Here is a 57,067-nt window from a genome sequence, read left to right as displayed (position 1 = left end):
GACGCTGTTCCGTGCACTACGCCGCTTCCATGGCGTGACGCCGCGCGAGTGCCGCCGGGCCGCCGACTCGTTGACGTTCATGAGTGGCGTTGGTGTAGCCGCGGCGTAATCCTCCGCACTTTGTTGTGAAGCTCCAGCAGCAAGTCCTGCTGGAGCTTTTGTCTCCTTTCTTTCGATCGGCTCAGTCGATCATCCGCACGATGATCTTGCCGCGAGCGTGACCGGTCTCGCTCAGTTCCAAGGCTTGCACCGCATCGGCTAGCGGGAACTCGGCCTCGATCGTCATCTTCAACACGCCGCGCTCGAACAGCTTTGCCAGCTTGGCCAGCTCTTCGCCCGGCTTTTCGTCGGTCGCCGTGCTTGGGCTCGGGCAGCGAAGCTTGCGTTCGCTGCAGGCCTCCGCCGGTGGCTTGCCGACCAAAGTCAGCAGTGTGCCGCCTTCGCGCAGTACGGCTGGCGATCGTTGCAGCGTGTCCCCGCCGACAGTGTCGAGCACGACATCGACGTTCTCAACTACGTCTTCGAAACGAGTCTTGCTGTAGTCGATCACTTCATCCGCGCCAATAGATTTCAGATAATCGTGATTACGTGACGAAGCTGTGGCAATCACATGCGCGCCACGCCAGTGAGCCAACTGGACTGCAGTGCTGCCGACTCCGCCTGCGCCACCATGAATGAGTACGCGCTGACCTTGTTTGATATTCGCGTTGCCAATGAGCGTGCGCCATGCAGCGAGTGACGCCGTCGGAATGCCCGCCGCGTCTTTGAAGCTCAGCTTCGCTGGTTTGCGCGCGATGTTCTCAACGGATGCAATCGCATATTCCGCCAGGCCGCCGCCATCGAGAACAGCGAGTACGCTGTCGCCGATTTTCCAGCCCGAAACACCGGGTCCGATGGCGTCGATGGTTCCGGCCACGTCGCGACCTGGGATATAGGGCAGCGACACCGGAGAGGTCTTTTGCAGCCGGCCCGAGCGGATCTTCCAATCCACGGGATTGATGCTCGCGGCGTGAACGCGAATGCGCACTTCGCCTCTTGCCGGTATTGTCACCGCCACCTGGCGGATGTGCAGAACATCCGAGGCGCCGTAGTCCGTCATGAGCAGGGCACGCATTCGCGTGGGCGTGGCGTCCGCGCCGGCGAGCTGTGCGAACAGCAATGTGAAGAATGTCAGAGCGCAGGTCAGGGGCATGGCTTGTTTCATGAGGGCGAATGCGGTGAGACGAACCGTTCGCTGCGCGCGACGAACGCAGTGGGAACGCTGCAATGAACCACGCGTGGCGTGGGTCCTCATGCGGGCAGGCTGCGAAGGCCCATATATCGATAAGACTTGACTGGTCCACCCACAATGCACAGGAGATCCCCCATGTTTCGAGCTGCCGTCGCAATGACAATGTTCGTGGCTACTGCCGCCCATTCCGCTGAATCACACTGGCCCGTCGTGATTCCAGCGCCGAACGGTGCCGTAATACTGGCCTCGGAGGCAGAGAAACAAGGCTACGACGAATATCGATATGCCGCGGTCCGTCGCGTCGACAATATGCTTTATCTCTCCGGCGTCGTCATCGGGCGCCGGGAGAATGAGGGCAGTGATGTCGCGGCCTTCAAAGCCCAGGTGCGCCGCGGCTTCGAGCGGCTGAAGGCGAGCCTGACGGCCTCCGGCGCCGATTTCGGCGACGTGGTCATGGTCAACAGCTTCCACGTCTGGGACAGTCCGAACTTTACCGGCACGCGCGATCAGCATTGGGATGCCTTCTACGAGGTCGCGGCGGACTACATCAAAGCACCCTATCCGGCTTGGACAGCGATCGGCACCAATGGTTTGCTGGCGTCGCGAGGCCTGGTCGAAGTACAGATGATCGCCCGGCTGCCTGCGTCATCTCAGGGTATGCCAGCCTCGAAGGATCAGTAAAACCCTGCAGCGGCACGGCCGAATCGACGGCGTGCCGCGCCCCAAGCGCCTGCTCGCGGTTGGATGCTTCCTAAATCCCGCGCGATTTTGATATGGTCACGCCCCTTTTCAATGGCGAAAGAGCGGCTCGCAAAGGCGCGGGCACGCGGGAGTTAATGGTGACCCCGAGCGAACAGATCGAGCACATCTATCAGCAAGTCGTACAGCGCAATCCCGGCGAAGCAGAATTTCACCAGGCCGTTCGCGAAGTCCTGGACACCCTCGAGCCCGTGCTCGCCAAGCATCCGGAATACGCCGACCAGAAAATCATCGAGCGCATCTGCGAGCCGGAACGCCAGTTGATCTTCCGTGTGCCGTGGCAGGACGATCGCGGCGTCGTGCAGATCGCGCGCGGCTTCCGTGTTGGATTCAACAGCGCGCTCGGTCCGTACAAGGGCGGGCTGCGGTTCCATCCTTCGGTGTATCTCGGGATCATCAAGTTCCTCGGCTTCGAACAGATCTTCAAGAACGCGCTCACTGGACTGCCGATCGGCGGCGCTAAAGGCGGCTCGGACTTCGATCCCAAGGGGCGCAGCGATAACGAGATCATGCGCTTCTGCCAGAGCTTCATGACGACGCTGTATCACTACTTGGGCGAATTCACCGACGTGCCTGCTGGCGATATCGGCGTCGGCGCACGAGAGATCGGCTATCTGTTCGGCCAGTACAAGCGCATTACCAATCGTTACGAGTCCGGCGTGCTGACTGGGAAGAGCCCGCATTGGGGCGGCGCACTGGTGCGGCGTGAAGCCACCGGTTACGGCACCGTGTACTTCGTCGAAGAAATGCTCAAGGCGCGCGGCGATACCATCGAAGGCAAGCGCTGCACTGTGTCCGGTTCGGGCAATGTCGCCATCTATGCAATCGAGAAGCTTCAGGAACTGGGCGCGAAGGTCATCGCGTGCTCGGACTCGAATGGCGTCGTTCACGATCCTCGTGGCATCGATCTGGAGCTGCTGAAGCAACTGAAAGAGGTCGAGCGACGACGCATCAGCGATTACGCGAAGCATCGTGACGCGCAGTACATCCCCAACGGCGTCATCTGGGACATTCCTTGCGATGTGGCTTTGCCATGCGCGACACAGAACGAGCTCGGCGAGACTTCAGCAAAAACGCTGCTTCGCAATGGTTGTATCGCTGTGGGCGAAGGCGCCAACATGCCAACCACGCCTGGCGGTGTGCGCGCATTCATCGGCGCGGGCATTGCCTACGGACCAGGCAAAGCTGCCAACGCGGGCGGCGTGGCGACTTCGGCTCTGGAAATGCAACAGAACGCCAGCCGCGACGCTTGGAGTTTCGAGCATACGGAACGCCGTCTGCACGAAATCATGAAGAACATCCACCACGATTGTTTCGAAACCGCCAAGGAATTCGGCAGTCCCGGCAATTACCTGATCGGCGCGAACATCGTGGGCTTCCAGCGCGTCGCTCAGGCGATGCTGGCGTTCGGCGTGATCTAGTAGTGAATCTGGCGACGTTGCGCGTCGCCAGGCCTCATCTCCGGCATCGGCCGCCGGCATGGGCATCCTTGTTTTGTGAATCCGGAGCCGCATCTATACGGCTCCTCGGTTCCAATGCAACATAGCGAAATCCCGTTCGCTCGAGGTGCCCCATGTACTCGTTCCGCAAGAAGGCCGTCATGCCCGGCCCCGCCGACATTCTCCCCGGCCGCGCCACTCCATTGGTCGTCCCAGAGAAGCACTTCGTGAACGGCAACCGCATCGTGCCGCCGTTCCCCGCCGGCCTGAAGCTCGCCCTCTTCGGCCTCGGCTGCTTCTGGGGCGCCGAGCGCAAGTTCTGGCAACTCCCCGGCGTGTACAGCACCGCCGTCGGCTACGCCGCCGGCACCACTCCGAACCCAACCTATGAAGAAGTGTGTTCAGGCTACACCGGACACAACGAAGTCGTTCGCGTCGTGTACGACCCGGTCAAGGTCAGCTATGAAACATTGCTGAAAACGTTCTGGGAATCTCACGATCCAACCCAGGGTATGCGCCAGGGCAACGACATCGGCACGCAGTACCGGTCCGGCATCTATGTGTACGACGCCGAGCAGAGGGCCGCGGCGGAGAAGAGCTTGCAGGCGTATCAGGCGCGGTTGACTCAGGCGGGGTATGGGAAGATTACGACCGAGGTGCTGGAGGCACCGGAGTTTTATTATGCCGAGGATTATCACCAGCAGTATCTGGCGAAGAATCCGGATGGGTATTGTGGCATCGGTGGGTGCGGAGTCACGTTAGATGTTTGACGTGACAACCACGGTTGTGGGTCGAGACGATCAGTCGTCGGGATGGCGCGCTGGGCGACTCATCGTCCGATGAAGCTCAGAGGTCATCGATCACGTGCTCGAAGACCTCCCTTAGTGCCTCGCTTCCAGTCAGCGTCAAGTGACCGCCGTCGAAGTAGTAGGGCTTTCCGCTCGCCGAGACCAGTCGGCAATCCCGATTACAGAAGGCTTCCGCGGTTCCATAGACTACAAACTTCTCATAGTCGATCTTCGAGAGCTTCGCGATCAGATCCGCGTTGACTCTAGCATAGTCGTGCAAATCTTGATGGGGCAGCGGCGACAGTCCATTGCGATTCTTCCACAGCATCAATGGCACATGGTCGTTCCAGGTCGGGGGCGGCAGGAGAAAGGAAACACTGATGTTTCTTTGCCTGGCGAGCTGTACCAGCCGGCCAATCTGGTCTAGATCGGTTCCGAGCAGCGAGAAGTGCATGACGATTGCGTCAACCTGTCGCGCTTCGGCTTCCCCGATCACCTGCGATGGTGCGAGGCCCCCCGCCACGAGTGGCCGGTTATTGACCAGGAAATGCACCGATACATTCCGTCGTTCGGCAGTGGAGGCGAACGTCGTCTTGATTGAATCTGCGTAACTGTTCCCAACGAGCAACACGCGATGCGCAGGAGCCGCGATGGGTTTGGTGATCTCGCAGGAAATCGCGGTCGGATGCAGGACGCGCCTCAACTTGCCGCAGCGAAACTCGCTGCGATCGAACCACGCCTGATAGATCAGCATGTCTCGCGTGGGAATGAACTGTTGTTGGGCCAGCGTGCCGAGAAAGCTGAGACCTATGACGACGACCGCAGGAGCGACGATCCAGCGCAGACCCTGTGCACGGCGTCGAAACGGCTGCTCGACAAATCTGTACAAGAGCACAGACGCGCCAGCGACCACAATAGCGATGATGGCGGTGTGCGCGATGCTCTTGGTCTCGAGCACCGTGCCACCGAACGGCCGATAGAGAGACAGCACGATGATCGGAAAGTGCGCCAGATAGATCGAGTACGAATAGCTGCCCATTTTCTCCAGAGCGGTTGCAACGGAAGTGGCTTCAACTCGTCGCGGAATTCCCAGCGTCAGGACCGCCGCGGTGGCGAGGGTGCTGAGAAGCGCAAGCAGGCCAGGATGACCTTTGACGAACCCGGGCCGGTCAGCATCGATATTTACGAGCGCAAGCGCGAACACGAGCGCCAAACACAGCAGTCCCAACCATTGCGAAGCTTGGTGCTTCAATGACCATCTATTCACTGCGTACCTGGCGACGCCGAAGCCGATGAGAAACTCCCACAGGCGCGCAGGAAGCCAGAAGAACGATGTCTTGGGCGAGATGCCCACCACTAGGAAGCACAAGAGCGCGGAAGCGACCAGCAGCGTCGGGTACGCGACGCGCCACTTACCGAACATCCAGACGAGAGCGGGAATCAGCAGATAGAACTGTATTTCGACCCCGAGCGACCAGAGATGCAGCAACGGCAGAAACGCCGCTTTATCGAAATAGGAATTCTCCAGCCAGAAGCCGATGTTGGACGCAAAGAAAGCGGCGAAGCGCGCCTGTGTGGCGACCTGGAAGTAGTCGCTCGGGATGGTCCGTGCTGCTGCGACTAGCGTCGTAACTGCAACGACCGCGAAATACGCTGGAAGGAGCCGCTTGGCGCGCTTGACGAAGAAGTCCAGCTTCTGCGAGGGGTCGTACAGCTTTGCCATCAGATAACCGCTGATGACGAAGAAGACGTCTACGCCCAGAAACCCGCTTTCGAAGCCGGCAACCTCGAAGTGAAAGAGTACCACGAGTAGTACTGCAACGCCACGCAGTATCTGTATGTCTTTCCTGTATTCCATCCGCGCTCGTCTCAAGCAACAGCCGGCAATTTTGACAGCTGCCTGCCGCAGCCGCTAGTGCGGAGCCGGTACTGAACCGCGCCGGGAATTCCGGAGAGCTCCGATTCTGAGTCAGGCCGCTGCGGCCAGACTCTGTTGCTGTTGATAGTGCATGTGCTCGAATTGCACCGGCGGGATATCGTCGGTCGGCTCGAGCAGGTGCCGATTGTCGAACCAATCGACCCGCGCGCTGTTGGCGTAAGCCCGTGAGACTGATCCTTGCTCGATTGGCGCGTTAGTACTGCGCGCCTATAGAACAAACACTGCCACAAACCCGAGCGCTCGGTAGCCCGCTGCTCGCCTCATTCGCTCTCGACGTTGCGCCGTAAGTCGAGATCGCAGTCCCGTTACAAGGACTTTCCTTCCCGGATCAGTTTGAGGTAATGCCGGAAGTTCAGCGGAATGTTTGCCTGCAAATGACGCGCACGTAGCCACAGATGCTTCGCCGAAGGTGGGGCGGCACCCGCCGCCAGTGCGTACAACAAGGTGTTCTCGTTGCCCGTGACTTGTGCCAGCAGGGTTCGAGTGCCGAAGGCCGCCTTCGCGCATTGCAGATGATCGTCATAGCGCTGCCGCTCTCCGTGCAGGTTCATGATCGCGACCCCCTTGGGGCCGAGCAGGCGTGAGACGGAGTCGAAGAACGTCACGGTCGCAAGTGAGGGTGCCACTCCGCTCTGATCGAACGCATCGATGAGAACGGCGCTTACTGGTCGTTCGCACTGTGTGACATAGCGCGCGCCGTCGTCATGCACGACGCGAAAGCGGTAATCGTCCGGCGGTACGAAGAACGCATCACGCATGGCAATGACCCGCTCGTCCACTTCGACGACGGTGATGCGTGCGTTCGGCAGGTATCGATAGCAGAACTTCGCCATCGAACCGCCGCCCAAGCCGATCAGCAATACATGTTCGGGGTCGGGGTCGAAAAGCAGGAACGACATCATCTGGCGGGTGTAGGGCGCGACCAGCGCATAAGGATCGTCGATTCGCATGCGACTCTGGAGCGCATCGCCTGAGAATTGCAGCAGCCGCTCCGATGTTGTTTCGATGATGGCTGGAGCGTCGATGACGGTGGGTGCTTCGGTCGCAGCACCGGATGCTGTTAAAGGAACCTCTCGATGTGCATGGGGGCGCCGATAAGGCACCCGCAACTTACGCGCAGTCGAACGCAGCCCCAACTCCTGGCACGTGATGGCCAGATACTCTCGCACCACCGCCCCTGCGGCGCCTCTCGCCTGTTCCAGACCTCAACTCCCTCCCGCGACCGGGGAAACTCGAACCACTCACACCGGCCGTGCCCGGCCTTCGTGACGGCTCTAGTGTAGTAGCAGTCATGCTGTGGTGTCTTCCGGTATCCAGGCGTTTCGTCCTGGCGCCTTGGTTCCACTGCTCACGGGTGCGCCCCCGCACACGCAAGCTCGCGAGCCCAACCGGCGCGGCTGATTGCGCTCGCAGACCGCCGCGCTAAATGCGCCGGCATCGCCGGGATTCTTTTCGAGCAGGTGATGAGGGTGCCTGCGGCTTCCTCGATGCTTTCGCTACTTCCGCGGGCGCCTGGTCGCACAATCCGATCCTTCGAGTACCGGGATGTGACACTTTGCAGTCTGCAGTTGCCGGACCGCCGTGAGAGTCCCTAACCTTGCAACAGGTCCAGACGCACACTGACAAGGAGGCCACTTGCGCACCACACTTCTGGCTGTGACTTTGCTATCGGCACTCGGCTTGAAAACGGCTTGGGCGGCCGAAGATGAATGGCAGATTACGCCGCGAGGTTTTGCTGGCGACCTCGATCTCAAGCGCGGGTACACCGGCGTAAACGGCAGTCGCACGGATGCCGACCTGGTTGGTATCGGCTGCGGCATTGGCTATCTCACTCCCATGGGCGTGGTTGTCGCAGCCGGCCTCGACGGTGGTGGCGAGTACGATCTCTTCGGCACCTTCGATAGCTATAGTCTCGATCAGCGATTCGTTGCTGTCGGTTATCAATTCGAGCTGGGTAACGGTTGGCGCTTCGTGCCCATGGTCGGCCGCACGCGGTGGCGGCTGGAAAGCGAGGAAGGCCTGCTCCTCAATCCCGGACCGGAACAACGCTCGGTCGTCACAGGGTATGACTATTACTGGGAAGCCAGCGTGTCGCGGCGGATCTCCAGGGCGGTGGCGCTAGGCATCAGCTATAGGCAGGGCGACTATCAGTTCGGCGACTCCAGCGCCACTGCCTTCATGGTAACCATCGGCTTGTAGGTCAAACGCGGCCCGAGCCTGGGGCTCGGCGCAATCCAGCAAAGCAGAACGCCCGGCAGGTGGCCGATGCCGATTTCGGCCACCACGTCCGCCAATTGGCCTGCACTTTCCCGTCAAAGAGCATACGTCGTATCATTGCCGATCCTTGACCGGCGTGGTCGTGCGTGCGAGCCCGCCATGAGCGCGATCGGCAGCGGTCGTCTCGCCAACAACTACATTGCAAGGCAGATTGCAGGAGCTATGACCCAATGAGTGCCCTGTCGAAGTGGCTCGAAGCCGTTGTCTTGCGTTCCGTCGGCCCGGAGAAATTCGCTCGCCTGGAATACAGGCTCAAGCCGCACCGGCGCGCGAGTTGGGGCGGCCCCATGAACGGACAGGTCGGGCGCGTGCGCATCTGCCGTGACATACTGACCACGCTCTCGCCCACTGCGATCGTGGAGACGGGTACCTTCAGGGGCACCACGACGGAGTTCTTTGCAGAGTTCCCAATGCCGGTTTATTCGGTCGAGGCCGAGCCGCGCTTTCACCACTTCGCCGCTTATCGGTTTCGCGACTTGCGTGATCGCGTGCATCTTACGTTGGGCGACAGTCGCTCTTTCCTGAATCGCCTCGCGGCGGATGCGTCGATGCCGAAGAACAACGTCTTCTTCTATCTCGACGCTCACTGGAACGCCGATCTGCCGCTCGCCGAGGAGATCACGACCATCTTCGCGAACTGGCAGCAGGCGGTGATCATGATTGATGATTTCGCCGTGCCTGATGATACCTATGCGTATGACGATTACGGTCCGGGAGCCGCGCTCAATGCCGAGTATCTGGATCGTTTGGGGCGCACCGACATGTATCGGTTTTATCCGTCGCTGCGTGCGGCGGAGGAGACCGGGGCAAAACGTGGCTGCGTTGTTTTGTGTAACGATCCGCAGGTGCGGGATCGCTTGAAAGCACTGTCGTCTCTGCGGCAGGTGATCTGATATCGAGTCCATGTCTTATTTTTCTCATCTGTTTACCACGCTCGAACCCTATCCCTGGGCGATTACGACGCTGCAGCTGACGGCGCTGCTGCTGCTGGTTTGGTTGGTCAATGTGCTTGCGAGGCACCTGCTGGCTCGCGCACTTGCTCGTGCTGCGCGCGTGGCCTTGACTCAATGGGATGAGTCACTGCTTGGCAAGGGTGTCATAGGGCGAATCGCACAGGTCGTGCCGGCGCTTACCGTCTATTACGGCATCACGTTTGTATCTGGCCTGCCGCCGATGGTCGTGCCCGTCGTGCGGGGTATCGCCAACGCTTATGTGGTCCTGACGATCGCATTGGCGATTGGCAATCTGCTGAACGCATTGGGTCAGGTGTACGAGCAGCGAGATCCAGAGCGTGCGATGGCGCGGCCCATCAAAGGCTATCTGCAGCTCGTCAAGATCATTCTGTATCTGGTTGCGACGATCCTGATCATCGCCACGCTGTTCAATCGCGATCCGCTGCTGCTGTTGTCCGGCCTCGGTGCCATGACGGCGGTGTTGCTGTTGGTGTTCAAGGATACGCTGCTGTCGCTGGTCGCGAGCATCCAGCTGTCCACGCACGACATGCTACGCGTCGGGGATTGGATCGAGATGCCGCAGCTCAACGCGGACGGCTTTGCGATCGATATCTCGCTGCACACCGTCAAGGTCCAGAACTGGGACAAGACCATCACCACCATCCCGACGTGGCGGTTGATCAGCGAGAGCTTCAAGAATTGGCGTGGCATGTTTGAATCGGGTGGACGGCGCATCAAGCGCGCAATCTATCTCGATCAGACGTCGGTGCGATTTCTGACGCCGGAAGAGCGCGAGCGCTTGCGCCGGTTCGCGTTGATCGACGGTTATCTCGATCGCAAGCGCGCGGAACTGGAAGAGTACAACGAGAAGCTGGCTGCCGAAGGCAAAGATCCGGTGAATACGCGTCGCGTAACAAACATCGGCACCTTCCGCGCCTATGTGCAGGCCTACCTTCAGGCGCATCCGCAAATTCACCAGCAGATGATCATGCTGGTTCGTCAGCTGCAGCCCGGGCCGACCGGACTGCCGCTGGAGATCTACTGCTTTACCTCATCGACCGCGTGGGTTGAGTACGAAAGCATCCAAGCGGATGTGTTCGATCACCTGTACGCGATCCTTCCAGAGTTCGGCTTGCGCGTGTTCCAGCAACCGAGCGGTGCAGACGTGAGTGCCGCTATCGGCGCACACGTCAGGTCTTTCGTGGCCGCTGTCGAGCCAGCTCATCGAGCTCCTCATCCATGACACCGAGCTGCACTTCTTCGGCTTGATCGAGGCCGCCTCCCAAGCCAGCTTCGCCGGCGCCAACGATGCGGTCGGGCGCAATGTCATCCTCATTCCCACCTCGTCGGGCGCGCCAGTTCCTGCCCGACGCTGCTGGGGGACGTTCCCAGCATCGGCAATGTCCCCATCACTGCACTTGTGAATCGATCAGCACGGGCGGTTTCTGGGCCTCCCGCTCGCTGGGCTGTAATAACCCCATCCCCACGACGACGATTGCAGCGGTCAAGGTGGCCAAGTACGCGATCATCGCCAGCACTCGTGATCGATGCCGTGTCTGCCCATCGCATCAGATCCTTTCGTGGATGCAGCAGCCATCGCGCTGTCGTATCCTGTGCGACTCTTTTATGGGTGTTCCGGCGTACGCCGAAACAGATCTCACAGGCAATCAAGGTATCGTGCATCGATGAGTGAGCTATGGCCGGAGTGGAGCCGGGACTGGCTGGAGCTAGCCTTGCCTGCGGTCCAGATCGTGCTGATCGTCATCGCCGCGTGGCTATTGCAACGGTTGGCTCGGCGGGTGATCCGTCGACTTGGCCAGCACAATGTGCCGCCCGAGATGACGACCGGCGCGCGGCGCGTCAGTGCGTTCTTGATCTACGGCGCCGCGGCGTTGCTGGTGCTGGAGCGATTGGGCGTGTCCGCAGGGGTGCTGTGGGCGGCGTTCACCGGTTTCGCCGCTGTAGCCGCGGTGGCGTTCTTCGCCGTCTGGAGCGTGCTGTCGAACATCTTCTGTTCGGTGCTCATCTTCGCCACTCGCCCGTTCCGTCTCTATGAGCAGATCGAAGTGCTGGAGAACGGCGAGAAGCCCGGCCTGAAGGGCCGCGTGATGGACATCAACCTGATCTACACCACGCTGCAGGAAGAAGGTCCCGGAGACGGACAACCCGGTCACACCTTGCAGATTCCCAACAGCCTGTTCTTCCAACGCGCCGTGCGCCGCTTCCGCAGCAACCCCGGGCACGGCACCCAAGGTGATGGATAAGCGGTTACCCGGTGTGCTCCTTGAAGTCACGCTCGATGCGAGCCTTCACCAGTTTACGTACTTGTGGAGATAGTTCCGTCTCCCGCTCACGGCTCAGCAGCGTATCGCGCTGAACCATTCCGTGCTTCACCAGTTCCCTGGTGAACTCCCGGTCCTTGTCGCGGCCTGCGACATATTTTGAGATCGCGAGGTCATGAACCTCCAGACAAAGTCCGGTGACACCGACTGTATTTGGATTGCTGATCTTCACCAGCCTCTTACGCCAGCCACTCGGCAAAGTTGCCGTGCTTTCATCCACTCCCTGGGCGTAGTAGCCGTACAGTTCATGAAACGGCGAACCTTCTCCAATGCTGCAGTCAATGAGATCCGAGAGCTGCGGGTGGTTCTTGGGAAACAAATCGGCTTCGGCGGAAACGAGTAGCGCGGCAGGTGCGTTGGGAAACTGCCCGAGAATGGACTGGCTGCCGATGACGACGATTTCGGCGTCATTGGCGATCGATCCGGCCGCCCGGATCAAGTGCTCAAGCTCGGAACGCTTCATAGATGCGCCATCGTTCCTGTTGCGTGAGAACTCCAGCGAAAGGTGAGGATTGCCTCAGGCGTGCGCCGTTTTCGCTGGGCTCGGTGATGAGGGCGGCGATTCTTCGCCACGGCTGGCCGAGTATCTCGCGCCACTCCGTCAGCCATGCCGGTGTATCCGATCCTCGCTGTGCGGCCCACCGCTGTACGTTCTTGTGAGCGATCTGCAGCAGTGTTGGATCGCGCTCGATTTTTCTGGCAATGACGGCATGCATGGCCAGGCTCCGAGCCTCGAGGAGCCGATGTGAGGAGTAGGTGGGTGCCGTCTCGGCTTCACTGGGCACCCAGGCGACGACAGGTTTCAGTCCTGCAGCCTTGCGCCGTTCGCGCAGCCGGCGCATACGCTCGGCAGCGGGGATGGCCGATCCAGTTGACGGTCGTCCACGAGATCGCTTGATGGGCCTTCTCGCCATTGAATAAGCGTAACTCGTTACGATTATTCCTGCAAATGTACCGCCCACGGCCACATCCTGCCGGCGGAATGTCCGATACTCGAGCGCGTACCGGCCGCGTTCGGCGGATTCCATGCCTCGACCGGCTCAGCGATAGAAGATGTGCTTGCCGATCCTGGCTACCACACGCTTGCTGCTGGCCCAGTATGGGTTGACGTAAGTGGCGTGATAGAACAATGCGCCAGGCACCAGCGGCTGGTGCTGGCCGTCATAGACCACCGTGGCGATATCCATCGCCTGTTTCCACTCCGGGCTGCCTGACTCCAGCCGCAGTTTGAATGCCGTCCACGAGAAGTGCGCGACAAGGCGTTTGCGTGAAGTGTCCCAGCGAGTGTCGTGCACGACATCGCAGACGGTGTTGGGAAAGAGCGGCGATGCCAGTCGATTCATCGTGACTTCGGCGACGGCATATTGGCCCCGCAGCGGTTCGCCACGCGCCTCGAAATAGATATTCTCGGCCAGGCAGCGAATGTCGCGGGTTCGCGCGCGAGCGGCGTCGATGCGCGAGCCGTCGATGGTGCTTCGAGCCGCATACGCGAAATAAACGATGAGGCCCACCGCTACGAACGGCAAGCTGAGCAAGACAAAGAACGTGAAATCCCCTTTGTCGCGCAGGAGCCAGTACAGCGACAGCCTGCGCCGCCACGATACGAATCGATAGCGCACGCCGTAGAGCACGGATCGGAGCATGGTTCTGATCGAGTCGCGTCAACGGTGTGCCCGCACGCACGGGTCATGAATCATCACAACAGTCCGTCCAGTCGCTCCAGATCGTTGATCATGCGCCACCGGCCGCCGCTCTTTTCCACGCGCTCGCGCCAGTTCTCGACACGTGAGAGATATTCGCGCGGATCGAGGTTGTCGGAGCGCAGCTTGGTGACGTTCAGCGCGACCACCTCGAACCCTTTCAAGTCGAGCGGCACGTCACGCACGTAACCCTTGGCCAGATCCTCCTGCAGGTCGGAGAAGATCAAGATGGTCTTGCGGCCGGAATTCTTCTCGTTGAGGAATTCGATGGCCTGCAACACGCCGCCGGTGATGTCGGTGTGCGTCGAAGACTCGGCGCGATCGACGAATTTCTTGATGGCATCGGCGAACGCACGCTTCTGGGTGTTGGCAGTGCTCGGCCGATCGTCGAAGGTCGCCTTGGCGATGATGTCCTTCTCGCTGAAGCTGCCCGTATCGATGCGCGCGACTGCGAAGGAGTCGGTCGGCTGCAATTTCGACAACGTGTACAGAATGATGCTCTGCGCCTTCTTCAATTCCTCGTTGTACGTACCCGAGGTGTCGAGCAGCAGATACACACCCGTGTTGCGAGGAGCGGTCGGCGTGCAGCCAGCCACCAGTAGCGCGGTCAGGGCCAGGATGAATGCCTTCATGTCTGGGCCTCCTGCACTTCGCCGACTTCGCGTGAGTGATCGGCACGCGCCGCCTTGGCGCGTGCTTCGAGCCACAGCGGGACGAACAGCGGCAGATCGTAGATACGTTCCAGGAGCTTGCCGGTGTGATGAAACGCGTTGCTGAGCACCCTCAGTACCAGCGCGCCGGCCCGCAGCAGGCCGATGCCGCAAATGCCCAGCACGGTCCGCGAGGAGTGAACGAACGTTTCGAAGGGAATTGCCACGAAGGTCAGTGCGAACGGCAGAATGAAGCCCATGCCCATCTGCGCGGCCGTGGTGATCCAGAGATATTCGTTCTTCAGCTCGCCGGCGCCTTCGCCTCGCAGCAGCGCGCCAGTCGCAAGCTCATCCTGCAGCAGGACTTCACGCATATACGCAAGGCCCGCTTCGACGCTGGCCAGCAGGGTCAGCAAACAGAACGTGATCCAGATCATGCGCACGCGCATCTTGTCGGGCAGCGCCGCGATCACTGGGAACAGCCGGGTGATGCGCAGCGATTCCATCAGAAAGAGTCCCATCGAAATCTCGACCATGATGATCACGAGCGCGGCGATATCGGCGGTGCGGAACGAGCCGATGTAACTGGTGCCGCCCACCATTTCCGACATGGGCCGAGCGATCAGCGAGAAGTTGATCGCTGCGCCGCCGATCGCGATCAGCAGCACGAGGCCGGAGACGAAGAACTGCACCACTGACGAGGAGGAGAGAGTGGACACGGCATGATCGTGGCCGCGCACGATGTCCTGATATTCCTGCATGTGTCGGTCGATGGCGACCGAACGCTTGAGCAGGCTTTCGACGGAGGCATACACTCGTTCAAGCACGTCTTTGATGGCACGCCATTCCGGCATCATCTTGTGCAGCAGTGCGTGCCGCTCCGCGCTGGCGTCCCGATATTCGTCCATCGCCTCTTTGTGAGCTTTGACCAGCGACTTGTGAATGTCGGCGAGGATGTTCGCCGCGCCGTTGTTGCGGCCCTCCATCTGTGCCACGGCATCGACCGCCCGTATCCAGCCCGGAGCTTCCGGCGGCACGTCGACGGCGTTCTGGTGATTTTCCTCGATGCGCCGGATCGACTCGCTGAGCGCCCGATGCAAGGTGGGGTAGTTCGTGAGGTCCTTGCGAACGCTTTCGGCGACGCGCTCGAACTCACGTTCGATGATGCGCTCTTTCGCCTCGCGTCCCGCCGCCAGGAGCACGTCCCGGTTGCGCGCAGCGAGCCGGGCTTCGAGGTGGGTGGTTGAATGCGAAGCCAACCGCAGGCCCCGCGCGATCGCGCTCGTAGCCGTGCGGATTGCCTGATGAGCGGTATCGCGTGCAAAAAACAGCACGAACACTGCCAGCACGAAAAGAATGAGCACGGAAAGCGTGGGCCAGGGGGTAATCCCTAGAATGGCTGCAATGGACATAATGTCCTCCCGATGAATGGGCCGGTCCGCCGCGACTTTCCTGAATGAACGTCGCTGGCAATCTGAATTCGGCTTGCAGGGGCAGGTGGATGTCAGCTGAACGAACCGGAGCCCGGAATCTTGATGGAGTTCTCAGGTGCCGCTTCAGGTGCCGCTGCGCGTCGCTCAGTCGGCGCCGCTCATTTGTGGTGGCTGAGGGGGCTGACCTGGGATTGCCAACGGTCGTTCACAAGCCGAGGCCGGTTGTGCGATGACGTCAGTCATCCGCTTCGACGTCTCGTTGCCGAGCTTGCAGCGCGTTCATCGATCATACGTATTAACCACGGCCATCGTCGTTGACAACGCATCATCGAGCGCGGATTGCTTCTAGACACACCAGGGTGGATACCCGATGATCCGACACCGCGTCGATGCACGAGTATCACGCGACGAGTCTTAGCCAGAGTGCCGCTCATGAAGCGACAGGAAGATCGCGCCGGAAGGGACCCGATGCATTGGTTGTCGGGCGGCGGCGTCATGAGCGAACTGATCAAAGCAAAAGACTGGACGAGCAGCACGCTGGGCGAAATCGAGAATTGGCCGTCCAGTCTGCGCACCGCGCTGAGCATCTGTCTCGCACTGCCCGCACCCGCGTGCATCGCGTGGGGCATCGAACGTGCTTGGGATTGGCGATCTGCAAGCGGCTTACGGAAGCCATGAATGGCGAGATCGGCGTGGAAAGCACGGTCGGTGTGGGGTCGACGTTTACCGTGATGTTGCCCATGGAAGCCGCAACGGCGGATCTCGTGCCAGCACGCCCGGGAACATTCGATCCTGCGCGGCTCACCAAACGGCACGTACTGAACATCATGCGGTCGAAAGTGCCGGCATCGCTGCGCATCCTGCTGGCCGAGGACAACGTCGTGAATCAGCGGCTAGCGCAACTTCTGTTGGAACGTTTGTCGCAGACCGCGGATATCGTGTCGAATGGCATCGAGGCGGTGAACGCAGCGGCCCAGCTGCCCTACGACCTGATCCTGATGGATGTTCTGATGCCCGAGATGGACGGGCTGGATGCCACTCGCGAGATTCGCGCCCGATTGCCCAAGGAGCGCCAGCCCCGCATCGTCGCAATGACTGCAAATGCGTTGAGCGGAGATCGAGAGCGCTGCCTGGCTGCCGGCATGGACGATTACATCAGCAAGCCGGTGCAGCTCGAAGAGCTTGCCGCGATCATACAGCGGCAGCAAATACATGTGGGAGCTTTGGCTGCATCCCCGTCATCGACGCTGAGTCCAGCGCAGACGTCCGAGTCTCGACCAGAGTATCGTCAAGAGTATCGTCAAGAGACCATCGATCGACTGATCGCCGCCGCCGGGACGGCGGGCGCCTCGATCGTGCTGGGAGCGATGATCGACAGCGCGCCTCGGCTGCTCGATGCTTTGCAGAACGCGCTAGCTCGAGGCGATGCGCCGTCGGTCAAGCGCAGCGCTCACACCCTCAAGGCCAACGCGGCCACCGTGGGTGCCGATGCTTTGGCGCGAACATTCCAGGAGATCGAGAATCTCGGCGCCGCCGGAGATCTCGCGGCAGCCAAGGATACCGTCGAGTCGGCGCGACAGGCATATCTCAGCCTGATCGAAGTCATTACGCGCGTGCGCCAGCAGCTTGGCGCGTGAATGCACCAGGCCGGGGTGGTCATCTCGTCGTCATTCAAATGAGAGCCGTGCCGCCAGTTGCTGCCGATCGAACACGGTGATGCCAAACTTCTGTAGTCGCCTGGTCAGCTCCAGAACCGCTGAGTCCTTGCTCACCAGTGCATCCGCCCGTTCGTGATAGGCTAGGGCGAGGAAATGTTGATCATCGCGATCGCGGCAGCGAGGGAATCCCGCCGGCAATCCGAGATCATCGAGGTGAAGCCCCGGTGGCAGAGTCACGAGCCGCGTATGCGAGATGTAGCGTGCCAGCACTTCCTGCTGCTGCTCGATGCCAAGATTGAGCTGTGCATAGCCAAGCACGCGGCGTAGCTCGTCGACAGCCGGCGCATGAGTGACGATATCGATCTGGCCTCGATCCAACGCACGTTGCAGGCCAGCTACGCTGGCGTCGCGGAACACGAGCCAATCGAGCACGATGTTGGTGTCGAGGATGAGCTTGAAGTGGGACACGGCGTGCTGAAGTTTAGCAGCACGAGCACGCCGGGCGGTTCAGCGGGCGATGACCCGCGGAACCGCGCTCGATGTCGTCGTTCAATCTTCCACGACCAGTGTCACATCGATGTTGCCACGAGTGGCGTTGGAGTACGGGCAAACGATGTGCGCCTTGTCCACCAGCGCCTGCACCTTGTCCTTCGGCAGCCCGGGCGCCTTGATGCGCAGCTCGACCTCGATGCCGAAGCCTGTCGGAATCGCGCCGATGCCGACGCGGCCGGTGACGGTGGTGTCCGCTGGCAGAGCCACTTTTTCCTTACCCGCCACGAGTTTCAGCGCGCCCAGGAAGCAGGCCGAGTAGCCGGCGGCAAACAGCTGCTCCGGGTTGGTTCCGGGGCCGCCCGCGCCACCCAACTCGCGCGGCGTGGAAAGTTGGATATCCAGAACGCCATCCGAGGACCTGGCTCGGCCGTCGCGGCCGCCATTGGCAGTGGCTTGTGCGGTATACAGGACTTTTTCGATCGACATGGCAGATCTCCTTGCTCGTTGTGTCAGTGGCTTGGCGCAGTGTAGGCGTGCCGGGAGGGGCCCGGGTCACCTAGAATCCTGAAAACTTGATCAGGAATATTGGAATGGCTGACCGCCTGGAATCGTTGCTTGCGCACTTCGCGGTGCATGCCCGCATGTTCCACTCCGGCGCGCTGTGCGGGTTCAACGACGTACCGACCCTGCCGGAGACGGGACAGCTGCACCTGATCAAGTCGGGACCGGTCGAAGTGAACCACGATGGCGCAGATTCACTACACGTGACCGAGCCGAGCCTGCTGCTCTATCCACGTCCGCTGAAGCACCGCTTCAAGACCGATGTCACCCGCGGCGCCGATTTCACCTGCGCGAACTTACATTTCGACGGCGGTGCCGCGAATCCGGTGGCCAACGCGCTGCCCGCCGTCATCTGTGTGCCGCTCGCGGGCATCGAAGGTGCCGCCAGCGTGCTGTCTTTGCTATTCGACGAGGCGTTCAATGAGCGCTGCGGCCGACGCGCTCTGATCAACCGCCTGTTCGAGGTGGTGCTGATCCAGGTATTGCGTCATTTGATGGAGACCGGACAGATTCGCACCGGCATGCTGGCGGGCATGTCGCATCCAAAGCTGCGGCACGCTCTGGTCGCCATGCATGAAAAACCTGCACACGAATGGTCGCTCGATGAATTGGCGGAGACGGCCGGCATGTCGCGCAGCGTGTTCGCCAACACGTTCCGCGACACCGTGGGGCTCACGCCGGGTGCTTACATGCAGAACTGGCGGGTCAGCCTGGCACAGCAACGGTTGCGCCAGGGGCAGCCACTTAAAATGATCGCTATCGAAGTGGGCTATGGCAGCGAGGCCGCATTGTCGCGCGCATTCAAAGTACAGAGCGGCCTGACGCCGCGCGAATGGAAGCAGGCCCAGGCGTCCGGTTGATCCAAGGAAAGAATGCCCCGCCGTTGGGCGGGGCGCAGCAGGGTTCGCCCTCTGGTCTGTCGTCGTTATCCAAATGTTCGCCGAAATGCTCGCCCAAATGTTCGCGGTGAGTGTGAGTGATTCACCAGCTGCTCGATATCACGTCGTTGCGCGTAAGCTCGGATCGGCGCGCCACCCACTCGGCAAAGTCGCTCGTATCCACTCCTTCGAGCTGCGTGTCCTTGTGCGACTCGACCCACGCCCGCATCGCTTCCAACAGCTTCGCTGCCTGACCCTTGTTGAGCGCGTACAGGCGCAGATAGTTGAAGCGCGCCTCGTCGAGGCGATTCAGTCCCAGAAACGCTTGTCCCTGATACTCGATGGCGTATGGATAGTCGGGGAAGATGCGCAGCGCCTGCTCGTAGGCTGCGAGCGCCTCGGCGTGATTGCCCAGCTTGCGATTCGCATAGCCGAGATAGGTGTACGCCTCGTGCATGGCGCCATCCAGCCGAATGGCTTCTTTGAAGTGCGGTAAGGCTTCCTGGTAGTAGTTGCGTGCGGCGCGCTCGGCCTCGCTCTTCTCTTCGGCGGAGGAGGAGGCTGCGGCGAGCGCTTGCGAATGATCGGCCCGCTGGATCTTGGCGTACCCTTGGTTGTAGGCGTCGATGGCGCTCTCTTCTGAAAGCGTTGGTGCTATAGCAGGGCGGGCCGGCGGACGATAGGCCCCCGGACCGTCGGCGTAGACCGGCGCTGCCATGGTTGCGAGCCATAGCAGCGCCGCCAGCTTTCCGGAAGCGCGTGCGGCAAAGATGCGCGGTTCAAGATTTCGCATGTCACATGTCCCGCGTATGTTCGTCAGAACCTCGATGCCGTCAGCGTAATGTCGGCGTCGGCCCAGGCCTTCTTGAAATCGGCTTCGACCCGCCTGGCCTCTTCGATCTTGTTTTGTGCCTGCAGCGCCTTGAGCAGCCCGAACAGCGACCAGCCATTCTTCGGGTTGCGTCGCAGATCTTCCCAGTAGACCGCCTCGGCTTCGGCGGGCCGGCCTGCGTCGAGCAGCACGGCGCCGAGCGCGTGACGCGCGGGCTGGTGCCAGTCGTCGGGCTCGGTGTAGATCAGGTTGTCGTGATAGCGCACGGCGCGATCCAGATGCGCGATTGCCTCGTCATAGTTGCCCTGTGCGGCCGCCAGCTCGCCCTCGAGCATCTGTACCGCGATTCGCAATACGGATTCCGCCATGTTCATGGACATGGAGGAGGGCGTCTCGATGAGCTTCGGATCCTGCGCGATCTGACTCACGGCGGCGATCTCTTTCTTCGCCGACGCGAAGTCGTTCTTGCGAATGAACGCCATGCCGCGAGCGTAGTGACGCACGCCACGCGTGAAGAGGGTGTCGACGCGAGGCGCCGGCGCCGACAGGATTTCATCCCATTTGCCGAAGCGCACCAGCGCGTAATCCGGCACGAGAATGAAGCTCTGCAGGATGGGCAGTTCCTCGAGCGCCTCCGGCGGGATCGACTGCGCCGTCTTGTTTGCTGCGTCGATGGCAGTCTTGCTCTGGCCCGCCATGCTGGCCGCGAACCACAGGAAATGCACGTTATGAGGATAGTAGCCAAGCGGATACAAGCCTTGCGCACGGCACTGAGTGATGTAGTCCTCGTCGGCGAGGATGGCCATTTGATTCGCCTTCATGGCGTCGGCGTAGCGGCCGACGCGCTGATAGATATGTCCCGGCATGTGCACCAGATGACCGGCTGCCGGCGCCAGCGGTAACAAACGATCTGCCGCGGCTTCGGCTTTCTCCGGCGTATTGCTCGCTTCCCACAGGTGAATCCAGTAGTGCAGTGCGCCTGGGTGCTCGTGATTTTTCGCCAGAACACGATCGAGCGCGTTGATGATCTCGTGCGTCTGCTCGTAAGGACGGCCATCGCGCGTCCAGTAGTTCCATGGACGCAGGTCCATGACCGCTTCGGCGTACAGCGTGGCCGCATCGAGGTCGTCCGGATACGTCTCTTGCAGGATGCGCATGGCGCCGGCGTAGGCTTGATCCGCGGCGGCACGATCTTCGGGCTTGCCGGTGAAACGCAGTGCGAGTGCATCGATGTAGTCACGTTCACGTTGTGACACTTTGCTCTTCAGCGACTGCGCCTTCTTGATGAGCGCCAATGCCTTTGGCTCCTCCTCCGGCGCCATCGGTGCATTGATGTTGGGACCCAGCACTAGCGCCTGTCCCCAGTACGCCATGGCGGCGTTCGGATCGAGCCGCGCGGCTTCGGCGAAGGCGCGTGCGGCCTCGGCATGGTTGAAGCCGTAGGTGAGATTCAGACCCTGGTTGATGAAACGTTGCGCCTGCTCGGAATTCGTGGTCACCGGAAAGGTGTGTTTACCGACGTTCTGCAACCGCGGTGCAATGGCGCCGGAGGGCGACCGAGAGTCGAACGAATCGTGCTCCTGATAGTGTTTGTGCACCGGCACCTGGGCTTGTACCTGTGCGACTGCGCCTGCCAGGGCGGCGGCAAAGGCCAGGTAGATTCTAATGCGCATGACAGCTTCCCCTCGATTTCCTGATGTGAATGCCTGCTTGGCGGGTCCGTCTGAAGAGGGGGCGACAGTGCTCCTTGGTCGTGAGGGCCGGGTGATATGCCGCGTGAAAAATCCGTGAAACTGCGGCAGGGCGCTGAATTCCGCAACGCCCGGGGCTTGCATGTGCTGATCAGTCCATCGCTCGCGTCGACACTTTCTCACCTTCGCGCGGTGCGGGCGTGCGCTCGAAGCCTAGCACCGACGGTGCTTGTGCAAAGTCCAGCCGCTGCAATCGCAATGCAGACGTGCCGAGTCGTAGCGTGATGCTGGTGTCGGACCCGGACGGCAATTCCAACGCTGCCGCAAGCGCGTGATCTTCGACGGGGCGGCTGTCGATGGTCAGTCGATCGAGTATCCACTGCAGATCCGTTCCCGCTACTTCGGCGGGGCCGTGCTCGGTCACAAGCACTAGCGCGCCTTCTTCATCAAGATAGGCCGCGTGAACCTGCTCGACGTCACGACCGGTGTGAGTCACCAGGTGTTCTCCAGTCTCGGCAACGAAGAGAACCAGTGGCGCGGATTCCAATTGCATGTAACCGCGCTGTGGGCCGTTCTGAAAGTACCAACGGCCATGCTCGTCCGCCGCGTAGTTCCGGTTGATCACATCGATGATGCGTGGATGACTGATGGTCTCGCCTTGCACGAGCCAGCGGCCGCGCCGGTCCAGGCCCAGCCAGCCAAATAGCGCCGGCACGTTCGGCCAGCGCTTCATTGCATCGAGCACCCATTGATCCATGCGTCATCCAACCTCGTCTCACGAACGGGCAGTGTGACGCCGGTGGTTGCCGGGCTCAACTCGATCTCAGCTTGATCTCAACTCGATCTCAAATGGGGCGCGTGGAGATGCTACAATGGCCGGCCCTTTTGCCGGCGCACCCCCCATGAAGCCCGTAGCCATTGGTGTCGATTTCGGCACCAGTAATACCGTCATTGCCGCCGTCGGCGCGGACGGCAGCTCCGCTGTCATGAAAGTCACATCGCGGCTCGGTGCAGGTGCCGCGTTGCCTTCGATCCTTTGCTTCCGCCCGTCCGAGCCCAATCCGCGCGATCGCCCCATCAGCAGTGCCGGCGCGGAGGCCATCGCCGATTACATTTCACGTACCGGCCCGGCGCGGCTGGTGCAGTCGATGAAGTCGTTTCTGGGCAGTCGCGCGTTCGTCGATACCAAGGTGTTCGGTCACACCTACACCCTGGAGTCCTTGATAGGAACATTGCTCCAGCATCTCTACGAGGCCACGGGTGCGCATGCGCTGTTGTCACAAGCGCCGCTAGTGATCGGCAGGCCCATCGAGTTTGCGGGCGCATCGCCCGATGACAATCTCGCGCAAACGCGCTTGATGGCGGCGTTCGAGAGTGCCGGCCGAACAGCAGACCGCGTCGGCCTGGAGCCGGAGGCCGCTGCATACGCTTTCGCAAGCCGGGCGCGTGGCCGGCATCTGGTGCTGGTCGCCGATCTGGGTGGCGGGACGAGCGACTTCTCCATCGTCGAAGTCGATGCGGATGGAGAGCAGCCGAAACTCACGCCGCTGGCGCAGACCGGCATCGGCATCGCGGGTGACCGCTTCGACTACCAGATCGTCTACAACGCGGTCTGCCCGGCGCTGGGCATGGGTTCGCAGTTTCAACCGGAGACCAAGAAGCTGCCGATTCCCTTGTGGATCTACGCCAACTTCTCCAGCTGGCATCAGCTCTCCATGATGAACAATCGCCAGACACTGAGGCATATCACCGATATCCTGCGCACGGCCGTGGACAGCCAGGCGTTCGAAGGGCTGGTGCATGTCATCAGGAATGAAGAAGGCTTTTCGCTGTTTCAAGCCGTGTCGAGGGTGAAACAGACGCTGACTGCACAGGACACGGCGAGACTCAATTTCAAGGCGGGGCCGATCGAGATCGACCGCACCATCGCGCGCAAGGAGTTCGAGCAATGGATCGCCGATGATCTGTCGCGAATCGAAGCGACGGCGGATGAGGCAGTGCGTATTGCCAGCGTTGCTCCCGGAAACCTCACGCGAGTGTTCATGACTGGCGGCACGGCCCTGGTTCCCGCCGTGCGCGAGTTGTTCGCGAAGAAATTCGGCGCGGAGAAGTTGATCGGCGGCGATGAGTTCTCGTCGGTCGCTCAGGGCCTGGCGTTGATGGGCGTGCCGCGCGGATGCTGAATTCACCCTGCGAGTGAGCGGAATCTGACGAAGGTCGGCGCGCGCGGACACGTGGGGCAAGCTAGTATGTCCCGACCTCATCTTCGCGCGTGGGAAGTATCCATTGATTGCGCTGATCGGAATCGATGTCGATGGCACGTTGGTGGGCCGCTCCGGCGAGGTGCCCGACATCGTGTGGGAGACGGCCGCTCAGGCACGGGCTGCGGGAATCCATATTGCTTTGTGCTCGGGGCGGCCGGCGTTCGGCATTGCCGCCGAGTATGCACGCCGCCTCGATGACGATGGTTGGCACATCTTTCAAAACGGCGCGAGCATCGTGAACCTGATGACGCGGGAGTCGCGATCCACGCCGTTGCCAGAAGGTTGCGTGCGCGGCTTGATCGCACAGGCGCGTGAGACCGGGCAGGTTCTCGAAATGTACGGCGACGATGACTATGCCGTCGAAAGTGAAGCACTTTGGGCCAGGCAGCATGCCGAGTTGCTGGGTCTGCCGTTCAAGCCGCAGCCCTTGGAAACGCTGTCGCCGCCACTGGTGCGCGCGCAGTGGCTGCTCTCTCCGCAAGACGCCGAGTGTCTCGTTGCGCCTGCCGAGTTGGAGATGGCCCATTCAACGTCGCCGCTCATGCCCAATGTCAGCTTCGTCGGTCTGACGCGCAAGGGCGTGAGCAAGGGCAGCGCGATGCGCGAGATCGCTGCTGCGTATCGCGTCGACATGCGCGAGGTGATGTACATCGGCGATTCTGGCAACGATATCTCGGCACTGCGCGTAGTGGGCCATCCCATCGCAATGGCTAATGCCGATCGTTTGGTGATCGACGCGGCTGCGCGCACCGTCGGTCACGTCGATGACGCAGGCGTGGCGGAAGCGCTGCGGTTGGCAATAAACAGCCGCTGATTGAGCCGCCGCTTTGCTGGCTATGCGAACGACGGGCCTCGCGCGCTAAAATTGCGCTTTTCTCATTAGCAAGCCGCCGCACTCGATCACCGACCGGCGGCGGCCAGAGGTAGCGCCCGATGTCCCATTCTGCAAGATCCGCTCGTACCGGCGGCCAACTCATCGTCGACCAGCTGCTGACCCACGGAGCCGAGCTGGCTTTTTGCGTCCCCGGCGAAAGCTACCTGCCGGTGCTCGATGCATTGTATACAGTCCGCGACCGCATCCGGCTGATCTCGTGCCGTCACGAGAATGGCGCGGCCAACATGGCCGAGGCGTACGGCAAGTTGACGGGCAAGCCGGGCATTTGCCTGGTGACGCGCGGTCCGGGCGCCACCAATGCCTCGATCGGTATACACACGGCGTTTCAGGATTCCACGCCGATGATCCTGCTGATCGGCCAGGTCGGCACGGATTTCATGGAGCGTGAAGCGTTCCAGGAGATCGACTACCGCCGCATGTTCGGCCCCATGTCGAAGTGGGTGGCGCAGATCGACCGCACCGATCGCATTCCCGAGTTCATGGCGCGTGCCTATCAGGTCGCCACCAGTGGCCGCATGGGGCCGGTGGTGCTGGCGCTGCCCGAAGACGTGCTGTCAGGAACGGCCGAAGTGCAGGATGCCCGGCCCTGGCAAAGGATCGAGTCCGCGCCGTCTGCAGAAGCGCTCGACCAATTGTCGCAAATGCTGCGCGAAGCGCGCCGCCCGTTCCTGCTGGTGGGCGGCAGCGGCTGGGACGAAACGGCCTGCGCTCGCTTGCAACGTTTCGCCGAGACCCAGCAGATTCCGGTCGGGTGCGAGTTCCGTTCACAGGACCTGTTCGACAACGCGCATCCCAACTACGCGGGCGATGTCGGCATCGGCATCAACCCCAAGCTCGCGGAACGGATCAAGGCGTCGGACCTGCTGATCGTGCTGGGCGCGCGTCTGGGCGAGATCACTACCAGTGGCTATGGGTTGATTGCCGGGCCGGTGCCCGAGCAGCGCCTCGTGCACATCTATCCCGACGCAGAAGAGCTGGGACGTTTCTATCACGCAGATCTCATGATCAATGCCACCATGCCGTCGGTGATGGCGGCGCTGGCGGCGTTACCCAAAGTGGCTCGCGACGAGGCCAAGGCGCACATGCAGGCGGCGAACGCCGACTATCGCGCCTGGCAGGAGCGCCAACAGATTCCGGGCGCGGTGCAGATGTGGGACGTGATCCAGCATCTGGATCGAGTGTTGCCTCCGGACGCCATCGTGACCAACGGCGCGGGCAACTACACGACCTGGGTGCATCGATTCCATCGCTATCGCGGCTTTCGTACGCAACTTGCGCCCACGTCGGGCGCGATGGGCTATGGCGTGCCGGCAGGTATCGCAGCGAAGGCTTTGTATCCCGAGCGGGCCGTTGTTTCGTTTGCCGGCGATGGTTGCTACCTCATGACCGGGCAGGAGCTTGCGACTGCCGTGCAGTATGGCCTGAACGTGATCATCATCGTGGTCAACAACAATATGTATGGCACGATTCGCATGCACCAGGAGCGCGAGTATCCGGCGCGTGTCCATGGCACGTCCCTGGTCAATCCCGATTTCGCCGCGCTGGCCAAGGCGTTCGGCGCGCATGGCGAATTGGTCGAGACGACTGAGCAGTTCGCGCCGGCATTCGAACGGGCAAAGGCGGCGGGCCGGCCCGCGTTGATCGAGATCCGCATCGATCCGGAAGCCATTACGCCGAACGCCACGCTGCAGTCGATCCGTAAAGCTTCGCAGAAGCAGGAGTCGCGATGATCTATCTGATTCTCGGACTGGCGATCTTCCTTGGCGTGCACTCCGTAGAGATTTTCTCTCCGAAGTTTCGGAGCGCGGCTGTCGCACGCATGGGCGAGGGCGCGTACAAGGGTGTGTACTCGCTGCTGTCGATCGCGGGATTCGTGCTGCTCGTGTGGGGATATGGCGTCGCACGCCAAGATCCAATTTTGGTGTATGCGCCGCCGGTATGGACGCGACATCTCACGTCGCTGTTGATGCTGCCGGTGTTTCCGTTGCTGCTGGCGGCTTACTTGCCCGGCAGGATCAAGGCGGCCGTGAAGCATCCCATGCTCGTTTCGATCAAGCTGTGGGCCTTCGCGCATCTGCTCGCCAACGGCATGCTCGCCGACCTGCTGTTGTTCGGCGGATTCTTGATCTGGGCTGTGGCGGACCGGATTTCCGTCAAACGCCGGCCTGTGGTCCGGCCGGTGCCGGGACCGCCGCCGATGAAATACAACGATCTCATTGCGGTGGTCGGCGGTCTGGCGCTGTATGTGATTTTCGCGCTGTGGCTGCACGTGCGGTGGATTGGTGTGTCACCAATGCCGCCGATGTAAGTGACTCTGCGCAGGTTTGTTTGGTTCGTCATGCAATCGTTGCAAACGAAGCGAGGCATGGCGCGCTGAATTGTCGCGGCGGGCTTGCCAGTCGGCCGCCAACAATGATTCAATACACTTCCCGTCATTGATCTCCAAGCGAAGACAAAGGAGGGCGCCGATGAAAACATCCAGCATGCACCTCCCGGTGCGTCCCCGGTAAAACCGGTACATCCGACTGCGCCGCGGCCCCACTCACGGTGGCGCGCCGTCTCCAAGGTTCAAACGTTTTCGCAAGGATAGCGCGGTAACGCGCTCGCTCATCATGATCAAATCTCGCGTCGAGGGCTCGCAGGCCCTCCGTAATGTCCTGTTCTTTACGCTCCGGCACTGGGCTGCTCGCAAAGGCCTGGTAATTGCTGTCGCCGTCGGGATGGTGCTGGCGACGCTCACCGAAGTGTTCGTCCCCGTGTACGCCGGCCGGCTCGTCGATGCTCTCGCAGAAGGGCGCGGCGCGGTGGATGTCGCGTTTCATTCTTTTCTCGTCATGATGGGCCTGGGCTTGTCGATGGTGTTTCTGCGCCATCTCGCATGGTGGGGCATCGTGCCGCTCACGCTCAGCATCATGCGCAAGGTGGCGCAGAGTGCGTTTCATCGCGTGCAGCGGTTCTCGACCGACTGGCACAACAACAGTTTCTCCGGCTCCATCGTGCGCAAGATTACGCGCGGCATGTGGGCGCTCGACATGATCAACGACGTGCTGCTGCTCGCGCTGTTGCCGTCGCTGGTGGTGTTGATTGGAACGGTGTTGCTGCTGGGCCATCGTTGGCCGGTCATGGGGCTGGTGATGGCGCTCGGCTCGATCGCTTACGTGGTGATGACGGTAATGCTGGCGACACGCATCATCGCGCCCGCTTCACGTTTGTCCAACGCGCAGGATACGAAGGTGGGTGGTGTGCTGGCGGATGCGCTCGGCGCCAACGCGGTCGTGAAATCCTTCGGCGCGGAAGCGCGTGAAGATGCGCGGCTGGCGCGGGTCGTCGACAAATGGTCGCGGCGTACTCATCGTACTTGGATGCTGCACACGTGGAGTGGCACGGGGCAGCTGGCGTTGCTGTGGCTGGTTCGGTCGGCGGTTACGGGGACTGCTTTGTGGTTGTGGTGGCAGGGGCGTGCGACGCCGGGCGAGATTACCTATGTGCTGACGACGTATTTCGTCGTGCACGGATACTTGCGTGACATCGGCCAGCACGTGCATCACCTGCAGCGTGCCGTGAACGAAATGGAAGAGATGGTAGAGATGCACGCGGAGCCCATGGGCGTGGCGGATGCGCCTGGCGCGCGGCCACTGCACATCGAGGCGGGCGAAGTTCGTTACGACCATGTGACGTTTTGCTATGCCGGTCAGCACACGCCGTTATATCGCAACTTGAACGTGCGCATTGCGCCGGGCGAGCGCATCGGGTTGGTGGGTCACTCCGGCTCGGGCAAGACCACGTTCGTGAAGTTGATCCAGCGGTTGTATGACGTGACCGAGGGGCGCGTGCTGATCGACGGTCAGGACGTGGCGCATGCCACGCAGGAGTCGTTGCGATCGCAGATTGCGATCGTGCAGCAGGAGCCCATCCTGTTTCATCGTAGCTTTGCGGAGAATATTTCTTATGCGAGGACGGATGCCACGATGCAGGAGATCGAGCGGGCGGCCCGGCTGGCGAATGCTCACGACTTCATCGTGCGGTTGCCGCGTGGGTATCAGACGCTGGTCGGTGAGCGAGGTGTGAAACTGTCGGGCGGCGAGCGGCAGCGTGTTGCGTTGGCGCGGGCGTTCCTGGCTGATGCTCCGATCCTGATCTTGGACGAGGCGACTTCGAGTCTCGATTCGGAATCGGAGGCGCTGATTCAGCAGGCCATGGATCGCCTGATGGCGGGCCGCACGTCCATCGTGATCGCCCATCGTTTGTCGACTGTGCAAGCGATGGATCGCATCCTGGTGTTCGAGCACGGCCGCATCGTCGAGGAGGGCAGCCACGAGGTGCTGTTGCGGAGGCCGCATGGGCACTATCGGAGGTTGTTCGATCGGCAGTCGGGTGGGGTGGTTGGTGGTGGTGCTCAGGTCGCTTAATGCGCCTTGCTAGTTTGTTGGAGAAGAACAGCGCGGTGGCTTGCAGCGCTTGGGGGAGGGGTGTCCTCCCCCAAGCGCTGCCGAGGGTAGGTGTTGGGAGTCAAACGCGCGGCGGACTAGTAACGTAGATGAGAGGATCGGTCGCGTCCGGTGTGGATGGAGGCTACGTTCTATCCACACGCGCGGCGTAACAGCCTGGCTTGGCATTGTGGATGTGTAGATAGCTCACGTTTGGATTCGAGAAGAGCTGCTCGATTACGCGTTCGAGGGCGGTGCCGGGAGCGACTTCGGCGCCTTCCATCATGCCTCGGGTGTCGAAGGCACGGACGGAGAGCAGGCGGATGCGTAGCTGTTCGGGAACTTCGTCGGTGGATAGGTGGGCTTCGGTGGCGGATTCGCGGACGAAGATGGCGTGGCGTGAGCGGTAGGGCGTGGCGAGGGCCAGGTGTTCGTAGTTGAGCAGGAGCAGTCGCTCGCCCACCTCGGCATCTTGCAAGCTGACTCGGCAAGGAAAGCCGGGGCAGCTGTTGGCGACGACGCGTAGCGCGTCGTGCTGTGCGAGTTCCTCGTCGGAGAGGGAGAACAGCGGGGCGAAGTGGCTCAAGGGAAGGCCGGAGATCTGGAAGTGCATGGGGGCTCACCTGCTATCGAGTGAGCGCAGAGTGCCGCGGCAATCAACGTCGCGAACTCCGATTCTTGCCTGAGAACACGTAGAATCCCGCCACGCATGCATCCTCTCGCGATCGCGGCCGTCCTGTTGGTGGCGTTGACTCACGCCACCTGGAACCTGGCTGCCAAACGTGCCGCGGGGTCGCGTCACTTTGTGTGGTAGGCGCCGCGGCGGGCATCGCGCTGGGAATGCTGACCGGGGTGTTCATCGCCGGCTATACGATCAATGACGGCTGGGCGGTGAAGACATTGATGCTCTCGCCGTTCCTGATCGACTTCACAGGAAACTTATTGCGGCTGGGCGTGCTCGCCCCGATGGCGTTGCAGGATCGTCCCGCCTTGATGGACGAAGTCAGAACGTATCGAACGCCCATCCTGATCGTCTCAGTGCTGGGCCCTCTCGGTTATATCCTCGTGCTGTACGCGATGAAACATGCGCCCATTGGGCACGTTGCACCGATGCGTGAGCTGGCGACGCTGATCGGCACCTACTTTGGCCTTCGTCTGCTCAAGGAGCGGGTGACACCGCTGCGCTTGACTGGAGCAGTGCTGATCGTCAGCGGCGTTGTGGCATTGGCGCTCACGGGCTAGCCGGGCACTAGAACCCGCCTGATAGACCCGGTTCAGGGAACCGCGCGCCGGCGCCTTCGTTGCGTCTGTATCGCAGCAGGAGCAATGCATCCGGTCAGCTGATGTCATGGCCAAGAAGAGCGCGTCCGAGGTTCTTGGTGTCGCCGGGCACGAGGTCACGATCTCGAATCCGGGCAAAGTGCTGTTCCCGGAGCCGAAGCTCACCAAGCTCGACCTGGTTCATTACTACATAGCGGTGAGCGAAGGGGCGCTACGGGGCGCAGGTGGCCGGCCGAATATGTTGGTGCGCTATCCCGACGGCATCCAGGGCGAACATTTCTATCAGAAGCGCGCGCCGACCAGCCGGCCGCCGTGGATCGAAGTGGTCGAGCTACGCTTCCCGTCGGGGCGTGCCGCGGAAGAAGTCGTGCCGCGCGACGCGGCGGCGCTCGCATGGCTCGCGAATCTTGCTTGTCTGGAGTTGCATCCGCATCCGGTGCGAGCCGAAGACCTGGATCATCCTGACGAACTGCGTGTCGACCTCGATCCTGTGCCCGGCGTAACGTGGCGGCAAGTCCAGGAAGTGGCCATGGTCGCTCGATCCGTACTCGATGACTTCAAGCTGGTCGGCTGGCCGAAGACGTCCGGCTCGCGTGGCATGCACATATGCGTGCGCATCCAACCGCGTTGGAGCTTCGATGAAGTGCGCCTCGCAGCTCTCGCGTTAGCACGTGAAGTCGAGCAGCGCGGGCCGAATCTTGCAACGAGCAAGTGGTGGAAAGAAGAGCGACAGGGCGTGTTTGTGGACTACAACCAGAACTCGAAGGATCGGACCGTCGCCGCCGCATACTCCGTGCGGCCCAAGCCCGACGCCCGCGTGTCTGCGCCGCTTTCCTGGGACGAGGTCGAGGATTGCGATCCAGCGGATTTCACTTTGGTTTCGATGCCGGCGCGTTTCGAAAAGCTGGGCGACCTGCATCGAGGCATCGATGAGCACGCCGGCTCGATCGAAGGATTGCTCGAGCTGTTCGAGCGCCAGGGATTGGGCGTTGCGCCGTGGCCGCCGCATTATCGTAAGCAGGCATCCGAGCCGCCACGCGTACAACCCTCCAAGCGCAAATCCAAATTCCCTCTGATCGAGATCGGTCGGGCGCGCCACAAAGAGGATGCCTTGGCCGGTGTGGAGCGCTGGAAAGCACGTCATCCGGAGGCGGCCGCCCATCTGCAACCCGCCGACATACTGGTCGATGCAATGCGTGGCCGCTACAGCACCTGGACTCGCATCCGCATCAATCTGCAACGCGTGCCAGAAGCGTTGCGGCCACCTCAAGAGCCGCTCGATCCGGACGAGAAGATTCGCTCCAACTCATAGGGTGCGGTGACTTCGAGTTGATCGTAACGGCAGTCCTGCGGCAGTTTGTCGGGCCGCCATCGCAGAAAGATTGCGGCGTGCCGGAAGCGATCGCCTTGCATGTGATCGTACTTCACCTCGCAGACGCGCTCGATCCTGAGCGGCTCCCATGACAGGTCCTTGCCGCTGCTCCAGCGACTTTGCGCGCCGGGCATGCGGCTGGATTCGGCGCCGGCACCCGCCCACTCGCGCCACGGGTGATCTTTCATTGCGTTCTTGCGAAGCGGCGCGAGCTCTTCGGCCAGACGCTTGCGCATCGCCATCGTAAATGACGAGGTAACGCCGACGTGTTGGAGCACGCCGCTGTCGTCGTACAGCCCGAGCAGCAGCGAGCCGACGACGTCTTTGCCAGTTTTGTACCAGCGAAATCCGGCCACTACACATTCAGCGGTGCGCACATGCTTCACCTTGATCATTGCGCGCTTGCCGGGCTGGTACGCCCCCGACTCCGGTTTTGCGATCACGCCGTCCAGACCGGCCCCTTCGAAACGCGTGAGCCAGTCGAGAGCAATCTCTCGGTCGCGTGTGACCGGTGTTACATGCACGGGTGGTTCGACATCGGCGAGCAGCTTTTCGAGCGCTGCGCGCCGTACTGTTTGCTCTTCATCCATGAGACTACGTCCAGCCGACGCGAGCAGGTCGAAAGCGATAAACGAAGACGGTGTTTCTTTCGCGAGCTTCTGTACTCGCGAAGCCGCTGGATGCAAGCGCAATTGAAGTGCATCGAAGTCGAGCCCGCCTGCCGCTGCAATCACGATCTCCCCGTCCACGACGCAGTTGCGTGGCAAGCGCTCGAGCAGCACGTCGTGCAGCTCCGGAAAGTAGCGATCGAGCGGACGGCAGTCGCGGCTCTGGAGGTACACGTCATTTTTGTCGCGAAACACGATGGCCCGAAACCCGTCCCACTTCGGTTCGTACAGGAAAGCCCCCGTCGGCAGCTCGTCGGCGAGCTTGGCCAACATGGGCTGGATCGGTGGCGATAGCGCGGTAGTCACTTCTCAGGTACCCTCGGCCGCCGCCCGGAGTTCCCGGCTCGTGTCGATTCCAGCCCGCCGTGCGACAATGCGACCCGCCATGGCCATGGCGGCATTGCATGAGGTGTTCAGTGAAGTTCCGCTCGCAGATCAAACTCGGTTCGAAGCGCTTGCACCAGGTGTCGGCACTGATCGGTTTCGCAGTGGCCGGTGTCCTTGCGGCTTCGGTGGCGGTGGGGTCGACCAGGGGCGATCCGGCGCTGCACGACCAGGCACTGGGCATCCTGCAGAAGTCGATCAGTTATCGAACCGTGGAAGGCGCCGGCCAGGTGCCGGCCTATGCGGAATATCTCAAGAGTGTGCTGGTGGACGCGGGCTTCGCGCCCGGCGACGTCGTGATCGAGTCGGTGGCGGATACGGCCACGCTGGTCGCGCACTATCGCGGGACCGACAGCAAGAAGAAGCCGCTGCTGGTCGTCGGTCACATGGACGTCGTCGAAGCCAGGCGTGAGGACTGGACGCGCGATCCGTTCACGCCGGTGATCGAGAACGGCTACGTCTTCGGCCGTGGCTCGGTCGACAACAAGTTCGAAATTTCCATGATCACGGCGACCCTGGCCAAGCTGAAGCGCTCAGGCTGGAAGCCGAAGCGCGACGTGATCCTCGCACTGTCGGGCGACGAGGAAACGCAGATGGTGAGCACTAGCAAGCTGGCCGAGCAGTTCAAACATGCCGAGCTGGTATTGAACGGCGATGCCGGTGGCGGCCTGCTTTCCGAAGAGGGGCAGCCGGTTGTGTACGGCTTGCAGGCCGGCGAAAAGACCTATGCCGACTTCAAGCTCACTGTCACCAATCCTGGCGGCCATTCCAGTCGTCCCACGCAGCCGAACGCCATCAATCAGCTGGCGCGCGCACTGGATCGCATTGGCCAGTATCAGTTTCCAGCCATGCACAACGAGTTGACGCTCGCGTATTTCCGGGAGAGCTTGCCGAAGTTGTCGGGGCCGGCGGCCGCCGCCATCAAGAGCTACCTGGCCAACCCCGAGGACCCGCAGGCCATCGCGGCGCTATCGGCCGATCCGAATTACCTGGGTCAGCTGCGCACCACTTGCATTGCCACGCAGGTCGAAGGGGGGCACGCGCCCAATGCGCTGCCTCAGAAGGCTGTCGCCAATATCAATTGCCGTATCTTTCCGGGCGTAAAGGTCGAGGACGTGCGCAAGACGCTCGCCGAAGTCGCGGCGGATCCGGAGGTCGTCGTGACACTGCACGGCTCGGGCGCGATCGAAAGCGACGCGTCGCCCTTGCGCAAGGATGTTTTGAACGCGGTGACCAAGGCCGTGCACGCGCGTTTCCCAGGATTGTCGATTGTGCCGTCCATGTCGGCCGGCGCCACGGACAGCATGTATTTCCGCGCGGTTGGCGTGCCGAGCTACGGTGTCTCGGGCCTGTTCATGAAGGACTCGGACGAGTTCTCGCATGGGCTCAACGAGCGTGTGCCGGTATCGGCCATCGATGGCGCGCTGGCGCACTGGGATAGTCTGCTGAGATCGCTCGCGCGATAAGATGAAACAGTGGTCCGTCGCCAACGGAGACTAGTTGGCGACGGACTCTCGAGCCGCGACCGGCGTTTGAGGTTTGCCGGTCAGTGCGTGACCATCGCCCGGACGCAACGTCCAGTACGTGAGCGACGACAGCATGGTCGCCACGCCCAACGTGATGAATGCCGGGTGTAGCGCGCCGATCACGGCGACTTGATCGGTCTGCGGCAGATTGCCCAGATACCAGCCCGCCAGCAGAGAGCCGCAAGCCAGGCCGAAGCCCATCGACAGCTGCTGCATGGAGCTGGCGATGGTATTGGCCATGCTCGAGTTGCTATCGTCCACGTCGGCGAACGCCAGCGAATTCATGCTGGAGAACTGCACCGAGTTGCCCGAGCCCACCAGGAAGCTCAGCGCCACGATCGCCGCCAGCGGCGTGCTCTGATCCACGAACGAGAACAGCCCGATGGTCACGCCCATCAGCACCGTGTTGGTGATGAGTACGCGTCGATAGCCGAAACGCCGCAGCAGATGCGGTGCCGCCGCTTTCACAAACATGGCCGCCAGCGCGGCGGGCATCATCATCAGGCCCGACTGCCAGGCCGGCATGCCCAACCCGAGCTGATAGAACAGCGGCAGCAGGAAGGGCAGGCCGCTGATCCCCAAGCGCGTCACCAGCCCGCCGCCGACAGAAACGCGAAACGTGCGCACCTTGAACAACCGCAGGTTCAGCAGCGGATGTTCCGTCCGGAACGCGTGCAGCGCGTAGGCACCGAGCAGCGCGAGTGAAATCAACAAAAGGAGCGTGGTCGCAACCGCGTCGAACCGATGCTCGCCAAACACTTCGAGCAGCCATGACAACAGCGCCGAGCCGGAGCAGAACAAGATCAGGCCGATGACATCCAGACTGCGCGGCGAGTCGCTGCGATAGTCCGGCATGCAATGGCGCATCATCCACAGCGCGGCGAGCCCGACCGGCACGTTGACGAAAAAGATCTCGCGCCACGACCACCAATGCACGATCAAGCCGCCCACGGTCGGCCCCAGCAGCGGCCCGATGAGCGCCGGGATGATCACGAAGTTCATCTTGGACAGCAGTTCCGATCGCGGGAACGTGCGCACGATGGCAAGTCGTCCAACGGGCGTCATCATGGCCGCGCCCGCTCCTTGCAGAACGCGCGCGACGATCAGCATGGAGGCATTCAAAGCAAGGCCGCACATCACCGAGGCCACGGTGAAAAGGGCCACTGCCACCGTGAATACCTTGCGGGTGCCGAAGCGGTCGGCCAGCCAGCCGCTCACCGGGATGCCGAGGGCGAGTGCCAGGATGTAGCTGGCAACGATGGCCTTGAGGCTCAGGGGGGTGACTTCGAGATTGACCGCCATGGACGGCACGGCGGTGTTCACGATGGTCGAATCGAGCGTTTCCATGAACAGCACGATGCCGACCAGCCAAGGCAGGTAGCGCTGAACGGTGGCGGAGGGACCCCGGCTCACTTGCGCCTCGTGCGCGTTGTTTCAGGAGAAGATCTGTTCTGCCGCGTCACTGACGGGTTGCGGCGAGTCGGGGCGGACCACGCGCGCGACCTCGGTGCCGTCCTTCATGAAGATCAGCGTCGGCCACAACTTGACCTTGAACGAGCGGCCGAGCGGCCGGCCGGGGCCGTCTTCGATCTTGAGGTGGCGCAGGTCGGGATGCCTGGCCCGGACTTCCTGCAGGGCCTGTGTGATGTGCGGCTGGGCGGCTGCACAGAAGCCGCACCAGTTGGTACCGAACTCGATGATGGTCGGGCCCGGCAGGGCATCGGCTTCGGCGCGCGTCGGCGCGCTCTCGGAATAGGCGCTCATGCGCCCGATTCTACTGCTGTTTGCGCGGCTTCTGCCGGAGCTCGCTTCTTGTCCGCGGCCGGCGCCAGGCGTTACTTCTCCTGCGTCCAGTTGCCGATGTCGGCATCCAGCCCTTCGCCGCCTTCCTGGTTGTCGGCGCCGTAGGTGAAGAGGTCGAATTCCTTGCCGTGGCTGCCCGGATAGACGTAGCGGTAGTCGTTACCCCACGGGTCCTTGCGGGCGCTGGGGTCGAGATAGCCGCCCTGCTTCCAGTTGCGCACGCTGGAATCGTTGGGCTTTTCGTAAAGGGCCTTGAGACCCTGTTCGGTGGTCGGGTAGCGGAAGTTGTCCATGCGATAGAGGTTCAGCGCCGTCTCGATGGTGCGAATGTCGCTGGATACCTTGGTCAGCTGCGCGTCGTCGATACGGCGCATGACATTCGGCGCCACGATTGCGGCCAGGATGCCTAGGATCACCACCACGACCATGATTTCGATCAGGGTGAAGCCGCGCGCCGTGGTGTGCACGCGAGCCGCCGGAAAATGTTGAATCGATTTCATTGCACTCTCATTGCGCCTGTAACGGGCAGGTTGATGCCGACATCCGTATCGAACCGCGCGGATCATATCCGGCCCCCGGGAAGTCGCAAACCGCGGACCTGCGGGGACTGCGCTCTCGAGGCGGGTTTGATCGATAACCCGGCCGCGAGTTCGCTGGGCTTCGCGGCCGCAGATTCAATTCAGGGTTTGCCCCGGGCCGGCGGACGGTCGCGGCATTATTGCGGGGGTTCCTCGCCCGGATTCGGATCTTCCATGGGATAGGTTTGCACGCCGCCACCCGCCGAACTGCTGGCCGTGGAAGTGGGCGGCGGGGGCTCGGCGTCCGCCGGAGGCTGCGCGCTGCCGGCGGGAGCGGCGGGCGTTCCGCCAGTCGCCGAGGCCTGAACCGCGGCGATGAATTGGTCGGCCGGGGCCGGCGCGGCCGGCGCGTCGGCGCGAATGATCTCGCTGGCGAGAATGCCGGGCTTGTTATAGAACGCCTCGTTCGAGGCGTTGTCGATGGTGATGGCCGAGCCATCCAGCGCCACGCCGGCGAACAGGCCGCTGGCGCGAGAATACGAATACACCTGCGCGGTGAGACCGATGTCGGTGGCGGCGGAGCTCTGCCGGCCGACCGGGCCGGCTGCCACCGAGGCGTCTGCGCCAAGCGTCACTTTGCCGCCGACGATACCTTCGATGCTTTGCTTTGACGTGAAAACGAGCACGACGTCGGTGGACTGCACGCCGACCTGGAAGCCGAAGCTGCCGCCGGTCAGGTTCACGAAAATCGGATTGCTCCACTGGCCGGTGTCCTTGCGCACCACCAGCACGCCCTTGCCGCGCCGGCCGCCGATGCCCAGGCCCACCTTGATCACCGAGGGGATGACCGCGACCGCGTAAGCGCGCTCCAGCAACCAGGTAGGAATATTCTGCTCGGGCATGCGCATCAGTTCGCTCAGCACCTTCGTGGAGGTGAGCAGGCGCGCATCCTGGCGCTCGCCCGCGACGGCTGTGCCGGCCATGCCAGCGAGCGTGCAGGAAAGCAGTAGCACCGCGAGCCGGGTCGCGAACGGGTTGGATCGTGTGAGCATCGTGGCCGTCACTCCTACAAGTGAATCTTGCACTGAGACTGTAGCAGATGCGGACAGTTCAGGCCGAACGCGCAGGTTTCGGCCGATTGGCGGAAATCAATTGACGCGGGAGCGCGGGGCGTTCTGGGGCGAGGTGCCGCTGGTGGCCAGCATCAGCTCATTGAGTTTGTCGCGCTGGCCACTGGCGAGATAGAACTGCTCGACCCGCTGGCGAGCTTTGATGCGCACGTCGCGATCGGCGCTGTCGTCGGTCGCCAGCTCCGTGTACGAGCGCGTGAGATACGTTTCCGCCTCGCGCATGCGTCCTTGCTTGAAGAACACTTCGCCGAGCGCGCTGGCGGAGCGGGCCACTCGCCAGGCGGGCGCATCGGTGCGCTTCCAGCGATTCATGGCGGCCGTCAGCATGGCTTCGGCGTCGGTGAGCCGGCCGGTCTCGAGTAGCACTTCGCCCAATAGATGTTCCGCCGAGCATACATATTGATGATCGGCAGGACGGGTCTTGCCGAGCGTTTCCAGCGAATGGCGCAGCTCTCGTTCGGCTTCGGCGTATTTACCACGGCGCATCAACACGGCGGCATAGGCGGTGCGGAAGTAGGGCGTATACGCGTGTTCGGCACCCATCGCGTTGACGGCCGAGTCCAGCGATTCGGCCGCGAACTGCTCCGCCTCCGCCATCTGGCCCTGCGCGCGGCGAATCTGCGCCAGCGAGTCGAGCACTTCGGCGACCTGCCGACTGTTGTCGCCGAACAGGATGCGTTGCTTGTCGAGCGTGCTTTCGAACATCTCGCCCGCTTCATTGATGTGGTTCTGCATCAGCAGCGCTTCGCCCAGCCGGGTCTCGGCCAGCACGCGATCGGGATGCAGGTCGGGCGCGGTGATCCGGAAGATATCCACGGCCTGGCGCGTCACCCGCTCCACCGAAGGAATGTCATCCATCCACATGAACACCAGCGACAGGTCGAGCAGCACGACCGCCACTTCCTGATCGTTCGGTCCGCGCACCTGGCGATTCAGCGCCAGCGCCTGTTCGAACGACCGGCGCGAGCGAGTCACATCGCCGGTGTGGAATTCGACGCGGCCGCGGTTTGTGAGCAAGGTGGCGTACGTAGGCGTGCGTTGTCCGCCGATGCGTTCGCACAGCTTCATCGCTTCCTGGATGATGCGCGCCGAGCCTTCCATGTCGCCGAGAGTTCGTAATGTCACGGCGAGCTCGGACATATCTTCGGCAGCGGGCAAGCCGCCGCCATCCGGCATCTGCCGGCGAAGATGGACCGCGTCCTCGAGGTAACTCAGCGAACGTTCCGTATCGCCGCTGCGACGGAACGCGCGCCCGATGGATGCCAGCAGGCGCGCTCGCACTTCGGGGCGCATGCCCTTGTCCGCACGCACCTGCAAGCCCGACTGTTCGAGCAGCTGGCGGGCCGTGATCTCCTTGCCTTGGGCGTTGAACGGCTCGGCGGCGGAGAATACGTCCAGCATGAATTCGGAAACGGCCTGGGCCGATTTGCTCTCGCTGGCGGCCTTGTCGCGCTCGGCGGCGATGCGCTGCGTCTGGATCGACATGGCGATCGCGAACGCGATGATGACCAGCATGAAGAACGCTCCGGCGGAGACGCCGAATGCATGGCGGCGCACGAAACGTTGCGAGTAGTACAGCCAGTTGCCCTGGCGGGCAACGACCGGTTCGCGCGACAGATAACGCCGCACGTCTGCGGCGAGCTGTTCGACCGATCCGTAACGATGGTGCGGTTCCTTGCGCAGCGCGCGCATGACGATGGAATCGATATCGCCGAGCAAACGTTTCTGCAGGCGATCGACTTGAATACTGCGGGCGAGGCCAATCGCGGCGATGGGCGACTCGCCCTCGCGCGGCTGCGCTTCCATCGCCTTTTTCACGGCGGTGCTGGGGCGCTGCGGATCGCTGATACAAATGGAACGTTCCAGCTCCAGCTGGCTGGCCGAGGACGGCACGGTGTAGGGCCGCAGGCCGGTCAGCAGTTCATACAAAACCACGCCGAGCGCATAGACGTCGCTGGCGGTGGTGACCGGGCGGCCGAGGATCTGTTCGGGGCTGGCGTATTCCGGCGTGAGTAGCCGGTCGTTCATGCGCGTCAGCGCCAGCATCGCCGCCTTGTCGCCCGTGTCGAGCAGCTTGGCGATGCCGAAATCCAGCAGTTTGGGCGAGCCTTCGGCCGTGACCAGGATGTTGGCCGGCTTCAGGTCGCGATGCACGATCAGGTTCTGGTGCGCGTACTGAACCGCGTTACAGATTTCCAGGAACAGTGTCAGGCGTGCGGTCAGATCCAGCTGGTGCCGGTCGCAGTAACGATCCACCGGCTCGCCGTGCACGTATTCCATGACCAGATACGGCTGGCCGTCCGGAGTCTCGCCGGCATCCAGCAGCCGCGAGATGTTGGCGTGATTCAGGCTGGCTAGAATCTGCCGTTCGGCGCGGAACCGCAGGCCGAGCTCGCCATGAATGGGCGCGGTATCGACGATCTTTACCGCCACCTGCGCCGAATATTGCCGGTCGGCGCGCTCGCCCAGGTAGACCGTGCCGGTGCCGCCGTGGCCGAGAATCGAAGCCAGTTTGTAGTTGCCGATGATGCGGCCGACCAGCGCTTTGCGGCGGTCGCGTGTGGTGGCATCGATGGCCGCGCCGAGCGCGTGAGTCAGCGGGCCGGTGGAGCGGCCCACATCGCAGGCCAGCAGTTCGAGCAGTTCGTTACGCAGCTCGGCGTCGCTGCCCGTTTCGAGGGTGATGAAAGCTTCGCGTTCGTCTTCGGGCAATTCGACGGCGCGAGAAAACAAATCCTGCAGCCGTTCCCAGCGGTCGTCGACCACATTCCCTGGTTGACCGGTGGTCATGAGGCTTCGGGTTCGCGATTCCGTTGTGGCCGGATCTGACGCAGGATCCACGCCTTGGCGAGGCGGATCTCACGATCCACCGTGGCTTCCGACACCTTCAGCGTCTCCGACAATTCCTGATAGGTGAGACCGCCGAAATAGTGCAGCTCCACCATTTCCGCCAGGCGGGGATTGTTCCCGGCAAGACGCTGCAGTGCCTCGTCGATTTCCAGCACGTCGATGTCGCCCGCGGTGACCGGACCCAGCTCGAGCACGTCGAAATCGTTCAGCGAACCGGTGGTGGTGCCGCCGCGCTTCTCGCGAAACCGCGTCTTGGCGTGGTCGACCAGAATACGTCGCATCTGCCGCGCCGCCACGGCAAAGAAATGAGCGCGGTCCTGCCACGAGACATTCATCTCGACGAGCTTGACGAAGGCTTCGTGGACGACGGCGGTGGCCTGCAAAGTGTGGCCCGGCCGCTCGCGTTTCATATAGCGGCGGGCGCGGTTGCGCAGCTCTTCATATATGAGCGGCGTCAGTCGTTCCAGGGCGCGAGTGTCCCCTGACTGCCACGCAGACAACAGCCTTGTCACTGCCTGCCGGTCCGGCGGTGGAATGGCCGCTGCGATTGTGTTGCTCAGTTGCGGGGTCTCCGATTCGGGGCCTGATTGTCCGCTGCATCGCTCGGGAGCGGCCCGGGCACTCCTGACGGCTCTAGTCTACGGTCCAAGTGCGACAGTTTCTCACTTGGGCCCTCGGCTGTCCCGCGAGCCGCCCGCCAAAACCGCCCTACGGTCATCCCTGAATCCCGCCCAACCCATTGAATTCGGGGGTCTCCCGCTTCGTTCGGTGAGCGTTGCGCTGATTGTTCCTTTTTTCTCGCCGTTGTCCAGAGGGCCTTGTGACGGGAATCACAATCGCACGTCGCTTAAGTCTGTGATCGAACCAATGCCGGTTCGGACTTTTAACACTTTTCCCGGGAGGGTTTGTGGTCATGCGTAACGTATTTGCAATCTCGATGGCGGTGGCGAGTGTGCTTTTTGCGGCGTCTGCTCAGGCTGATACGCGCATGGGCGCGCAGCTGGCGGACGGCGATTCGGGCGGCAAGCGCCCGGTGCTGGCCCTGACGGATGGCGATTCCGGCGGCAAGCGTCCTGTTTTCAACATCGTCGACGGTGACTCGGGCGGCAAGCGTCCGGTGCTCGCGATGGTCGACGGTGATTCCGGTGGCAAGCGCCCCGTATTTAACATTGTTGATGGTGACTCGGGCGGCAAGCGTCCGGTACTCGCAATGGTCGATGGTGATTCCGGCGGCAAGCGCCCCGTGTTCGCCTGATCGTCATATCAATCTGAACATTTGAACTCGAATCAGTGGAGACAGACATGAAAAAGCGTATCGCCCTTGGCTCCGTCATGTTGTTGAGCCTCGGCACCGCCGTCGGCAGCACGTTTTTCTATGGCCAGGAGCGCGCGGCCACCGAGACGGTGCAGATCACGCTGCCCTCGGACCACGATCCGGCCGCGCCGAGCGTGACGCCGGAAATGATCGCGATGTGGAAGGCCACCGCCGCGTCGACCGACTACGTGGCGCCGAAAGCTCCGATCTAAGAGCAAACGCGTGAAACGGATGCGGCCGGGCCCCTCCCTCCGGCCGCATCCGCGGCTGCGCCGGTCGCAGTAGGCCGGTGTTTCGGGAGGCGCATCCGCAAGAGCAGCTCGCCGTAAGGCTGGCGAGCTTCGGAAGCTGTCAGTCGTCTCTGTACGGATACAAGCGCCGGCGTCGCTGTCGGCGGCTGCCGACAGAGCCTTGAAGTGTGCGCCAAATCACAGGCCAGTCGCGGATTTGCGTCGCTCTCTTCACACTTCGTTCGTTGACATATTTGCGCTGCGTATAGCACCCTAGCTGGCGTTGTCAGAGGCGATGCCATGCGCCGGGAATGTCGCGTGTCTGGCCACTTCAACAAAGGCAAACTCACCGAAAGGTGGGGACGCAAAGCCACCGGTCTACGGGACACTTTCCTAGGACAGCGGGGTTGCCAGCGCCGGCCTCTCAATTCCAGCGGAGGCGCCGATCGGCTGCCTATCGCCGTCCGGCGACGAACAAAGATTGATGTCACAGTCCTCACAAGCTTGCTTGCCGCTCCGCGCTTCCGCACGGTTGCCGCGCCTCGTTCTGCTGGCGGTGCTGCTGCTTGGGCCGGCTGTGTGCGTTCCGGCCAGCACGCTGGTCGGCCAGCCCGCCCCGGATTTCGCGCTGCGTTCCTGGGATGGCGCCAACATGAGGCTGTCCGAGCACTATGGCGAGGTGGTGCTGATCAATTTCTGGGCGACCTGGTGCGGGCCATGCCGTCAGGAAATGCCGCTGCTGGACGAGATTTACGGCAAGTACCGCCGTGCCGGCCTGGTGCTGTTCAGCGTCAATCTCGACGAAGAGAGCAATCTCGATGCGGCGCGCGAAATGGCAACCACGCTGCGGGTCAGTTATCCGGTGCTGTTCGACGCTCGCAAAGAAGTGAGCCGCGCCTATCAGGCGAGCACCATGCCATTGACGGTGCTGGTCGATCGCGAAGGTGTGGTGCGTTACGTATCCGAGGGCTACAAGCTCGGTTACGAAGCACGCTACACCGATAAGCTGCGCGAGCTACTGAACGAGTAGGCGCGCCGCTGTAGCTGCAACGGATCCGCATCGCCATACATATCGAACTCGTCTCATTCAACGAGCAACCACGGAAGTTTTTCGGACACACCATGCTGCGCCAGAGCCTCTGCAAATCGATCGCCATACTGCTGACCCTGCTCGCGCTGTGCGCGGGACCGGCGGTTGCCCAGGAGGCAAGCTCGCAGGACGCTGGCGTCGCGACCACCGCTCCGCTTGCCGACAGCGCGGCACCGGCTGCCGACGACAGCTTCAAGAGCCTGGACGAGGAAGTGCAGGCACTGAAGAAGGAAGTGCTGGATTTGAATCGCGAGCTGTTCGTGCTGGAAGAGGAACTGCTGTTCCCGGCCAACACCCAGGTGGCGGTGTTCGTTTCCATGGACGTGGGCGAGTTTTTCGCGCTGGATTCGGTCACCTTGAAGCTCGACAACAAGGAAGTGGCCAACTATCTGTACACCGAGCGCGAGGCGCAGGCGCTGCTCAAGGGCGGCGTGCATCGCGTGTTCATCGGCAATCTCAAGGCGGGCGAGCACGAGCTGATCGCTTTGTTCACCGGCCAGGGCCCGAACCAGCGCGACTATCGCCGCGGCGCGAGCATCAAGCTCGAGAAGGGCGTGGGCGCCAAGTACGTCGAATTGAAGATCAGCGATCGCGCCGTGAAGGCGCAACCCGAGTTCATCGTCAAGGAATGGGAATAACCCGTGCCGGGCCGATGTAACAAACTGCTGGCGGCGGTGGCGCTCGCGCTTGGCGCGGCGTGCGCCGGCGCGAAGGAACGTCCCCCAGAGCCGCGGTCGCTGGTGGGCACTCCCCAGGTCGTGCGCGACCTGCACTGGGGCGACGTGCTCTTTTATTTCTATCAGGGCGACTACATGCAGGCGCTGACGCGCCTCGGCGCCTCGCAGGATTTCAATCGCATCACCCATCACGGCGTCGAGGCCGAGCTGCTCAAGGGCGGGTTGTATCTGTCGCTCGGCCAGCACGAAGAGGCCGGCCGGATCTTCAAGGCATTGTTGAACGACAACGTGCCGCTGGACGTGCGCAACCGCGCCTGGTTCTACCTCGCCAAGGTCTGGTATCAGCGCAACTATTTGGAAGATTCCGCCACCGCGTTGAGCTCGATTCGCGGCGCGCTGCCGGGCGACCTCGAGCCCGAGCGGCATCTGCTCGAAGCGCAGGTGCTGATGTATCTGAACCGCTACGACGAAGCGATTCGCGCGTTGGAGCGATGGCAGCCGGTCGGCGATCACACCGATGTCTGGTCGTCGTACGCACGCTTCAACATCGGCGTGGCGCTGGTGCGCCAGGAACGGGTCGAGGAAGCGGCCGAGCTGTTGAATGACGTTGGCCAGATCGCCGTGCCCACCGAAGAGCTGGCGGCTCTGCGTGACAAAGCCAATCTCGCGCTCGGCTTCGCCTGGCTGAAGGCGAATCGTCCCGAGGACGCGAAGAAAGTATTGCAGCGGGTGCGCCTGGAAGGGCCGCAGTCCAACAAGGCACTGCTCGCGGTCGGCTGGGCGGACTCCGCCGAGAAGCGCTTCAACAGGGCGCTCGCGCCGTGGATGGAACTGCGCGATCGCGACATCCTCGATGCAGCCGTACAAGAGTCGTATCTCGCCGTTCCTTATGCCTACGCGCAACTCGCTGCTACGGGCCAGGCGGCCCAGCAGTATGTAACCGCGGTGGAAGCGTTCGCGAAGGAATCACAGCGCATCGATCAATCGATCCAGGCGATCCGCGACGGCAAGCTGCTCGATGCCATCATCGAGAACGACGAGGCCGACCAGGTGGGCTGGTACTGGCAGCTGCAGAACCTGCCGGACGCGCCCGAGACCCGCTATCTGTATCACTTGCTGGCGACCCACGAGTTCCAGGAAGGCTTGAAGAACTATCGCGACCTGCGGCTCATGCAGCGCAATCTCGCCACCTGGTCGTTGAGCGTGCAGGCATTCGAAGACATGGTGGACGCGCGCCGCCGCGCCTTCGAGCAGCGTCAGCCGGGGTTGCGCAAGACGCTCGACACCGTCGACTTCGACGGCCTGGAAGCTCAAAAGAACGATCTGGAGTTGAAGCTGACGGCCGCCGAGCGCGACAACGACGTGGCGGCATTGGCCACTGCGCGCGAGCAGGAACAATGGGCCAAGGTCCAGCGGATCGAGGCCGTGCTGGCCAGGGCGGACCAGAACGATCCCATGGTGCAGGAGATGCGCGAGAAGGCGCGCCTGATCCGCGGCAAGCTGTTGTGGGATTTCAACGCCAGTTACAAGGCGCGTCTGTGGCGCGCCCGCAAGGAGCAGCGTGAATTGGATGTTGCATATAAAGAAGCACGCCGCCGCTCGGTGCTGGTCGAACGCGCACGCGAAGATTACCCGGCGCGCACCGACCAGTTTGCCCGTCGTGTCGCGACGTTGCCACCACGAATCGATGGATTGAGTGCGCGGCTCGAAGCGACCGCGCAGGCACAGAATCGCTATCTTGCCGCGGTCGCCATCAAGGAGTTGGAAACGCAGAAGCAGCGCCTGGCAGCGTACTCGGTGCAGGCTCGTTTCGCGCTCGCCTCCATTTACGACAAGGCGGCGACCAGCGGCCGCTCCAACGACGGCGCGGATAGCGGCAGCAGCGAGATCGGCAGTGAGAAGGGAGGCGCGCAATGAGCCCTCCGGTCAACAAATCTCACAAGCTGCGCCTGCTGATCGCGGTGACGTTGTCGAGCGCCATTGCCGCGCCAGCATTTGCAGCGGAATCGGGTTTCAGGCCGCCGGCACGTACCATCCGTGACCTCGAGAGGAAAGAGGTCAAGGTCGATCCCGATCCGCCGAGCGATGTGAAAACCGAACAGGCCATCGAGCAGTACCGGCGCTTTCTCGAGCTGGAATCGAAGAACCAGAAGCTGCGCGCCGAGGCCATGCGCCGTCTGGGCGATTTGCAGGTCGAAGTCGACGAAAGCGGTCGCGCCGAAGGAGCCGAGTTCGGTGGCCTCGCGGTGGACGAAGCGGTGCAGCTGTACGAAGGACTGCTGTCGTCCTATCAGGATTACGAGCGCAACGACACTGTGATGTATCAGCTGGCTCGCGCCTATGAGGCCAAGGGCGATCTGGAGAAGTCGCTGAGTGTGCTCGACAAGCTGGTGGCGACCTACCCGCGCAGCCAGTGGTTCATCGAGGCGCAGTTCCGTCGCGGTGAAGTTCTGTTCAACCTGCAGCGCTATCGCGAGGCAGAGAATGCGTATGTGGCGGTGACCACGCCGGGCGCGGATACCGGCTTTTTCGAGCAGGGGCTCTACAAGCTCGGCTGGTCGCTGTTCAAACAATCGCTCGGTGAAGAGAGCGTGGCGGCGTTCCTGCGCATGCTCGACCGAGTGCTGGTCCAGGACGGTCGCCTGCGTGAGCGTAACAGTCTAAGTCGTCCCGAGCGTGAGCTGAGCGACGACGCCTTGCGTGCCATTGCCATCACTTACTCGCAGATGGATGGCCCGGATTCGCTCGATGCAGCGCTGACGTCGCGCGGCGATCCTCCGTATGTGCATCAGCTGTACGAGGCGTTGGGCAACTTTTATATCGAGAAAGAACAGTACACGGACGCGGCGTTGGCATACGAGGCATTTGCGAAGCGCCGCCCCGGCGATCGTTACGCGCCGTCGCTCCAGGTGCGCGCCATCGAGGCGTACTCGAAGGGCGGATTCGCGTCGCTGGTCATAGAAGGCAAGAAATCGTTTGTCGAGCGCTATGCGTTCGGCTCCGAATTCTGGAGCGGGCGCACGGTCGAGGATGCGCCTGAAGTGGCCGCGCAGTTGAAGTCCAATCAGAAGGACCTCGCTGAGTATCACTACGCGCTGGCGCAGAAGGAAAAGAAGGCCGAGGACTATGCGTCCGCGGCACGCTGGTATCGCGCGATGCTGGATTCGTTCCCGCAGGACCCGGAAGCGCCCGCGAACCGCTTTACCTTGGGCAATGTATTGTTCGAATCCAGCCGCTTCGCCGAAGCGGCGCGCGAGTACGAAACGACGGCCTACGATTATCCGCCGCACGCCAGGTCTTCTGCGGCCGGCTACGCCGCGCTGGTCTCTTATCAGAAGCACGAGCCCTCCTTGCAGGGCGAGTCCAAGGCGTTATGGCACCGCCAGGGCATCGAGAGCGCGCTGATGTTTGCGACCAGCTTCCCCGAGCATCCCGAATCGGCGCGCGTGCAGACCAAAGCGGATGAAGACCTGTTCGCGCTGAACGATTTCGATCGCGTGATCGAAGTGTCGACGCTGATTCTCGAGCGCAATCCTCCGGTCGATCTCAAATTGCAGCGCACTGCGACCACGTTGTTGGCCCATTCGCTGTTCGATCGCGGCCGCTTCTCGGAAGCGGAGTCCGCCTACGTGCGTGTGCAGGGCTTTCTCCCCGCCAACGATCCGGATCGTTCTGGTATCGAAGAGCGCATTGCCGCCTCGATTTACAAACAGGCGGAAGCCAAGCGCACAGCTGGCGATGCCACTGGCGCGGTCGATGACTTCCTGCGCGTGGCTGTGCTGGCGCCGAATTCCAAAGCGCGCTCCAACGCGGAGTTCGATGCCGCCAGCATCCTGTTGCAAAACAAACAATGGGATCGGGCCGCACAGGTGCTCGAAGGATTCCGTCGCAACTATCCCAATCACGAGCTGGTGCCCGATGCGACGCGCTCGCTCGCGGTCGCCTATCTCGAGCTGGGCCGCGGCACGCAGGCGGCGACCGAGTTGGAACGCGTTGCCGCGCGCGCCGAGGAGCCGGTCGAAGTGCGGCGCGCTGCGTTGTGGCAAGCCGCCGAGCTCTATGACAAGGCGGGGTCACCGACCAATGCGGGCCGCCTGTACGCCAGCTATGTGAAGCAATACCCGACGCCGCTGGATGCTGCGATGGATGCGCGCCAGAAGCTTGCCGACATGGCGAAGGCGCAGAACGACGTGAAGACGCGCTCGCAGTGGCTGGATGAAATCATTCGTGCCGATAAAGCCGCCGGCGCGGCGCGCACCGATCGCAGCAAGTATCTGGCCGCCAAGGCCACGATCGAAACCGCCGCCGGCCCGGTCGCATTGTTCAATGCGATCAAACTGACCGCGCCGCTCAACAAGTCCTTGAAGAGCAAGCGCGACGCCATGGAAAGGACCCTGGCGGTCTATGGCCAGGCGCTGGACTACGGCGTCGCCGAGGTCACCACCCAGGCGACATTCGGCATGGCGGAGTTGTATCGTCAGCTGGGCGCGGATCTGATGAGCTCGGAACGGCCCAAGAATCTCGACGAGGAGGCCCGGGAACAGTACGACGTGCTGCTGGAAGAGCAGGCGTTCCCGTTCGAGGAAAAGGCCATCGAGCTGCACGAGGCCAATGCCCAGCGCACTGGCGACGGCGTGTACGACGAATGGGTCCAGCGCAGCTTCGATGTGCTGGCGAAGCTGGTGCCGGCGCGCTACGCCAAGACCGAGATCAGTGAAGACTATGTGCCGACCTTGCCATAACAGCGCTGACTCGAGACATCGCTCGCCGCGCGGGCTGTTGCTCGGCGCGCTGCTGGGTCTGTTGCTGTCGGCTTGCGGTTCCACGCCGACAGGATCGGGCGGCGTCGTCGAGCGCGATTCCGAACAGGCGGGCGCGGTTCCGGCCGAGCCGGTGCTGCCTGCCGAGGCCGTGCAACAGTTCGAGCGTGCTGTGTCGCAGATGAGCTCCGGCGATCTTGCGCAGGCGGAGCAGAGCTTCCGTTCGCTCGCAGCCGCGTATCCGGCCTATTCCGGTCCGCTGCTCAATCTCGGCATCCTGCACGCCAAGGCCGGCAAGCTGGACGAAGCGGAGCAAGCCATTCGTGATGCCATCGCTCGCAACGGCAACAACGCCGCGGCCTTCAATCAGCTCGGCATCGTGTATCGCAAGCTCGGACGCTTCAAGGAAGCGGACGAAGCCTATACGCGCGCGGTGCAGATCGATCCGAATTACGCGCTGGCGTATTTGAACCTCGGCGTGCTGTGCGATTTGTATCTGCTGGAGCCGCAACGCGCGCTGGAAGCCTACGAGCGTTATTTGTCGCTGGCCGAGTCGCCGGATGCGAAGGTCAATGGCTGGGTCACCGAATTGCGGAAACGGATCGGCGCCGCGCCGCGAAGTGCCCAAACTAATGACGCTGCCAATCGCCAGGCCAACGATCAGGACGCCGAATGAGCCCACCGAGCCCTGCCATGCGTTGCACTCTGCCGCTCATCTGCTTGAGTTTGATTGTGTCCGTGGCGCTCGCGGCCGAAGAGCCCGCGGGCGCTCGCGAAGCTGGCACGTTGTCCGAAGCGGTAGCTGCCGCCGGCCCGGCGGTCGATACCAGTAAGACCACGATTACACGATCGTCCGCCGGCGACCCGCAGCCCAGCGCGCAACCGTCCACGACCTCGCAGCGAGCCGGTGGGCCGCAAGCAGTCGTGCGCAGCGACCGGCTGGAACTCGACACCACAGTCGTGACCGGCAATCGCGAGCTGCCCAAGGTGCTGTACATCGTGCCGTGGAAGAAGTCCGATCTGGGCGACCTGCCGGCGCAGCCCTTCAACACCTTGCTGGATGAGGCGCTCACGCCGGTTGATCGTGACGTTTTTCGTCGCGAAGTGACCTACTACGGTGCAATCGCGGCCCAGGGCGGCGGTGGCGCCGACGGCCCGCCTTCGCCAGCTGAGCGCAGTGAGAAGTAGGTCGCAGCACACGTGTTTATGTAAGGGCGATAAAGCCGGGCCAACAGAGTATTCAGCAAGCGTTCGCGTGCTCGAAGCCGTAGCCGCGGCGCCGATGGTTCACAACCGATTTTGTTTTTGCGCTACGCACCGCATAGGAGTCATTGACGATGGAACTCGTTCACTTCATGGTGAATTTCTTCCGCGAGGGAGGATTCTTCCTGTACCCGCTGGCCGCCATTTTCGTGGTCGGCGTCGCCATCACCGTCGAGCGCTTCATCTATCTCACGAACGAGACCACGCAGAACCGCCGCGTGTGGGCGCAGGTGGTGCCGCTGATCAACAGCGGCAATTTCAAACAGGTGGTGGCAATCACCTCCAAGTCCAAGTCTTCGATCGCGACCGTGCTGAACTACGGCATTGCCCGCCTGGCGAGCGCCCGCCGCCGCGATGATGTCGAGAAGGCGATGGACGAGAGCCTGCTCGAAATCATTCCGCGCGTGGAGAAGCGCACTCACTATCTCTCGGCGCTGGCCAACATCGGGATGCTCACCGGTCTGCTCGGCACCGTCATCGGCCTGATCGCGGCGTTCGCCTCGATCGCGCAGGCCAATCCGGCGGAAAAGGCCAGCCTGCTGGCCGCCAGCATCTCGGTGGCCATGAACAACACCGCTTCTGGTCTGTTCGTCGCCATCACGCTGCTGTTGGCGCACATGTTCCTGGAAGCCAAGACCACCAAGATGATCGACAGCCTGGAGATCGCCTCGGTGAAGTTCATGAACTCGGTGGTGGAGCGCCGCCAGGACGTGGAGGTCGGTCACGACGATCTCGCGCCGGCACAGCCCCGCAGCCGCGCCGCGCACGGCATGGCCTGAGTATCACCTCGGTACCACCCAGGGAAAGATCAAGGGATAGACCATGGCTCAGTCCAAGGCACAGCGGCGAGTGACGCGCAATCATGCGCGCTACCGCGGCCGCCACGAGATCAATGTCGTGCCGATGATCGACATGATGATCATCCTGGTGTTCTTTTTGATCTTCACCGCGGTGTTCACCAAGACCAACATCCTGGAGCTCAACCTGCCGGGCGCCGACAGTGCGGTGCCGGACCTGCCCGAGGGGTTGAACCTGGAAGTGATCGTTCGCAAGGACAAGATCGAGGTCGCGGACCGCGGCACCGGGCTGCTCAAGACCGTGCCTTCCACCGACGGCGGCTACGATCTCACCGCCTTGCAGGACTATCTGAAGCTGGTGAAGACCAAGTATCCCGACAAGACCGATGCGACCATCCTGCTGGAACAGGAGATCGCCTATGACACGCTGGTGCAGGTGATGGACACGGTCCGTGTCTTCAGCGTGGGCGAGCAGAGCTGGACCTTCGGCGAGCTGTTCCCGGATGTGTCCGTGGGAGACGCCCCTGCCGTAGAGAAACAGTCATGACTCCGACTCGAATCAAGCGCCATCGCAAGCGCCAGCACAGCGCCGGCGCCGAAGCCGCCGGTCACATGACGCTGGTGCCGTTCATCGACATGCTGATGATCCTCACGGTGTTCCTGCTGGTGCACAACTCCGACGTGGACATCCTGCCGAACACCAAGGCCATCGCCATTCCACAATCGATCGCGGACAAGAAGCCGCGGCCGAGCGTGGTGGTGATGGTGACCAAGGAAGATCTGCTGGTCGACGGCCGCGCGATCGCCAAGGTGAGCGATGTGATCGCCGCCAAGGACGCGGTGATCCAGCCGCTCAAGCAGGCATTGCAGAGCCAGGCCGACACGGTGCTGGTGGATGCGGCCAAGCAGGACATCAAGGATCGGGAAGTGACCATCATGGGCGACAAGGACACGCCGTACAGTGTGCTGCGCAAGATCATGGCAACCTGCACTGATGCTGACTACGGCAAGGTGTCGCTGGCCGTCGTGGAGCGCGAAGGCGCCGGCCCGGTGGTTGCGCCGAATGCGAGCGCGCGGGCGGCAACGTTCTCCGGTGCGGTGGGTAGCTGAGGAGCGCGGCCACTCATGAGCACACTCGCCCCGTACTATCGTCTATACGATCTGCCTTGGTCGCCGACCGAGGAGGTCGAGGCACGCTTCCGCAAGGTGGTGCGCAACGCGTTCATCGTGTTCGCCATCCTGGCCGTGCTGATTCCGTTGATCCCGGTGCCCGAAAAACAGTTCGTGAAAGCGCCGGACATTCCCGATCGCATCGTCAAGCTGGTGATCGAGCAGAAGGCGCCGCCGCCTCCGCCGCCCCCGCCGCCGAAGCTCGAAGAAAAGAAGCCCGAGACGATCAAGCCGGTGGAGCAGCCGAAGCCGACACCGCCGCAGCCGAGCGCTCGCGAGCGCGCCGAGCGGTCCATGGCGAATGTGATGGATCAGCTCGCCGACTTGCGTGACAACTCCGTGCTCGACAAGGCGGCGCAGACCAAGAATCTCACCGGCAAGGTGGGTGAAGCGACGCGTTCGGAACGTTCGTTGTTGACATCGAAAGTGGGCGCGAGCAGCGGCGGTATCAATACCGCGGCCTTGAGCCGTGGCTATGGTGGCGGCCAGGGTGCGCTCACAGGTCACACCACGACGCAAGTGACTTCCGCCGTGCTGACTCAGCAGGCGGAGAACAAGGTGCAGCGTGGCACTGGTAACAGAGGAGCCAGCCGCAGCGAAGAGGAAATTGCGCTGGTCTTTGCTCGCAACACTCGCGCCGTCGACGCGCTGTATCAGCGCGCGTTGCGTGACCGGCCGGAGCTGCAGGGCAAGGTGGTGCTGGAAGTGACCATTCAGCCCGACGGCTCGATCTCGCGCTGTGAAATCATTTCCAGCGACCTCAACGATCCGGAACTGGAGCGAAAGATCGTGGCGCGCGTGAAATCGTTCCGCTTCGAGGCCAAGGACGTGGCTACGATCACCGTTACCAAGCCGCTCGAATTCCTCCCCGGCTGACCCCGCCCCAACCAGGACTCGAACAGGACGGATCTGTTTGGAACAGATTCCGTCCTGTTCTCGATAAGCTCACGGGCGGATCGAGCACGACAGTGCTGAAATCGATCCGTAGCAATGTAAACGGCTGCTCCGACGCACAGGTTCCCGTGATGGCGCCGTGAAAGACTGTCTATTGCAGGCCGCTGCGGTCGGTGCGAGTCTTGGTGTCAATCATGAAACGCAACCCGCCCCCTCCCGTCATCGACGCGGCCCGTGTGGTCTCGTATGCATTCGTGGATGACATTCCTTATTTCGGCGCCAACCCGGGCGAGCCACTATTCACCGAAAACGAGCCGCGGGAAGCGGTGCCCCGGGTGGCGATCGCGGTGGGCCTGGCCGGACACATCGGGCCGCGCGTGTTTCATTGCGACGAGGAATGGATCGCGCTGGGCGCCTGCGGTGCCGAAACCGTCGAGCAGGCCAAGCGGGAAGTCGAGCGCAACTATCCCGGCGTGGGCGAGCGCTGGATCGACACCAATGTCACCGTCGAGGAAGCGCTGGCGTTCTATGACTCGGAAACCGCCGGCTTGAAATGTTCCTTCTGCGGCAGGCGGCCGTTCGAAGTGGAGGGCCTGATCGAGGGGCCGCAAGCCACCATCTGCCGCGGCTGCGTCGAGGAGTTCTACGAGGACTTCCAGATCGACGATGACGACGTCATCGGCAACTGATCCGCTGTTGCGAAATCTTGCGACGAGGAATGCGTGGCTGAATGAGCGGCCCGTCACATCCGCCAGGCGCGTCATATATAAAATGACGGCGCGAATGTGACACAGGTTTGCCGGCGCAACCGCCCGTCCGGGCCGGTGGACCGTTCAACGCCTCGGCTTGCCTGCCGGCAGCCTGCCCATGATGATGAGCAGGGAGGGTTGTATGAACATCGAATCGGAGATTCGGAACTTCTCGGAGCTCTCGTCCATCGAGCAGGCGCGTTTCATGACGCATTTCATGTACGAGCTGACGCTGGAGGCGCGCAATTTCTACGGGCCGGGCGGGCAGCAGGATATCGATCCGTTCAAGCTGCGTTTCATCAACGAGATCCAGCACCGGGTCACGCGCTTCATCGAGCAGATCCTGATCGACGATCCCTCCCGGCCATCCAACGATGTCACGTTGCGGCTGCTGCTCGCGCCACGCACCGAGAAGGCCATCGAAGGATTGATGCGCGCGGCCTACGCTCGCACCGTGCAAGCCCTGGCTTGATTGCCCTGGTGGGATCGTATCAGCGCCATACCCCACTCCAACCAGGCCGGCATTCAGGGCCAACCTCATGGGCCGGTTTCGCGGCGGCGCCGATGATGAGCTGGTGCCGGCGGAATCAGGTGCGTCTGGGAGCCTGGCAGGAAATCGAGGACACGCAACAACCCTGGCCATCCCGGCCGATAGCAGCCTGCCGAGGCTAGAGTCGAGCGCCAGCACGACCTGCAAGCAGTCGTTGCTCAAGACATTTCCCGCGCGCATGGCTTGATCGTTCGCCTGGGGGTCGTGGCCGAGGCCCGATCCCGAGTACCATTCGGCCCCCATGCCTCGCTCCGACATATCCTTTCCGCAAAAAGACGCCGATCTGCGGGAAGACGTACACATGCTCGGCGTGCTGGTCGGTGAAGTCATTCGCGAGCAGGGCGGCGACACCTTGTTCGAAGCCGTGGAGACCGACCGGCAAAACGCCATCGCGCGCCGTGAAGGCGACAAGGAATGCGCCCGTGAGCTGGCCGAACAGACCCGCAACGTGCCTCCCGAACTGGCGCGCGACCTGGTCCGTGCGTTCTCGACGTGGTTCGAGATGGTCAATATGGCGGAGAAGGTGCATCGCATCCGCCGCCGCCGCGCCTATTTCAACGAAGGCAAGACGCAGCCCAGCGGTGTGCTCGAAGCCATCAGCAAGCTCAAGGAGCACGGGCTGTCGCTGGAAGACGTATGGCGCCTGATGTTGCAGATGTGGATCGAGCCGGTGTTCACCGCGCATCCCACCGAATCCACTCGCCGCACCATCCTGCGCAAACAACAGAGGATCGCGCAGCTGCTGTTGAGACGGCTGGGGCTGGACCCTACCGCCAACGAGACCCGCGTGATCTGGCAGCGCATTCGCAATGAAATCACCTCCGGCTGGCAGACCGCCGAGAACTCGCGCGAGCGGCTCACGGTGGCCGACGAACGCGAGCACGTTCTGTTTTTCATCGCCGAGGTGCTCTACAAGATCGTGCCGATCTTTTACGAGGAGATCGAGGCGGCGCTCGAGCATGTCTACGGTCCGGAGGCGCGGGAGCGCGAAGTGCCCGAGATCCTGCGCTTCGGCTCGTGGGTGGGCGGCGACATGGACGGCAATCCCGACGTGCATGCCAAGACGCTGCGCGAAACCGTTGCCCGTCATCAGCAGATCATCGTCAACAACTATTTCCTGGAGTGCAAATCGCTAGCTGAAGCGCTCTCGCAGAGTGCCTCGCGCGTTGGCGTCTCGGCGCAGCTGTCGGCCCGCATCGAGCACTATTCGTTGTTGTTGCGCTCCGGTGGCAGCTTGTCACCGGTGCGGCACGACCGCATGCCCTACCGGGTTTTTCTCGGGCAGGTGATGGAACGGCTGCGCGCGACCTATGAAGGCCGCGCCAACCACTACGAAAGCGCCAACGAATTCCTCGGCGATATCAATCTGATTGCGGACAGCTTGCGAGCCAACAAGGGCGAGCATGCCGGTCTGTTCCAGGTGCGCCGCTTGATCCGGCGCATTCGCACTTTCGGTTTTCATCTGGCGACGTTGGATATCCGCCAGAACGCGTTCGCCCACCGTGCCGTGATCGGCCACGGATTCCACGACCCCGAATGGATCAAGCGTGACAGTACGGCACGCATCGCACGACTGCGCGAGGCGCTGGAGCGCGACGAAGGCCCCACCAACGTGCTCGATGCCAGCGGCAAGCGCAGCCTCTGGGTCTTGGAAGCGCTTGCCCACGTGCGCCATCGCTACGGCGAGGATGCCATCGGTGCCTACGTCGTCAGCCGGACGCAGGGCATCGACGATGTCCTGTCGGTGCTATTGCTGGCCCGTTGGGCCGACACCGCCGACCGCCGCACCGGCGACGTGCCCACTGACGTGGCGCCGATGTTCGAATCGGCGGAGTCCCTGCAACGCTGCGGCGAGATGATGAAGCAGCTGTTCGAGGAACCCGTCTACAAGCGTCACCTCAAGGGGCGCGCGAATCATCAGTACGTGATGATCGGTTATTCCGCCAGCAACAAGGAGAGCGGCATCGTGCGCTCGCGCTGGTTGATCCGTCAGGCGCAGGAATCGTTGTTCGCGGCGGCCGATGCCGCTGGCGTCGATTTGACGTTGTTTCACGGCCAGGCCGAAGGCATCGACCGCGGCGGCGGCCGCACCGAAGTGCTGGTCAGGAGCGGACCGGACGGCGCGCGCCGCGGCCGGCTGCGCATCACCGAGCAGGGCGAGCTGATCAATGAGAAGTACGGTCTGCGTCCCATCGCGCTGCGTGTATTCGAGCAGGCTTTTAACGCGCTGTCGCTATCGCGCGCGGGCGTGATGCCGCCGGAGCGAGTGGAGCCGCACTGGCGCGAAGCCATGGACTTGCTGGCCAACGAAAGCTCCCGCGTCTATCGCGGCCTTGTATACGACGAGGCCGAATTTCATGAATTCTTCTGTCAGCTGACGCCCATCGACGTGGTGGAGCGTATGCAGATCGGTTCCCGGCCGGTGTCGCGTCTGGAGCGGGTCGGGATCGCGGCGCTGCGCTCCATTCCCTGGTGGCATGCCTGGTCGCAGTGTCGTTACATGATGCCGGGCTGGTTCGGCGCCGGTTCGGCGTTGGCGCTGGCGAGTCGCACGCTGGGCGAGACTGCGCTTCGCGATATGTACGAAAACTGGTTCTTCTTCACCAACCTGATCGACGATGTGGAGCTGTCGCTGGCGCGCGCCGACCTGGACATCGCCCGGAGTTACGAGCAGCTGGTGGAGGAAAAATATCGTCGCTTCATACCGGTGCTGCGCGCCGAGTACGAGCTGACCAAGCAGCAGGTACTGAACATTCGCGGCTGCGAGCAATTGCTGGACGGCGCACCCACCGTGCAACGTTCCATCATGCTGCGCAACCCGTACATCGACC

General features: G+C 62.3%; 55 protein-coding genes and 1 riboswitch (2 of these 56 cut by a window edge). Of the genes, 34 read left to right on the top strand and 21 right to left on the bottom strand.

What is annotated here, in order from left to right; all coding sequences use genetic code 11:
- Positions 1–109: the 3' end of an AraC family transcriptional regulator gene (locus VGE08_RS16290; protein WP_331068967.1), read on the top strand. The gene continues 839 nt to the left of window position 1, outside the view; 109 of the gene's 948 nt are visible here — the last part of the coding sequence; its start codon lies off the left edge, out of view; the stop codon is at positions 107–109.
- A gap of 72 nt (positions 110–181) precedes the next feature.
- Here the strand turns inward: VGE08_RS16290 and VGE08_RS16285 are convergent, their stop codons facing one another.
- Positions 182–1,204: an NADP-dependent oxidoreductase gene (locus VGE08_RS16285; protein WP_331068966.1), complete on the bottom strand. Its 1,023-nt coding sequence runs from the start codon at positions 1,202–1,204 to the stop codon at positions 182–184.
- 162 nt (positions 1,205–1,366) lie between these two features.
- Between VGE08_RS16285 and VGE08_RS16280 the strand changes: the two genes are divergently transcribed.
- From VGE08_RS16280 to msrA, 3 genes are all read left to right on the top strand, one after another.
- Complete coding sequence (locus VGE08_RS16280) at positions 1,367–1,912, top strand: Rid family hydrolase (protein WP_331068965.1); 546 nt, start codon at positions 1,367–1,369, stop codon at positions 1,910–1,912.
- Between the two features lie 155 nt (positions 1,913–2,067).
- Positions 2,068–3,411: an NADP-specific glutamate dehydrogenase gene (gene gdhA, locus VGE08_RS16275; protein ID WP_349258715.1), complete on the top strand. Its 1,344-nt coding sequence runs from the start codon at positions 2,068–2,070 to the stop codon at positions 3,409–3,411.
- 152 nt (positions 3,412–3,563) lie between these two features.
- Positions 3,564–4,199, top strand: coding sequence for a peptide-methionine (S)-S-oxide reductase MsrA (msrA, locus tag VGE08_RS16270; RefSeq protein ID WP_331068963.1), 636 nt, complete (start codon positions 3,564–3,566; stop codon positions 4,197–4,199).
- 76 nt (positions 4,200–4,275) lie between these two features.
- Here msrA and VGE08_RS16265 read toward each other — a convergent pair whose 3' ends face one another.
- Together VGE08_RS16265 and VGE08_RS16260 are read right to left on the bottom strand one after the other, a co-directional pair.
- Positions 4,276–6,075, bottom strand: a complete 1,800-nt coding sequence (locus VGE08_RS16265) for an acyltransferase family protein (RefSeq protein WP_331068962.1) — start codon at positions 6,073–6,075, stop codon at positions 4,276–4,278.
- Positions 6,076–6,461: 386 nt separating this feature from the next.
- Positions 6,462–7,106, bottom strand: a complete 645-nt coding sequence (locus VGE08_RS16260) for a fused MFS/spermidine synthase (RefSeq protein WP_331068961.1) — start codon at positions 7,104–7,106, stop codon at positions 6,462–6,464.
- A gap of 685 nt (positions 7,107–7,791) precedes the next feature.
- On the opposite strand from VGE08_RS16260, the gene VGE08_RS16255 reads away from it, so the two are divergent.
- From VGE08_RS16255 to VGE08_RS16240, 4 genes are all read left to right on the top strand, one after another.
- Positions 7,792–8,355, top strand: a complete 564-nt coding sequence (locus tag VGE08_RS16255) for a hypothetical protein (protein WP_331068960.1) — start codon at positions 7,792–7,794, stop codon at positions 8,353–8,355.
- Between the two features lie 248 nt (positions 8,356–8,603).
- Positions 8,604–9,326 carry a hypothetical protein gene (locus tag VGE08_RS16250; RefSeq protein WP_331068959.1) on the top strand — a complete coding sequence of 241 codons (723 nt, stop codon included), beginning with the start codon at positions 8,604–8,606 and terminating at the stop codon, positions 9,324–9,326.
- 10 nt (positions 9,327–9,336) lie between these two features.
- Positions 9,337–10,629, top strand: a complete 1,293-nt coding sequence (locus VGE08_RS16245) for a mechanosensitive ion channel family protein (RefSeq protein WP_331068958.1) — start codon at positions 9,337–9,339, stop codon at positions 10,627–10,629.
- Positions 10,630–11,071: 442 nt separating this feature from the next.
- Positions 11,072–11,650 carry a mechanosensitive ion channel family protein gene (locus tag VGE08_RS16240; RefSeq protein WP_331068957.1) on the top strand — a complete coding sequence of 193 codons (579 nt, stop codon included), beginning with the start codon at positions 11,072–11,074 and terminating at the stop codon, positions 11,648–11,650.
- A gap of 4 nt (positions 11,651–11,654) precedes the next feature.
- On the opposite strand, the gene VGE08_RS16235 is transcribed toward VGE08_RS16240, so the two are convergent.
- From VGE08_RS16235 to VGE08_RS16215, 5 genes are all read right to left on the bottom strand, one after another.
- A complete protein-coding gene (locus VGE08_RS16235) occupies positions 11,655–12,191 on the bottom strand; it encodes a DUF6036 family nucleotidyltransferase (protein WP_331068956.1) in 537 nt (178 codons plus the stop codon).
- Positions 12,172–12,444, bottom strand: coding sequence for a hypothetical protein (locus VGE08_RS16230; protein WP_331068955.1), 273 nt, complete (start codon positions 12,442–12,444; stop codon positions 12,172–12,174). Before VGE08_RS16230 ends, VGE08_RS16235 begins: the two co-directional genes overlap by 20 nt.
- 324 nt (positions 12,445–12,768) lie before the next feature.
- Positions 12,769–13,371: a cell wall hydrolase gene (locus VGE08_RS16225; protein WP_331068954.1), complete on the bottom strand. Its 603-nt coding sequence runs from the start codon at positions 13,369–13,371 to the stop codon at positions 12,769–12,771.
- A gap of 53 nt (positions 13,372–13,424) precedes the next feature.
- A complete protein-coding gene (locus VGE08_RS16220; protein ID WP_331068953.1) occupies positions 13,425–14,060 on the bottom strand; it encodes a hypothetical protein in 636 nt (211 codons plus the stop codon).
- Complete coding sequence (locus VGE08_RS16215) at positions 14,057–15,490, bottom strand: hypothetical protein (RefSeq protein ID WP_331068952.1); 1,434 nt, start codon at positions 15,488–15,490, stop codon at positions 14,057–14,059. The genes VGE08_RS16220 and VGE08_RS16215 overlap by 4 nt, the downstream gene beginning before the upstream one ends.
- Positions 15,491–15,943: 453 nt before the next feature.
- On the opposite strand from VGE08_RS16215, the gene VGE08_RS16210 reads away from it, so the two are divergent.
- Both VGE08_RS16210 and VGE08_RS16205 read left to right on the top strand, forming a co-directional pair.
- A complete protein-coding gene (locus tag VGE08_RS16210) occupies positions 15,944–16,189 on the top strand; it encodes a hypothetical protein (protein ID WP_331068974.1) in 246 nt (81 codons plus the stop codon).
- Positions 16,123–17,148: a response regulator gene (locus tag VGE08_RS16205; protein WP_331068973.1), complete on the top strand. Its 1,026-nt coding sequence runs from the start codon at positions 16,123–16,125 to the stop codon at positions 17,146–17,148. Before VGE08_RS16210 ends, VGE08_RS16205 begins: the two co-directional genes overlap by 67 nt.
- A 30-nt stretch (positions 17,149–17,178) precedes the next feature.
- On the opposite strand, the gene VGE08_RS16200 is transcribed toward VGE08_RS16205, so the two are convergent.
- Complete coding sequence (locus VGE08_RS16200; RefSeq protein WP_331068951.1) at positions 17,179–17,637, bottom strand: putative toxin-antitoxin system toxin component, PIN family; 459 nt, start codon at positions 17,635–17,637, stop codon at positions 17,179–17,181.
- 81 nt (positions 17,638–17,718) lie between these two features.
- A complete protein-coding gene (locus VGE08_RS16195) occupies positions 17,719–18,147 on the bottom strand; it encodes an organic hydroperoxide resistance protein (protein WP_331068950.1) in 429 nt (142 codons plus the stop codon).
- Positions 18,148–18,251: 104 nt separating this feature from the next.
- On the opposite strand from VGE08_RS16195, the gene VGE08_RS16190 reads away from it, so the two are divergent.
- Positions 18,252–19,082 (top strand): AraC family transcriptional regulator, encoded by an 831-nt coding sequence (locus tag VGE08_RS16190; RefSeq protein ID WP_331068949.1) that lies wholly within the window; start codon positions 18,252–18,254, stop codon positions 19,080–19,082.
- A 121-nt stretch (positions 19,083–19,203) separates the two neighbouring features.
- On the opposite strand, the gene VGE08_RS16185 is transcribed toward VGE08_RS16190, so the two are convergent.
- From VGE08_RS16185 to VGE08_RS16175, 3 genes are all read right to left on the bottom strand, one after another.
- Positions 19,204–19,893 (bottom strand): tetratricopeptide repeat protein, encoded by a 690-nt coding sequence (locus VGE08_RS16185; protein WP_331068948.1) that lies wholly within the window; start codon positions 19,891–19,893, stop codon positions 19,204–19,206.
- 23 nt (positions 19,894–19,916) lie between these two features.
- On the bottom strand, positions 19,917–21,605 hold the full coding sequence (locus tag VGE08_RS16180; RefSeq protein WP_331068947.1) for a hypothetical protein: 1,689 nt from the start codon (positions 21,603–21,605) through the stop codon (positions 19,917–19,919).
- A gap of 169 nt (positions 21,606–21,774) precedes the next feature.
- Complete coding sequence (locus VGE08_RS16175) at positions 21,775–22,380, bottom strand: DUF2946 family protein (RefSeq protein ID WP_331068946.1); 606 nt, start codon at positions 22,378–22,380, stop codon at positions 21,775–21,777.
- A gap of 115 nt (positions 22,381–22,495) precedes the next feature.
- Here VGE08_RS16175 and VGE08_RS16170 point away from each other — a divergent pair, with 115 nt between their 5' ends.
- The 5 genes from VGE08_RS16170 to VGE08_RS16150 all read left to right on the top strand — a co-directional run bounded on the left by VGE08_RS16170 (position 22,496) and on the right by VGE08_RS16150 (position 29,191).
- Positions 22,496–23,806 (top strand): Hsp70 family protein, encoded by a 1,311-nt coding sequence (locus VGE08_RS16170; RefSeq protein WP_331068945.1) that lies wholly within the window; start codon positions 22,496–22,498, stop codon positions 23,804–23,806.
- Between the two features lie 103 nt (positions 23,807–23,909).
- Positions 23,910–24,701: a Cof-type HAD-IIB family hydrolase gene (locus VGE08_RS16165; RefSeq protein WP_331068944.1), complete on the top strand. Its 792-nt coding sequence runs from the start codon at positions 23,910–23,912 to the stop codon at positions 24,699–24,701.
- Between the two features lie 119 nt (positions 24,702–24,820).
- Positions 24,821–26,512: a thiamine pyrophosphate-binding protein gene (locus VGE08_RS16160; protein ID WP_331068943.1), complete on the top strand. Its 1,692-nt coding sequence runs from the start codon at positions 24,821–24,823 to the stop codon at positions 26,510–26,512.
- Positions 26,509–27,090 (top strand): NnrU family protein, encoded by a 582-nt coding sequence (locus VGE08_RS16155; protein ID WP_331068942.1) that lies wholly within the window; start codon positions 26,509–26,511, stop codon positions 27,088–27,090. The genes VGE08_RS16160 and VGE08_RS16155 overlap by 4 nt, the downstream gene beginning before the upstream one ends.
- A 304-nt stretch (positions 27,091–27,394) precedes the next feature.
- Positions 27,395–29,191, top strand: coding sequence for an ABC transporter ATP-binding protein (locus tag VGE08_RS16150; protein WP_331068941.1), 1,797 nt, complete (start codon positions 27,395–27,397; stop codon positions 29,189–29,191).
- A gap of 163 nt (positions 29,192–29,354) precedes the next feature.
- Here VGE08_RS16150 and VGE08_RS16145 read toward each other — a convergent pair whose 3' ends face one another.
- Positions 29,355–29,822 carry a DUF1203 domain-containing protein gene (locus VGE08_RS16145; protein WP_331068940.1) on the bottom strand — a complete coding sequence of 156 codons (468 nt, stop codon included), beginning with the start codon at positions 29,820–29,822 and terminating at the stop codon, positions 29,355–29,357.
- Positions 29,823–30,016: 194 nt separating this feature from the next.
- Between VGE08_RS16145 and VGE08_RS16140 the strand changes: the two genes are divergently transcribed.
- Together VGE08_RS16140 and ligD are read left to right on the top strand one after the other, a co-directional pair.
- The gene (locus VGE08_RS16140) at positions 30,017–30,451 is read left to right on the top strand and encodes an EamA family transporter (protein WP_331068939.1); all 435 of its coding nucleotides are present in this window, start codon (positions 30,017–30,019) and stop codon (positions 30,449–30,451) included.
- 106 nt (positions 30,452–30,557) lie between these two features.
- Positions 30,558–31,802: a non-homologous end-joining DNA ligase gene (gene ligD / locus VGE08_RS16135; RefSeq protein WP_331068938.1), complete on the top strand. Its 1,245-nt coding sequence runs from the start codon at positions 30,558–30,560 to the stop codon at positions 31,800–31,802.
- On the opposite strand, the gene VGE08_RS16130 is transcribed toward ligD, so the two are convergent.
- Positions 31,757–32,803, bottom strand: coding sequence for an ATP-dependent DNA ligase (locus tag VGE08_RS16130; protein WP_414717502.1), 1,047 nt, complete (start codon positions 32,801–32,803; stop codon positions 31,757–31,759). The genes ligD and VGE08_RS16130 overlap by 46 nt on opposite strands.
- 143 nt (positions 32,804–32,946) lie before the next feature.
- On the opposite strand from VGE08_RS16130, the gene VGE08_RS16125 reads away from it, so the two are divergent.
- Positions 32,947–34,380 carry a M20/M25/M40 family metallo-hydrolase gene (locus tag VGE08_RS16125; protein WP_331068936.1) on the top strand — a complete coding sequence of 478 codons (1,434 nt, stop codon included), beginning with the start codon at positions 32,947–32,949 and terminating at the stop codon, positions 34,378–34,380.
- Positions 34,381–34,410: 30 nt separating this feature from the next.
- On the opposite strand, the gene VGE08_RS16120 is transcribed toward VGE08_RS16125, so the two are convergent.
- From VGE08_RS16120 to VGE08_RS16095, 6 genes are all read right to left on the bottom strand, one after another.
- Complete coding sequence (locus VGE08_RS16120; protein WP_331068935.1) at positions 34,411–35,853, bottom strand: DHA2 family efflux MFS transporter permease subunit; 1,443 nt, start codon at positions 35,851–35,853, stop codon at positions 34,411–34,413.
- A gap of 21 nt (positions 35,854–35,874) precedes the next feature.
- A complete protein-coding gene (locus VGE08_RS16115; protein ID WP_331068934.1) occupies positions 35,875–36,204 on the bottom strand; it encodes a thioredoxin family protein in 330 nt (109 codons plus the stop codon).
- A gap of 71 nt (positions 36,205–36,275) precedes the next feature.
- Positions 36,276–36,743, bottom strand: a complete 468-nt coding sequence (gene gspG / locus VGE08_RS16110) for a type II secretion system major pseudopilin GspG (RefSeq protein WP_331068933.1) — start codon at positions 36,741–36,743, stop codon at positions 36,276–36,278.
- Between the two features lie 215 nt (positions 36,744–36,958).
- On the bottom strand, positions 36,959–37,813 hold the full coding sequence (locus VGE08_RS16105) for a lipid-binding SYLF domain-containing protein (RefSeq protein WP_331068932.1): 855 nt from the start codon (positions 37,811–37,813) through the stop codon (positions 36,959–36,961).
- Between the two features lie 96 nt (positions 37,814–37,909).
- Positions 37,910–40,681, bottom strand: a complete 2,772-nt coding sequence (locus tag VGE08_RS16100; protein WP_331068931.1) for a serine/threonine-protein kinase — start codon at positions 40,679–40,681, stop codon at positions 37,910–37,912.
- Positions 40,678–41,253 (bottom strand): ECF-type sigma factor, encoded by a 576-nt coding sequence (locus VGE08_RS16095; protein WP_331068930.1) that lies wholly within the window; start codon positions 41,251–41,253, stop codon positions 40,678–40,680. Before VGE08_RS16095 ends, VGE08_RS16100 begins: the two co-directional genes overlap by 4 nt.
- Positions 41,254–41,654: 401 nt before the next feature.
- Between VGE08_RS16095 and VGE08_RS16090 the strand changes: the two genes are divergently transcribed.
- From VGE08_RS16090 to VGE08_RS16020, 15 genes are all read left to right on the top strand, one after another.
- The gene (locus VGE08_RS16090; protein ID WP_331068929.1) at positions 41,655–41,996 is read left to right on the top strand and encodes a hypothetical protein; all 342 of its coding nucleotides are present in this window, start codon (positions 41,655–41,657) and stop codon (positions 41,994–41,996) included.
- Between the two features lie 47 nt (positions 41,997–42,043).
- Positions 42,044–42,268, top strand: coding sequence for a hypothetical protein (locus VGE08_RS16085; protein ID WP_331068928.1), 225 nt, complete (start codon positions 42,044–42,046; stop codon positions 42,266–42,268).
- Positions 42,269–42,615: 347 nt separating this feature from the next.
- Positions 42,616–42,701: riboswitch (cyclic di-GMP riboswitch) on the top strand.
- 69 nt (positions 42,702–42,770) lie between these two features.
- Positions 42,771–43,316 (top strand): TlpA disulfide reductase family protein, encoded by a 546-nt coding sequence (locus VGE08_RS16080; RefSeq protein WP_331068927.1) that lies wholly within the window; start codon positions 42,771–42,773, stop codon positions 43,314–43,316.
- A 92-nt stretch (positions 43,317–43,408) separates the two neighbouring features.
- The gene (locus VGE08_RS16075; RefSeq protein ID WP_331068926.1) at positions 43,409–44,014 is read left to right on the top strand and encodes a hypothetical protein; all 606 of its coding nucleotides are present in this window, start codon (positions 43,409–43,411) and stop codon (positions 44,012–44,014) included.
- Positions 44,015–44,017: 3 nt separating this feature from the next.
- On the top strand, positions 44,018–45,970 hold the full coding sequence (locus VGE08_RS16070) for a tetratricopeptide repeat protein (protein ID WP_331068925.1): 1,953 nt from the start codon (positions 44,018–44,020) through the stop codon (positions 45,968–45,970).
- Complete coding sequence (locus tag VGE08_RS16065; RefSeq protein ID WP_331068924.1) at positions 45,967–48,795, top strand: tetratricopeptide repeat protein; 2,829 nt, start codon at positions 45,967–45,969, stop codon at positions 48,793–48,795. Before VGE08_RS16070 ends, VGE08_RS16065 begins: the two co-directional genes overlap by 4 nt.
- Positions 48,776–49,489: a tetratricopeptide repeat protein gene (locus tag VGE08_RS16060; RefSeq protein WP_331068923.1), complete on the top strand. Its 714-nt coding sequence runs from the start codon at positions 48,776–48,778 to the stop codon at positions 49,487–49,489. Before VGE08_RS16065 ends, VGE08_RS16060 begins: the two co-directional genes overlap by 20 nt.
- A complete protein-coding gene (locus tag VGE08_RS16055) occupies positions 49,486–50,001 on the top strand; it encodes a hypothetical protein (protein ID WP_331068922.1) in 516 nt (171 codons plus the stop codon). The genes VGE08_RS16060 and VGE08_RS16055 overlap by 4 nt, the downstream gene beginning before the upstream one ends.
- A 149-nt stretch (positions 50,002–50,150) precedes the next feature.
- Positions 50,151–50,855, top strand: a complete 705-nt coding sequence (locus VGE08_RS16050; protein WP_331068921.1) for a MotA/TolQ/ExbB proton channel family protein — start codon at positions 50,151–50,153, stop codon at positions 50,853–50,855.
- A gap of 43 nt (positions 50,856–50,898) precedes the next feature.
- Positions 50,899–51,420 (top strand): biopolymer transporter ExbD, encoded by a 522-nt coding sequence (locus VGE08_RS16045; protein ID WP_331068920.1) that lies wholly within the window; start codon positions 50,899–50,901, stop codon positions 51,418–51,420.
- Positions 51,417–51,983, top strand: a complete 567-nt coding sequence (locus VGE08_RS16040; RefSeq protein ID WP_331068919.1) for an ExbD/TolR family protein — start codon at positions 51,417–51,419, stop codon at positions 51,981–51,983. Before VGE08_RS16045 ends, VGE08_RS16040 begins: the two co-directional genes overlap by 4 nt.
- A 15-nt stretch (positions 51,984–51,998) precedes the next feature.
- Positions 51,999–52,919: an AgmX/PglI C-terminal domain-containing protein gene (locus tag VGE08_RS16035; RefSeq protein WP_331068918.1), complete on the top strand. Its 921-nt coding sequence runs from the start codon at positions 51,999–52,001 to the stop codon at positions 52,917–52,919.
- 212 nt (positions 52,920–53,131) lie between these two features.
- Positions 53,132–53,626, top strand: a complete 495-nt coding sequence (locus VGE08_RS16030; protein WP_331068917.1) for a ClpX C4-type zinc finger protein — start codon at positions 53,132–53,134, stop codon at positions 53,624–53,626.
- A gap of 202 nt (positions 53,627–53,828) precedes the next feature.
- On the top strand, positions 53,829–54,158 hold the full coding sequence (locus VGE08_RS16025; RefSeq protein WP_331068916.1) for a hypothetical protein: 330 nt from the start codon (positions 53,829–53,831) through the stop codon (positions 54,156–54,158).
- Positions 54,159–54,477: 319 nt separating this feature from the next.
- Positions 54,478–57,067, top strand: partial view of a phosphoenolpyruvate carboxylase gene (locus tag VGE08_RS16020; RefSeq protein ID WP_331068915.1) — the 5' portion only. 125 nt of this gene lie beyond the right edge of the window; only the first 2,590 of its 2,715 coding nucleotides appear in the window; the start codon lies at positions 54,478–54,480; the stop codon falls past the right edge of the window.

Source organism: Steroidobacter sp. (genome assembly GCF_036406195.1).
In the GTDB taxonomy this organism is placed as follows: Bacteria; Pseudomonadota; Gammaproteobacteria; order Steroidobacterales; family Steroidobacteraceae; genus Steroidobacter.
The sequence above is the reverse complement of the archived record's forward strand: the minus strand, read 5'-3'. Positions and strand labels throughout refer to the sequence as shown.

Coding starts and splice junctions, on each gene's coding strand:
- VGE08_RS16045 (WP_331068920.1), top strand. CDS start 50,899: ATGGCTCAGTCCAAGGCACAGCGGCGAGTGACGCGCAATCATGCGCGC.
- VGE08_RS16245 (WP_331068958.1), top strand. CDS start 9,337: ATGTCTTATTTTTCTCATCTGTTTACCACGCTCGAACCCTATCCCTGG.
- VGE08_RS16055 (WP_331068922.1), top strand. CDS start 49,486: ATGAGCCCACCGAGCCCTGCCATGCGTTGCACTCTGCCGCTCATCTGC.
- VGE08_RS16100 (WP_331068931.1), bottom strand. CDS start 40,681: ATGACCACCGGTCAACCAGGGAATGTGGTCGACGACCGCTGGGAACGG.
- VGE08_RS16180 (WP_331068947.1), bottom strand. CDS start 21,605: ATGCGCATTAGAATCTACCTGGCCTTTGCCGCCGCCCTGGCAGGCGCA.
- VGE08_RS16260 (WP_331068961.1), bottom strand. CDS start 7,106: ATGCGAATCGACGATCCTTATGCGCTGGTCGCGCCCTACACCCGCCAG.
- VGE08_RS16105 (WP_331068932.1), bottom strand. CDS start 37,813: ATGCTCACACGATCCAACCCGTTCGCGACCCGGCTCGCGGTGCTACTG.
- VGE08_RS16215 (WP_331068952.1), bottom strand. CDS start 15,490: ATGTCCATTGCAGCCATTCTAGGGATTACCCCCTGGCCCACGCTTTCC.
- VGE08_RS16035 (WP_331068918.1), top strand. CDS start 51,999: ATGAGCACACTCGCCCCGTACTATCGTCTATACGATCTGCCTTGGTCG.
- VGE08_RS16030 (WP_331068917.1), top strand. CDS start 53,132: ATGAAACGCAACCCGCCCCCTCCCGTCATCGACGCGGCCCGTGTGGTC.
- msrA (WP_331068963.1), top strand. CDS start 3,564: ATGTACTCGTTCCGCAAGAAGGCCGTCATGCCCGGCCCCGCCGACATT.
- VGE08_RS16190 (WP_331068949.1), top strand. CDS start 18,252: ATGGCTGACCGCCTGGAATCGTTGCTTGCGCACTTCGCGGTGCATGCC.
- VGE08_RS16250 (WP_331068959.1), top strand. CDS start 8,604: ATGAGTGCCCTGTCGAAGTGGCTCGAAGCCGTTGTCTTGCGTTCCGTC.
- VGE08_RS16195 (WP_331068950.1), bottom strand. CDS start 18,147: ATGTCGATCGAAAAAGTCCTGTATACCGCACAAGCCACTGCCAATGGC.
- VGE08_RS16090 (WP_331068929.1), top strand. CDS start 41,655: ATGCGTAACGTATTTGCAATCTCGATGGCGGTGGCGAGTGTGCTTTTT.
- VGE08_RS16060 (WP_331068923.1), top strand. CDS start 48,776: ATGTGCCGACCTTGCCATAACAGCGCTGACTCGAGACATCGCTCGCCG.
- VGE08_RS16170 (WP_331068945.1), top strand. CDS start 22,496: ATGGCCGGCCCTTTTGCCGGCGCACCCCCCATGAAGCCCGTAGCCATT.
- VGE08_RS16175 (WP_331068946.1), bottom strand. CDS start 22,380: ATGGATCAATGGGTGCTCGATGCAATGAAGCGCTGGCCGAACGTGCCG.
- VGE08_RS16230 (WP_331068955.1), bottom strand. CDS start 12,444: ATGCATGCCGTCATTGCCAGAAAAATCGAGCGCGATCCAACACTGCTG.
- gspG (WP_331068933.1), bottom strand. CDS start 36,743: ATGAAATCGATTCAACATTTTCCGGCGGCTCGCGTGCACACCACGGCG.
- VGE08_RS16085 (WP_331068928.1), top strand. CDS start 42,044: ATGAAAAAGCGTATCGCCCTTGGCTCCGTCATGTTGTTGAGCCTCGGC.
- VGE08_RS16075 (WP_331068926.1), top strand. CDS start 43,409: ATGCTGCGCCAGAGCCTCTGCAAATCGATCGCCATACTGCTGACCCTG.
- VGE08_RS16150 (WP_331068941.1), top strand. CDS start 27,395: ATGATCAAATCTCGCGTCGAGGGCTCGCAGGCCCTCCGTAATGTCCTG.
- VGE08_RS16235 (WP_331068956.1), bottom strand. CDS start 12,191: ATGAAGCGTTCCGAGCTTGAGCACTTGATCCGGGCGGCCGGATCGATC.
- VGE08_RS16210 (WP_331068974.1), top strand. CDS start 15,944: ATGAAGCGACAGGAAGATCGCGCCGGAAGGGACCCGATGCATTGGTTG.
- VGE08_RS16280 (WP_331068965.1), top strand. CDS start 1,367: ATGTTTCGAGCTGCCGTCGCAATGACAATGTTCGTGGCTACTGCCGCC.
- gdhA (WP_349258715.1), top strand. CDS start 2,068: ATGGTGACCCCGAGCGAACAGATCGAGCACATCTATCAGCAAGTCGTA.
- VGE08_RS16040 (WP_331068919.1), top strand. CDS start 51,417: ATGACTCCGACTCGAATCAAGCGCCATCGCAAGCGCCAGCACAGCGCC.
- VGE08_RS16160 (WP_331068943.1), top strand. CDS start 24,821: ATGTCCCATTCTGCAAGATCCGCTCGTACCGGCGGCCAACTCATCGTC.
- VGE08_RS16285 (WP_331068966.1), bottom strand. CDS start 1,204: ATGAAACAAGCCATGCCCCTGACCTGCGCTCTGACATTCTTCACATTG.
- VGE08_RS16185 (WP_331068948.1), bottom strand. CDS start 19,893: ATGCGAAATCTTGAACCGCGCATCTTTGCCGCACGCGCTTCCGGAAAG.
- VGE08_RS16115 (WP_331068934.1), bottom strand. CDS start 36,204: ATGAGCGCCTATTCCGAGAGCGCGCCGACGCGCGCCGAAGCCGATGCC.
- VGE08_RS16225 (WP_331068954.1), bottom strand. CDS start 13,371: ATGCTCCGATCCGTGCTCTACGGCGTGCGCTATCGATTCGTATCGTGG.
- VGE08_RS16050 (WP_331068921.1), top strand. CDS start 50,151: ATGGAACTCGTTCACTTCATGGTGAATTTCTTCCGCGAGGGAGGATTC.
- VGE08_RS16220 (WP_331068953.1), bottom strand. CDS start 14,060: ATGAAGGCATTCATCCTGGCCCTGACCGCGCTACTGGTGGCTGGCTGC.
- VGE08_RS16065 (WP_331068924.1), top strand. CDS start 45,967: ATGAGCCCTCCGGTCAACAAATCTCACAAGCTGCGCCTGCTGATCGCG.
- VGE08_RS16240 (WP_331068957.1), top strand. CDS start 11,072: ATGAGTGAGCTATGGCCGGAGTGGAGCCGGGACTGGCTGGAGCTAGCC.
- VGE08_RS16025 (WP_331068916.1), top strand. CDS start 53,829: ATGAACATCGAATCGGAGATTCGGAACTTCTCGGAGCTCTCGTCCATC.
- ligD (WP_331068938.1), top strand. CDS start 30,558: ATGGCCAAGAAGAGCGCGTCCGAGGTTCTTGGTGTCGCCGGGCACGAG.
- VGE08_RS16080 (WP_331068927.1), top strand. CDS start 42,771: ATGTCACAGTCCTCACAAGCTTGCTTGCCGCTCCGCGCTTCCGCACGG.
- VGE08_RS16155 (WP_331068942.1), top strand. CDS start 26,509: ATGATCTATCTGATTCTCGGACTGGCGATCTTCCTTGGCGTGCACTCC.
- VGE08_RS16265 (WP_331068962.1), bottom strand. CDS start 6,075: ATGGAATACAGGAAAGACATACAGATACTGCGTGGCGTTGCAGTACTA.
- VGE08_RS16145 (WP_331068940.1), bottom strand. CDS start 29,822: ATGCACTTCCAGATCTCCGGCCTTCCCTTGAGCCACTTCGCCCCGCTG.
- VGE08_RS16130 (WP_414717502.1), bottom strand. CDS start 32,803: ATGTTGGCCAAGCTCGCCGACGAGCTGCCGACGGGGGCTTTCCTGTAC.